We start from the raw sequence: 56,743 nt of genomic DNA, 5'->3' as shown, positions 1-56,743 counted from the left end.
GGCACCGGAACCCTCCGCATGAGCCTGCGCTACGGCAGCACCGGACGGCCGGAACAGGAGTACTCGGCGGTTACCCGCGAGGCGAAGACGGATCGCTGATTCAGGCCGGGAAGCGGCGCGCCCAGGTCTCGTGTTCGATACGGGCAGTGTTGATTACGGTGCTGAGCAGGCGGTACCAGCCGGTGGCGGTGATCAGTTCGAGGATTTGGTCGTCCGGGTAACGGGCGCTGAGTTCCGTCCAGAGCCCATCGGAAACTGTTGCGGTGTCGTGGATTTCGTCAACGAGCCGCACCAGGACTGTGTCGTCCGCCGACCAAGCCGGGTCGTCGGGCTTGCCGATGACCGTCGCGTCGATCTGCTCGGCCGTCAATCCGACCTCGGGAGCCTGGATTACGGCGTGGATGCCCCATTCGTATTCGGCGTTCGCGCGGGCACAGGTGCGAAGGATGACGATCTCGCGGTCGCGGGGCGGGACGCGGCCGTGGCCGAGAATGCCGGCGCCGAGGGGGCGCATGCGGCCGAAGAGGTCGTCGTGCAGTGCAAGGGTGCGGAACAGAGCCAGCGGTTCGATGGCCGAGCCGGGCGGCATCCATTTGAGTAGCTGCGCCTCGATTTCGGGAGCATAGGGCGGGCTCAGCGGGGCGATGCGTGCGGTGTCACTCATGGTAGATCCTCATGCTTGCAGCGATGACGGAGTATTCTTGCTTCGAAAATCAGAGCAAGGATGGTGACGATGGTAGCTTCGGAATCCGAAGCGAACAAGACTCCGGCGGTCGGCGAACCGGTCCGGGGATCACAGACCGGGCGGCCGATCATGGTGCTGCTGGATCTGCTCGGCCGGCGGTGGGCGCTGCGCGTGCTGTGGGAGTTGCGCGACGGACGCGCCGTGACGTTTCGCGAGTTGCAGGCGCTGTGCGGCGGCGTATCGGCGAGCGTGCTCAACGATCGCCTACGCGAACTGCGCGACGCAGGGGTCGTCGCCGCGGAACCCACCGGCTACCAGCTCAGCGCCGACGGCCTCGACCTCGTCGCCGCCCTCGCGCCCCTCCAGGTCTGGGTGCAACGGTGGGCCGAGCACTGACGCACGCCTTCTGATTTTTCGCACCAGGATTTGCATGCGATTCTCGGTGCGGGAAATCAGAAGGCGTGCGGCTACTTCGGCGGCGTGCCGATCGTGCGCACTTTCTGTCCCTCCCAATGGAATTGGACACGGGTGACGGTGCCGTCCGGGCAGGCATTGCAGCTGCCGGGCGTCTTGTAGGCCAACCCGACGGTGTCGTCGGTGGTGCGGTCGACGTCCAGCGAGGTGAAACCGTGCGCCTCGGGCGTCGCGGTGCCGAGGTAGTTGCCCTTGTGGAACAGCAAGGCCTGGTTCGGCGAACTCCCCGTCGCCCCCTGCACCGTGATGATCACGGTGGACAGGGTGGCGCACGGATCGAAGTTCCCCTCGAAACCGCGCGGATCGCTCGACCACGCCGCGTGCGTGACCGGCTCGACCGGCAACGCGGTGATCGCGGACTGGATCACCGACGCCGTCAGATCGACACCGCACCGGGCGGGCAGCCCGGACGTCGTCGGCGCCGCATTGTGCACGTGGGTCTCCGACGACCCCGTGTCGTTGTCGGCGGCACATCCGGCCGCCGCCACGGTCAATCCGGCGCACATCACGAAGACAGGTCGAGCTATCCGCACCACGAAAGATCCTCTTCAGGTCCGCCGACAGATTCGATCGAGCTCGGATCAGCCTAGGCGGTCGAGGCGGGCGAGGGCGCATTGGCCACCGCGAGGTATTCGATGACCTGATGCAGGTCCGGATACAGCCGGTGGGCGAGCCGGCGGGACTCCTCGGTCGGCTGCACCAGGTCCGGGACGAGGATGCAGCGCAGGCCCGCTGCGTGCGCGGCGCGCAGACCGTTGGTCGAATCCTCCAGCGCGAGTGTGGTTTCCGTCTCACCGCCGAGCGCGGCCATCGCCTCGAGATACGGCTCGGGGTCGGGCTTGCCCTTGGTCACGTCCTGACGCGTCACCACCACGTCGAACCGGTCCGCGATGCCGGCCAGTTGCAGATGATGGTCGGCGCGCTCGCGCGACGAGGAGGTGGCGATCGCCTTCGGCACACCCTGCGCTTCCAGCGCGTCCAGCAGCTCGACCGCGCCCGGCTTGGTCTGCAACCGGCCGCTGTCGACCAGCACGCGCAGGTGCTCGTCGTGCAGCGCGAAGTACTCCTCGAGCGGGAAACCCCGCCCGTACGCGGCCGCGGCCAGGGTACGGCAGCGGTCGGCGGGGACGCCGATCATGCTGCGGCAGAACTCGATCGGCATCTCGTAGCCGAGCTCGGCGCCCGCAGTGACCAACGACTCCATGGCCAGGCTCTCCGAGTCGATGAGCAACCCGTCCATATCGAAAACTACCGCGCGAACCGGACTTTCGGCGTTCATCCGTTGCTCCCTTCCGCCTGCGGCGCCAACCTGCGCCGGACCGCGACCTCGACCCCGTCGCGGCTGATCTCCGCCAGGGCGTCACCGACCTGTCGCTGCACTCTATCCAGCTCCGGTAGCGTGCCGAAAATATCGGTGCGCTGCAAGAACGCCTGCGCACAGCGGTGCGGATCGCTGTCCACCAGCACGGCGAGCGAGTCCTCGCGCGGATCGATCAGCTCCATCACCGCGCCGGGGGCGTGGCTCGCGGTGAACCAGCGGATCCAGGCGGCGATCAGCAGGGTCGCGCCGGGCGTGGGGCGACCCGCCTCGATGTTGTCGCGCAGCGCGTCGACGACCCGGGGCATCATCTTGTCCGAACCGTTGCGGCCGATTCGGGTCATGTCCTGGGCGATGGCCGGATTGCGGAACCGACGCATCAAATCGTCCACGGTCCTGCGCAATTCGGGTTCGGCGAGGGCCAGCGTCGGCCCCTGCTCGTCCAGCATGAACTGCCGGGCCAGCGCCGCGAGCGCCGGACTGGCCGTCGCGTCGGCGATGGTGCGGTGCCCCGCCACGCCGCCGAGGTAGGCCAGCAGCATGTGCGTGCCGTTGAGCAGGCGCAGCTTCGCGAGCTCGTAATCCTTGACGTTGGCGACGAATTGGGCGCCGCCGAGTTCCCACTGCGGGCGTTCGCCCTCGAAGTCCTCGATGGTCCAGGTCATGAACGGCTCGGCCGAGACCGGCGCGAGATCCTCGATGCCGCCGAGCCAGTTGCGCGCCACCGCGGCGTCGGTCGGCGCGGTCGGCTGCACGATGCGGTCCACCACGCTGTTCGGGAACTGCACGTGCCGGGCGATCCACTCGGCAAGGTGATCGTCGCGCAGCAGCGCGAAATCGATGACCGCGCGACGGAGGGTGCTGCCGTTGGCGCACAGGTTGTCGCAGCTGATCACCACCGGCGGGGTGCCGCCTCGACGGCGGACCAGCTCGAGCCCCTGCGCGAGCATGCCGATCGGGGTGATCGGCCGAGTCGGCGAGCGCAGGTCATGACGGACGCCGGGGCAGTCCACCTCTAACCGGCCGGTGACCGGCGAAACGCAGTAGCCGCTGGCCGTGACGGTCAGCGTGACGATCTTGACCCGCGGATCGGCGATCCGCTGCGGCACCCCGATCAGGTCCGACGGGGCGTGGATCGCCTCGGTGATCGAGCCGACCACCTCCACCCGTGCCTGCCCGTCCTCGTGCAGCAGCGTGGTGTACAGGTGATCCTGCGCCCGCAGTGCGTCGACGACGGTCGGGCGGTTGATCGCGACGGCGGCGATGCCCCAGCGCGGATCGCCGGTCTCGTTCATCGCGTGCTGAGTAGCCAGGGCCTGGTGCGCCCGGTGGAACGAGCCGCAGCCGAGGTGCAGGATGCCGGTGCTCAGGCTCCGCGGGGCAAACCCCGGCTTGGCGACCGTGGCGGGCAGTCTGGTGAGCATGTCGGTGGACAGGCGCGGCACCACCTTGCCCGGTATCCGGGACGTCATTTCGGTTCGAGTTTTCTTCGCCGTAATCAGCGGCACACGCATGTGCGGCCTCCGTTGGGTCTGCGAGAAGGGGCGATATAGAACGCCGTATCAGCATTGACTAAGCGCCGTTTCACACGGTAGGTCAGGCACGCCAGTATTTCGACAGCAAACCCCGAATTTGCCAACTGAAGGCAGTTCGCCGCAGGTCACCGGACGTATTGCAAATATTCCGTAAAGCACCACCTCAGGCCGCATGAATCGGCGGCAACAACTGGAAACGAGCACTGCCAAAATGCGCGCTGGTGACATCTGTCACGCGCCGTCATTTCCGATTTGCCCGATAGGGAACGCTTTAAGATTGTTCTAAGATTTGCTGAAGAATTGCCGAATTATCGCAGGAGAATACGGCGTAAACACGGTCGCCGGCGAACAGTGGAACGACGAGAGGCACTGTCGCATACACGTTTCCAGATGGAAGCATTGCAAGGGTGGCGACGAGGCGCAGCTACCGTCCGGCACGGATCGTAAGCAAGACTAAGGTTGCTTCACGGTTGCGGACGGTCGATGGTCAGATCGGAGCTGCCTCCGCTAGCGTCGAGACATGAGCCTGGACGTCGCAGTTGTCGGATACGGATTGGCCGGGTCGGTCTTCCATGCTCCGCTGATCGCCGCCGAACCACGGATGCGGGTCGCGGTGGTGGTGACCGGCAACCCCGAACGTGCCGCCCAGGCCGAACGCGAACATCCCGGCGTGCGGGTCGTCGCGACCACCGATGAGCTCTTCGCGGATCCGTCCGGCCTCGACCTGGTGGTCGTCGCGACGCCCAACCGCACGCACGCGCCGCTGGCCGCACAGGCCTTGGACGCGGGACTGCCGGTGGTCGTCGACAAGCCGTTCGCGGTGACCGTCGCCGACGGCGAAGACCTGGTCGAACGCGCCGAGCAAGCCGGACTCGTGCTGACCGTCTTCCAGAATCGACGCTGGGACGGCGACTTCCTGACCGCGCGCGCCCTCATCGAGGCGGGCCGGCTCGGCGAGGTCCGCCGCTTCGAGTCCCGGTTCGAGCGCTGGCGTCCGGTGCCGAAGGGCGGCTGGCGCGAGGTGGGCGGCGCCGCCGACGGTGCGGGACTCCTCTTCGACCTCGGCAGTCATCTCATCGATCAGGCGCTGACGCTGTTCGGGCCGGTGAAATCCGTGTATTGCGAACTGGATCGGCGACGTCCCGGCATCAAGACAGACGACGACGCCTTCGTCGCGCTCACCCACACCTCGGGAGTCCGCTCGCACCTCTGGATGAGTGCCGTTGCGCCGCAACTGGGCCCACGCTTCCGCGTGCTCGGCTCCGAGGCCGGCTACGTCGTCCACGGACTCGATCCGCAGGAGAGCGCGCTGCGTGACGGTCGCCGGCCTGACGACGGCAAGCCTTGGGGCGCAGTCGAATCCGCGCACTGGGGGGTGCTCGGCGCGGAACCCGCCGTCGAACCGGTCGCCACCCTCGCGGGCGACTACCCCGCCTTCTACGCCGAACTGGCCGCCGCGCTGCTCGACGGCGGCAAAGTGCCGGTCGACCCGCGCGACGCCGTTGCCACCCTGCGCATCCTGGACGCCGCGCGCCGATCGGCCGCCGACGGCGAGATAGTCGCCGGGTAATCGCCGGCACCCTCGAATATTGGGCTGGCGACCCGCGCCGGAGATCGATAACGTCGACGCTCGGTGTCGGCCGCGCGCGGGTCGGCCGTTCGGCTGAGAGGAGACCCGCATGGGTTCAACGATTTTCGCGGTCTGCTTACCGCTGGCCCTGGCCTTGGTGATGTTCGGACTCGGATTGACCTTGGCCGTGGACGATTTCGCCAGGGTGCTGCGCTATCCCAAAGCGGCGGTGGTCGCCCTGCTCTGCCAGATGGTGCTACTGCCCGCGGTCTGCCTCGGCCTGATCTACCTGTTCCAGCTCGAAGGCGCGCTGGCCGTGGGCATGCTGTTGCTCGCCGCGTCGCCGGGCGGCCCGTCGGCCAACCTGTTCAGCCACATCGCGGGCGGCAACGTCGCGCTGAATATCACGCTCACCGCGATCAATTCGGTGCTCGCCGTGTTCACCATGCCGCTGATCGTCGCGTTCGCCTACAGCCGGTTCATGGACGGCGACGGGTCGTTCGGGCTGCGGCCGGACAAGTTCGCGCAGGTGTTCGCGATCGTGCTGGTCCCGGTCGCGATCGGGATGTGGGTGCACCGCCGGTTCACCGGGTGGGCCGAGCGGATGCGCGGGAACGTCAAGATCCTCTCCATCGTGGTGCTGGCGCTGGTGGTGCTCGCGGCGGTGGCGAAGAACTTCGGCACGCTCAGCGAGAACATCGGCAAGCTCGCCTCGCTCAGCCTGGTGTTCGCCGTGATCAGCCTGGCCGTCGGCTATTTCGTGCCGCGGCTGTGCAAGGTCGACGCGGATCAGGCGATCGCCTCGGCCATGGAGATCGGTATTCACAACGGCGCGATCGCCATCGCCATCGCCGGTTCCGTGCTGCACAACGACGCGATGGCGGTGCCGGGCGCGGTGTACGGGGTGCTGATGAACATTCCCGCGGCGATCGCGGCCTATCTGCTGGCGAAGTATGTCCGCCATGATCGTCCGGCGCCGGTGCCGAGCACGGTGGCCGGTTGACAACCGGTAACTGAACCGGACAGCACGTCGCCGGGTAGGTAACCTTTCGATGTTCGACACTCGAAGGGAACCAGCATCGCGATGCGACCGCTCGGCGCAGATGATCCGACGCGGATCGGCGACTACCGGCTACTCGGCGTGCTCGGTGCGGGCGGCATGGGGCGGGTCTACCTCGGTCGCAATGCCGGTGGCCGGACCGTAGCCGTCAAGGTGATCCGGCCGGATCTGGTCGGCGACAACGAATTCCGCGAGCGGTTCCGCCGCGAGGTGACCGCGGCGCGCCGGGTCGGCGGACAGTTCACCGCGCCGGTGCTGGACGCCGACGTGGAGGCGGACCCGCCCTGGCTGGCCACCGGATACGTCGCCGGATTCTCGCTGACCGAGGCGGTCGGGGAGTACGGACCGTTCGCCGAGAACTCGCTGCTGGTGCTCGCGCACGGGCTGGCCGAGGCGCTGGTCGCCGTGCACGCCGCCGACCTGGTGCACCGCGATCTCAAACCGTCCAACGTGCTGCTCGCCCTCGACGGCCCCAAGGTGATCGACTTCGGCATCGCCCGCGCGATCGATGACAGCCAGTTCACCACCACCGGAAAGGTCATCGGCTCACCGGGATTCATGTGCCCCGAGCAGGTCACCGGCGACCCGGTCGGCCCGGCCACCGACGTGTTCGCGCTCGGCGGCGTGCTGGTGTTCGCCGCCACCGGGCAGGGTCCGTTCGGCATCGGCGACATGGTGCAGATGCTGTGGCGAGTCGTCTACGAGGAGCCGCGCCTCGACGCGGTCCCGGATCGACTGCGCCCACTCATCGCCGCCTGCCTCACCAAGGATCCCGCCGCCCGCCCGACCCCCGAACGCATCATCGCCGACCTGACCGCCCTCGGCCTGCCCGGCCGCGGCGGCTGGCTCCCGGGTGCCGCGTTGGAGGAGGTCAGCCGGCGTGCGGTGCAGTTGCTGGATCTGGACTCCGGGCCGTTCGATGTGCCCGACGCGTTGAGCAAGCAGCCGAACCCGACCCGGACAGCGGAAACCGTGGTGCAACCGTTCACGGATCCGAACGCGCGGCCGGTCACGGATCCGAATGCGCGGCCGGTCACGGATCCGAACGCGCGGACCGCCACCAGCATGCCCGGTGCCGGACAACCGAATGTCACGCCGCGATCGTGGTGGAAGGGTGCGCCCGATCCCGCAGGTCAGCAGTATTCCTATGGGCCGCAAGACGGTTCGAACACCCCGCCGCACGCCCAGGCGGCGCCGCAAGACCGGTCCTATACCCCGCCGCACGCACACCAATACGTGGCGCCGCAAGACGGGTCGTACGGCACTCCGTACCCGCAAGGCGGGCCGTACGGGACCCCACACCCGCAGGACGGGCCATACGGCGCGTCACAGCCGGGCGCACACCCCAACCGCGCACGCCGCCGCATCGCATTGATCGCCGGCGGGCTGGTGCTGTGCCTCGTGGTAGCGATTGCCGCATTCGTGATAACCAAACAGTTCACCGATTCCAACAGCTCCACCGACCACTCCACCGCGTCGCCGGGCGACCCGGCCGCCGAATTGCCGGAAGCGTTCGTCGGCGAATGGAAAGGCGCAGTCGAAGACAAACTGGCCACCTTCGACGTCGTGCTGACCTTGAATGCGGGAACGGTCGGCGACGAACTCGGCAGCTCCACCAATACCGGGCGAGTCTCCGGCGCGACCTGCGGCCGAGCGGAAACATTGACGGCCGCCGACGACGAACAACTCACCCTCACCGCACGACTCACCGAGGACGGCGGCGGCTGCAACGACGACGGCAAGACCACACACCTCCAGCTACTCCCCGACGGCACATTGTCCTACCGCACCGCCAGCATCATCGGCGACATGTCCGGAATACTCACCAAGACCTCATGACCCGGCTTGCGCTACCCGTTAGCTGAGGAAGTGGCAGACTGCGAAACATGGGCGATGCTTCGGGCAGCAGTTCAACACCAACCATCACCTGCGCGGGTCGCGTAAGAGCGCAGGCCGAGGCGCATCAGCGGGCGGGACGGCTAGCCGCCGGCCTCGCGGCGGCGGGGGTGCGGCCGGGTGATCGGGTGGCGATGATGATCCGCAACGACATCGAGTTTCTCGAGGTGTCCCTGGCGGTCGCGGCGTGCGGGGCGAATTCGGTGCCGATCAACACGCGCTGGCAGGTGCCGGAGGTCGCGCACGTGCTCGGCGACAGCGGTGCGCGCCTGGTGATCGCGCACACCGAGTTCATCGATATCGTCGAAAAGGCTGTACCGCAATCGGATACGACCATCCTCGAGATCGCCATGCCGAGCGAACTGCTCGCCGCGACGGGAGCGGACCCCGCGCTGGCCGAGCCGACCGGCAGGCACGCCACCCTGGAACAGTGGATCGAAACGCACGTCGAACCGCTCGGCCGCATCGAGGGCTCGCGCGACGACTCGACCGGTCTGATCTACACCTCCGGCACCACCGGCAAACCCAAAGGCGTACTGCGGGAACGCATGACGCCACATCAGTGGCTGTCCATCGCCGGCAGCGCGGCCAAGCGGCTCGGCCTCACACCGCGCGGGCAGGCGGTGATCCCCGGCCCGCTCTATCACGCGAGCCCGAACGGCATTGCCACACTTGCCTTGCGGGTCGGCACGAACATCACGATCATGCCGCGCTGGGACGCCGAGGAATTCCTGCGCCTGATCGACGAGCGCCGCATCACTCAGGCCAAGGTGGTGCCGACCATGCTGTCGCGGCTGCTCTCGCTGCCCGCGGACGTGCGCGCCCGCTACGACGTCTCCAGTCTCACTCACATCATCCACTCCTCGGCCCCCTGTCCGCCCGCGGTGAAGCGGGCCGCGATCGACTGGTTCGGCGACGCGCTGATCGAGTTCTACGGCTGCGCCGAAGCCGGCACCATCACCTGGATCTCCGCCAGCGAGTGGCTGGCGCATCCGGGCAGCGTCGGCCGCCCGGCGGACGGTGCCGCCGTCGTGGTCCTCGACGACGCGGGCGAGCCGCTGCCCACCGGCCAGACCGGCCAGGTGTTCGTGCGCGGCGCCGACTACTGGCCGAAGTTCCGCTACCTGCACGACACCGGCGAAGCGCCCAGTCCGCTACCGGATTTCCTCGCCGTCGGCGACCGCGGCTACCTCGACGAGGACGGCTACCTCTACCTCACCGGACGCTCCAGCGAGCTGATCATCTCCGGCGGGGTGAACATCTATCCCGCCGAGATCGAGAACGCGATCATGGCCCTGGACGGCGTCGAGGACGTCGCGGTGTTCGGCATCCCGCACTCCGGCGATCTCGGCGAAGCCGTTGCCGCGCAGGTCGTTCCGCGCCCGGGCGCCGAGCTGAGCGCGGACGGCATCCGGGCCGGCCTGGCCGGGCAGCTCGCCGCGTACAAGGTGCCGAGGGTGCTGCGGATCGTCACCGAACTCCCCCGCGACGATGCCGGGAAGATCTACAAACGTCAGCTCCGAGCGGAGATGTCCGACGCCGGATAAGGTGCGGCGGTGGACAGAGCCGAATGGGTCGAGCGGGGCACCTCCATCGTCGACCGCTTGACGACAACGCAAACCCAGCCGCCGTGGTGGTTGGTGGCCGGTGCGGGCGTCGTGGCGCTCGTGCTGGTCGGATACACCCCCGTCTGGCGGTTCACCCGCAATATCGTCACCATCGCGCACGAGGGTGGGCACGCGCTGGTCGCGCTGCTCACCGGGCGCAAGCTCAACAGCATCCGATTGCATTCGGACACTTCGGGTCTCACCGTGTCGAGCGGAAAGCCCTACGGGCTGGGCATGATTCTGACGACGATGGCGGGTTATCCGGGGCCGCCGCTGCTCGGGCTGGGCTTCGCCGCGCTGCTCGGCGCGAGCCGGATCACGCTGATGCTGTGGGTGGCCATCGCGCTGCTGGCCGCGGTGCTGGTCATGACCCGCAACGTGTACGGCATGCTGACCGTATTCGCGGTCGGCGCAACGGTGTTCGCGGTGTCCTGGTTCGGCACCGACACGCTGCAGGCGGGTTTCGCCTATCTCGGCGCGTGGTTCCTGCTGCTGGCCGGGGCGCGGCCGGTGATCGAGTTGCAGCGCGGGCGGTCCCGGCAGTTGCGCAGCCGCTATCAGGAGGACGTCGCCTCCGACGCGGACCAGCTCGCGCGCCTCACGCACCTGCCGGGAATCGTCTGGGTCGGGTTGTTCGGGCTGATCGCGGTGGGGTCGCTGGTGATCGGCGCGGGCTTCCTGATCTCCGACATCTCCGGCGTCTGCCTGCCGGGCGGAACCTGCGCTCCCGGGCAGTAACACTCCGGAGCCGGCTCGGTGGCTGCCCGCGGACCATCCGGTCGGCTAATGTTGGGCCACCTCCGGTTTCGCCGGAGCCTCTCGCCCTCGCCGGCGCCGACCGTCTGCGCACGATCGACCGTCGCCGACGCACAACGCGGTGCGTGAACATCCCGGAGCAGCACATGATCACGACCATCCGCCTCGCCGTCGCCTCGGCCCTGATCCTCGGTTCCACCGGCCTTTTCGGTATCGGGCAGGCCACCGCGGTCGCCGACTCGGCCTGCGGTACACCGCTGTCGCCCGCCGAAATCACCTCGATCGCGAAGCTTTCGGACACGACCACGCTCGCCGGCTCATCGATGGAACAGCTCGAGCAAGCAGTCGAAAACCATCGGCAGCTCACCCAGATCCTGGTCGAGCACCGCGACCTGCGCGGCGTCTTCGCGCTCGGCCTCGATGCCGTCGAGCAGGCCGCGGTGATGCCGTTGCAGCGCGACCCGGCTTCGTTCACCGATCCGGAGTGGGCGCATCGGATCAGCCTCGAGCTGCTGTCCCGCTTCCTGCGCAACGTGCACGCCGAGTTCACCGGCGCGCCGACCGATCCGCAGTGGACCAACTACTTCGACCTCGCCCGCCGCTGCGAACTGTCGCCCGCACGGGTCGCGATGGCCGGATACGACGCGCACCTGAGCGTCGACCTCGCTTACGCGGTGGCCGCGGTGGGCGGGACCACCGCGAACGCGGCCGACTACTTCAAGATCGTCGACTCGATCGCCCAGCAGGGCTCGTTGATCGTCTCCTCGACCAGGGAGATCTATCACGGCGATCTCGGGCCGCTGTGGCGGTTCTATTTCGTCGGCGAGGGTCTCGATCTGCTCTTCGGTGAGGGTGTGGCCACGCCGCAGCTGCTGCGGCTGGCCGATCTCGGCGCCAATGTGGTGATCTTCGGCAACGGACTCGCGCTGACCGATCCGGCGCTGGCGCCGGCCGCCCGGGTCGAGATCGACGCCCTGTGGCGCAGCGCCGACGTCGCATTCGAGGTGCTCACCCGACTCGGTGGGCTCTAGGGGGTTTAGCTTTCCGGATTCGCGGCACGCCTACTCCTGGGACGAATGATGGAAGGGAGTTTCCGGCATGTCGGAAGAGCTGAACGGGAAGCGCGTACTGATCATCACCTCGAACACCGGCGTCGAGCGCGATGAGCTGCTGGTTCCGCAGAAACAGCTGACAGACAAAGGGGCGGCGATCGTGCATGCCGCGCCGAAGAACGAGCAGGTGCAGACCTTCGAGCACGACACCGAAAAGGACGTGACCGTGCAGCCGGACGCGTCGTTCGATGATGTGGATGTCGACGACTTCGATGTGCTGGTCGTGCCCGGTGGCACGGTCAACGCGGACAAGCTGCGGACCGAAGACCGCGCGGTCGAGCTGGCCAAGGCGTTCGCTGCCGCGGGTAAGCCGATTGCCGCGATCTGCCACGGGCCGTGGCTGCTGGCCGAGGCCGAGCTGACGCCCGACAAGACGCTGACGTCGTACTTCTCGCTGAAAACGGATCTGCTCAATGCGGGCGGGCGGTGGGTCGATGAGCCGGTGGTGCGTTCCGCGGAGAACGGCTGGGCGCTCATCACCTCGCGCAATCCGGACGATCTGGACGATTTCTGCCGGGCGATCGCGGACGAGCTGGTCGACAAGTCATAGCTCGGCCGCTTACCTCAGAGGCCGTGCAGTACGACCGAGGTTTCGCGGGCCAGCTGGGCAGGGTCGCGAGTCGCGTCGACTACGGCGCCGCGCTCGTCATCCGCCAAGGGTTCGAGCGCGGCCAGCTGCGAGTCGAGCAGGCTCGACGGCATGAAATGCCCGGTGCGGTCGGCCATTCGGTGGGCGAGTTCCTCGTGTGACGCGGCCAGATGCAGGAAGAACGCGTCGGGTGCGGCGGCGCGGAGCCGGTCCCGGTAGACGCGCTTGAGCGCCGAACAGGTGATCACCCCGCCCTGCGCGGATCGTTCCGCCATCCAGGCCGCCACCTTGTCCAGCCACGGCCAGCGGTCCTCGTCGTCCAGCGGGATACCAGCGGCCATCTTCTCGACGTTCGCCTCGGGATGCAGATCGTCGCCTTCGCCGTACTCGACACCCAGCTCGGCCGCGAGCGCCCGGCCCACCGTCGACTTGCCGGACCCCGACACCCCCATCACAACCACGACGGGCAGCGCTCGTTCCGGCACATCGGCTCCTTTGCTCGGTGCACTGCCCATGGCGGGCGACGTACATCTCCGATCCGACATTAGCGCGAGCACGAAAACGTCCGAATGCGGCCGGCTGCATCGCAAACAACCGACTTCCGGTCACACTCGGCATACGTCGTTCGTCGAGTGGGACATGAGGACAGGCCCACCGGCGTTTTGCCGCCACCATGTCCCACTCAGTGTCCGTCCGTTCGCCCAGCGGGACATTGCGGTGTATCCGATCGCACTTTGCCGCAGCCAAGGACCGCATACCGGGCGTTGTCGCCGCCGGCACTGGGGCGAGCTGGTCACGGTGATGGTGTATCTACGGGCTCGCTCGACCTCGTAGCGGGCACTCCTGCTGTTGACCACCGAGCAAAGCCTCGGCCTGCGCACAATCGCCGCGCCGGCACGGGTTTCAAGCCCGATGCCCATCCACAGCCGCTGTGATCAGCTCGGCAATCGCGCGATGGGTGTCCTCGTCCACCGGCAATAGGGGTGGTCGCGGGTCGCCGACTTGGATGCCGAGCGAGTTCAACCCCGCTTTGACGGTTCGTGGCAGGCCGCCGCGGGACATCGCGACGAGCAGCGGTTCCAGTCGTTCGAAAAGCTTTGTCGCCGAATCGGTTTCACTGGACGACAGCAACCTCCACACTTCCACGATCTGCTCCGGCACCAAACACGCTGCGGCCGTGCACCATCCGACAGCGCCTGCGTCGAACGCTTGAAGCGCGAGCCGGCTGCTGCCGTTGAAGAACGGCACACCGTGCTCCGCCAGCCGGCGCATCCGCGCGATGTCTCCGCTGGATTCCTTGACCATCGTGATGTTGTCCACGGCACCGACCAGTTCCACCAGGAACTCCGGCGGCATATCGATCCCGCTGGTGCCGGGATTGTTGTAGGCCATGATCGGCAACGCGACCGAGCCTGCCACCGCCGTGAAATGCCGGCGCAGTTCTTCCTCGGTCAACCGCCAGTAGGCGACCGGCAACATCATCAACGCCGTGGCACCGAGCCGTTCGGCAAGCCGTGCCCGCGCAATGGTTCCCGCCGTGGTCAACTCCGACACCCCGATCACCGTCGGCACCCGCCCGTCGACCTGCTCGATACAGATCGACGCCACCGCGGCCCATTCCTGATCGTCGAGGTACGCGGCCTCCCCCGTACTGCCAAGCGGCGCAACCGCATCCACGCCCGCGTCGACCAGCCGATCGACCAGCCCGCGCAGCACCGTCTCGTCGACCTTGCCACCGTCCGCACCGAACGGCGTCACCGGATATGCCACGATCCCCGCGATAGACCCACGCATCGCCACCTCCATTCCTCCCCCAGATCATGCCCCGCACCCCGGCCGTTCCGGACGGAAGCGTGCTGGGGCACGATGGTGATCATGGAATTGCGCATCTTCACCGAACCGCAGCAGGGCGCAAGCTACGACACGTTGCTGACCGTCGCCAAAGCCACCGAGGACCTCGGCTTCGACGCATTCTTCCGTTCCGACCACTACGCGGCCATGGGCGGCGTGGACGGACTCCCCGGCCCGACCGACGCCTGGATCACCCTCGCCGGCCTGGCCCGCGAAACCAAGCGGATCCGCCTCGGCACGCTAATGACCGCCGCCACCTTCCGGCTGCCCGGACCGCTGGCCATCCAGGTCGCGCAAGTCGACCAAATGTCCGGTGGCCGAGTCGAACTCGGCCTCGGCAGCGGCTGGTTCGCCGAGGAGCACGCCGCCTACGGCATCCCGTTCCCCGCGGACAAATTCGCGCGGCTGGAGGAGCAGCTCGCGATCATCACCGGGTTGTGGGCGACCAAGCCGGGCGACAAGTTCGACTTCGCCGGCCAGCACTACCAGCTGACCGACTCCCCCGCCCTGCCCAAGCCGGTGCAGGACCCGGTGCCGGTGCTGATCGGCGGCCACGGCGCCACCCGCACGCCACGGCTGGCCGCGCAGTACGCGACCGAGTTCAACAAGCCGTTCTCCTCGATCGAGGACAGCGCCGCCCAGTTCGGCCGGGTCCGCGCGGCCGCCGAAGCACGGGGGCGGCGCGCCGACGACCTGATCTACTCGAGCTCTCTCGTGGCCTGCGTCGGCGCGAACGACGCCGAGGTGGCGCGCCGGGCCGCGGCGATCGGCCGCGAGGTGGACGAGCTGAAGACGAACGGCCTGGCCGGTTCGCCCGCCGAGGTGGTGGACAAGATCGGCCGGTTCGCCGAGATCGGCACGCAGCGGATCTACCTGCAAATACTGGACCTCGCCGACCTCGACCACCTCGAGCTGATCGCCGGACAGGTGCAGGGGAAGCTCTGATATGAAGACCGGAAAGCCGAGCCGGACGGCGCTCGCCACCGCGCACGCGCGCGCCTATCACCAGATCGCTCCCGAGCCGCGGGTCTTCACCGACCCGTTGGCCGGGCCGATCATGGGCCTGACTCCCGAAGAGCTGACCGAGCAGACCGCTGCCGCGGCGGCGGGTCAGGACATCACCTTTCATCGCATTCGCCGGCTGCTCCTGGCCAGCCGGTCGCGCTTCGCGGAGGAGACGGTCGCCGCCGCGGTGGCGGACGGGACGCGGCAGGTGGTGATCCTCGGCGCGGGGCTGGACACCTTCGCCTACCGCAATCCCGATCCGGCACTGCGGGTCTTCGAGGTCGATCATCCCGCGACGCAGGCCTGGAAACGCCAGCTGCTGGCCGATGCCGGAATCACCGTTCCCGATTCCCTGACGTTCGCCCCGATCGACTTCGAGAGTGAAACCCTCGCAACAGGTTTGGCCGCGGCGGGCTTCGACCGGGACCAGCCCGCGGTCTTCGTCTGGCTCGGCGTGGTGATGTATCTGACCAGAGAGGCCATCCGGTCGACCCTGGGATATATGGCCGAGCAGGCGGCCCCGGTTCGGCTGGTCTTCGACTACATCCCACCGGCCGCCGATGCCGCACCGGAACATCGGGCTCAACTACAAGCGCGAGCCGACCGCATGGCCGCGGTCGGCGAGCCGTTGCTGAGCTCGCTCACCGCCGCCGAACTGGCGGCGGACCTGCGCGCGGCAGGCTTCGACGAGATCGAAGACTTCAGCGCGCCGGACCTCATCGCGAGCTATGTCGGCGAGGCCGAGCTCGGTCCCGAACCCGAGCGTCTGCACGCCCGCATCGCCCGCGCCCGCCGCACCTGACTCACCCCAGCGGCCTGCTGGTCGGCAGGTTGACGAAACTCGGTTGCGCCGGATCCAGTTGCAGCGTTTGCGGTTTGAGTTCGGTGTTGTTGAACAGCGGCCGGAACGGCAGTCCCTTCGGGGAGTTTCCGGCGAACACGTCGACGCGTAGTCGATGTCCCGGCTGGAGCACCGCCTGGATCGGGATGACCGCGATGTCCAGCACGATGGGCTCCCCCGGGGTTACGGGCAGCAGGCTGTCCAGGGTGATCGGGTTGTACGGGGCGGTGTAGTCGCCGTTGGGTGAGCGGGTGCTCTTCGCCTGGTCGATCGCGCGCATCGACGCGGTGAGCTGGCCGGTGCTCAGCACCGTCGAAGTTCCTTCCGGGGCAACGTCGTTCACGGTGACGGCCCAGTACCCGTCGGTCGCGTCGTGCACAACGTTGAGGTGCATGTTGATCGGGCCGGAGATGACCGTCTGTTCGGTGACGGGTGCGCCGGTGAAGGTGAGCGCGTTGCGTTCGGCGATGCGAGAGTCCTTGGCGCACATGTCCACTACCGCGGTGATGCCGGCGGCGCCTTGCGCGGTGTCGCGCGAGCACGCGGTGGTGAGGCCGGGTGACACCGTCAGCGTGCGGCGCTCGTCCGGCTTTGCCGCGGACAGTGATCCGTCGTACACGCTCGCCGCGGTGCCGCTGGGCGTCGCGGACAGATAGACCCGCCGATGGGTGGCGCCGGCCTGCGGGAACTGCTCGAGCGTGCGCCAGCCGCCACCTTGTTCCCACACCGTCACCGGTCCGAATTCGCTGAGGCCGTGATCGATGTCCTTGAGCCACTTGTCGAACCACACCCGCTGCAACACCTCCAGCCGTGCCGGACCGCCGGGCATGCCGGTGCCCGCGCCGGGATTGGCGTGATACGTGTCGCCGACGAGGAGCTGTTTCTGGCTGACGGGCAACGGAATCGCGTTGAACAAGGTGGTCGCACTGTTGGCGAAGATGTCGTGCCAGCCGCCATAGACGAACGTGGGCACCGTGATTCGCTCCGGATGCCCGAGAATCGCCTGCCGGAAGTCGCTGTCGTGATCGAGCGCCGCGGCCAGGGTCTGCGGGACCTGATCGAGCGACGGGGTGAGCAGCGCCTGGCTCAGCAGGTCGTAGTTGGTGGCCGGATCGGCCAGCCGGTCGTTCAGCCAGCGCCAGTCGAACGTGCCGTCCAGCATCGAGCGCACGTCGGGGATGAGCTTCGTCTGATTCACATTGCTGAGCCACAGCGGCAGGAAGGTGGTGCCGACGCCGCCGCCCGGCGCGACGACATCACGCATCAGGTCGCTGCCCGGTTCGACCGGAAAGATGGCTTTCAGTGCGGCCGGGGCATTTTCGGCCGCGCGCAGCTGGGCGATGCCCGCGTAGGAGCCGCCGCTCATCCCGACCTTGCCGGTGGACCAGCGTTGCGCGGCGGCCCAGCCGATCACCTCGCGGGTGTCCAGTTGTTCCCGGGCGCCGAGGGTATCCCACGTGCCCTGGGAGAAACCGGTGCCGCGGACATCGGCGACCACCAGCGTGTATCCGCTGCGGATCAGGAAGCGGTCGATGCCGAGCACGGTCTGCACGGTGCCGCCGTCGAGCGCGTGCAGCAGATCACCGAAGCCGCTGATCGGCGTCCCGGATAGGTTCATCCGGCGCAGCAGATCCATCACCATCGGCTGTAGCCCGGGCGCCGAGATCGCCGAATCCACCAGACTGGACAGCAGTTTCGTGTACGGCGTGAGGTTCACGATGGTCGGCAGCGGACGCTGTTCGACCACTCCGTCCGCGTCCACCGGCCGGTACACGTTCGCCTTCAGGATGACGCCGTCGCTCATCCGGATCGGCACGTCCCAGTCGATGTGCACGTCGGCGTACGGCTGCGGCCCGTCGTGTAGCGCGGTCCACTGCGCACTGTGTGTTCCGCTGTCCGGCTGGGCCGCCACCGACCCCACCGCAAACCCACCGCCAACTATGACAATCGATAGGACGGTCGCCAATCGAGCCATGCGGACAAACTGTTGTGCCACTTGCTGCCCCGAAAGCATCCTGCTCCTCGACCGATGTGCCGCACGTTGATTGAGTTCGCCGTATCGGATTGACAAGATAGCAATCTGCGCGCAAATCACCGGGAGGTACGAATCGGCCGGTTTGTCGTGTTGCCTGCGACCCGGCGGACCGATCCGGTTGTGCGATAGCGGATTTGCGCAAATCGGGCACGATAGATACCCACCAGTTTGGTTTAAGATCTAGGCGGGCAACAACGTTCCGGTCAGTCGTTCAGCCTCGCTCCACAGTCGCCGAGCGGTCTCCTTGTCCCGCGCCCGGCGCGGCACCGACGCGACGTGCGTGGAGCCGACGAGACCGAATCGCGGTCCGTAGTACTCGCCGTTGCGCGCCGCCGGATCGACCGCGGCGAAGAGCAGCGGCTCCGTCCCCTGCCCCACCTGCTGCTTCGGCAGGAAGTCCAGACTCGTCATCAACGACCGCTTGGGCCGTTCGCGGCCGAGGCTCGCCCCCGCGCTTTGCAGGTTGGTGACGGTGTAACCGGGATGGGCTCCGGTGCTGAGCAGATTCCAGCCGCGCTCGTCGGCGATCTCGGCCAGCCGCACGGTCAGCATCAGGTCGGCCAGCTTCGACTGCGCGTAGGACCGATCCGGGTTGTAGCGACGCTCCCACTGCAGGTCGTCGAACCGGATCCGCCCGTACAGCGCGGTGCCGCTGCTCATCGTGGCGACCCGGGGCTGCTCGGCGCGGCGCAGCTGCGGAAGCAGCAGCATGGTCAGCGCGAACGGGCCGAGGAAGTTACTGCCGAATTGGAGCTCGAATCCGTCGGCTGTGGCATTCCGGGTGGGCGGAGCCATCACACCCGCGTTGTTGATCAGCACATCGAGGATTCGATCCTCAGCGCTCAGCTGCGCGGCGAACTCACGGACCGAGACGAGATCGGCGAGGTCGATGCGCCGCACCTCGAGCGACGCGCCGGGATGCCGAGCCAGGATTTCGGACTTGGCCTGCTCGCCCTTGGCCGGCGTGCGCACAGCCATGATCACGTGCGCGCCCGCACCCGCCAGACGGGCGGCCGCTTCCTTCCCGGTGCCGCTGTTCGCGCCGGTGATGACGATCGTTTTGCCGGTTTGATCAGGTACTTCATACATCGTGAGCTCCTTCGGGCGACTTAAGAGACCGTCGGTCTTTTGATGGTTTTCACGTTAACGGACCGCCGGTCTGTAGTCAATAGACCGCCGGTCTGAAATACTGGTGGCATGGTCGGATTCCAGCGAGCACGCAGCGAAGAGCAGCGCGAGGTGCGCAGACGCGCCATCCTCGACACGGCGGCCGCGATGTTGCAGCAGATGCCGGTCGCCGAGGTCGGCCTGAACGAGCTGGCTCGCCGCGTGTGCCTGGCCAAGTCGAATGTGCTGCGCTACTTCGACTCTCGCGAGGCCGTGCTGCTCGAACTGCTCGACGAGTCCTATCGGGAATGGGTCGCCGCGCTGCGCCTCGAACTCACGGACACCGCGGGCGATCTGCCGGCCCGCCGCGACCGGCTGATCCACGCGATCGTCACCTCACTCGCACAGAACCCCGTGCTCTGCGATCTGTTCAGCGCGCAGGCGGCCGTGCTGGAGCGCAACATCTCCCCCGACGTCGCCGCCCGATTCAAACGCAATTCGCTGAGCACGACCGACGAGTTCGCCGACTTGGTCGCCGGCATGATTCCCGAGTTCGGCCGGGAACGCTCGTGGACCTTCTGCGCCCTGACGCTGCTCAATGCGGGTGCGCTGTGGACGCACAGCCACCCGTCCGCAGCCATGCTCGCCGCCTACGAACAGCATCCCGACCTGGCCGCCGCCCGCATCGACTTCACCGGTACCTGCACGACACTGCTTAACGTCATCGCCGCCGGCTTGCTCGCGGGTGAAGGCTGATCTCACTGTTGCCGGAAACCCACGCGAATCGCCGAGCCGGGGCCTACCTTGGTGGGCATGACGCCGCTGCAGCGCTACATCGCGGAAGAAATCGCACTCGATCATGCGGACGGCCTGCTGAATCGGCGCGAGGCGTTGCGCCGCCTCGGGCTGCTCGGGTTCGGCATTCCGGCGGCGGCCGCGTTGCTCGCGGCCTGCGCGACCGACTCCAAGGATCAACCGGCGACCACCCAACCGCCTTCCGCCGCACCACCATCCACACCGCCCGGGTCGGGCGCGGCCCTGCCGACTTCGCCGATCACCTTCGCGGGGCCGGACAATCGCGAACTGCAGGGTGCGTGGGCGGCCGCGGCGCAGCCCCGGGGTGCGGTGCTGGTCATCCACGAGAACAAGGGGCTGACCGAGCACATCCGTTCGGTGACAGGACGATTCGCCGGAGCCGGTTACTCCGCCCTTGCTGTCGACTTGCTTTCCGCCAAGGGCGGCACCACGGCCTTCACCGATCCGGCGCAGGCCACCGCTGAACTGAGCAAGACCCCGCAGGACCAGTTCATCGGCGACCTGCGCGCGGGCTTGGACGAGCTCGGGCGGCGGGCGCCCGGAAAGAAGCTCGGCGCGACCGGGTTCTGTTTCGGCGGCGGACTGGTCTGGCTGCTACTCGCCTCCGGGCCGTCAGCTCTTGCCGCGGCGACGCCGTTCTACGGCCCCTTCCCGGACAAGGGCGACCTCACCGCCTCGAAGGCCGCCGTGCTGGGGATCTACGCGGCGGCGGACGCCCGAGTGGATGCCACGCGCCCGGCCGCGGAGGCCGCACTCACGCAGGCGGGTGCGCCGCACGAGATCTGGGTTGCCCCGAATGCCGATCACGCCTTCTTCAACGACACCGGGCCGCGGTACGCGCCGACCGCGGCGAACGAAGCCTGGCGGCGGGTAATCGATTGGTACGGAACGCATCTGGGCTAGGCGTCACCAAGCGTCGAAGAAGTCCCGGATCGGTTCCAGGCCCGTGGCGATGACACCGATGTAGCCGTCGGGACGAACCAGCACGAGCGTGCCCGGGTCGATGTCGTAGTTACGAAAGGGCTCGCCAACGGTTCCCTCGATCACATTGCCGGGTTCGATCACGCGCCCACGAACCCGGTCGCCTTGCGTACGAACGACTTCGGCGACCGCGGCTGCGGTATCGCCACCGAACCCCAGCACCGTGAAATGCGTACCGCGGAATAGATCGAACAGGCTCGAATCACCGACCTGACCGTCCGGCGCACGGTCGCCCGCACGCACCGCGCCCGGCTTCTCCCGCGCCTCCACGGCCAACGGCCCGCCCGATAGTTGACCTTCAACTGGAAGATATCCAGACTCCCCTCCCCCGGCTCGGCATCGCGGAACTCCTGCCGATGCGAGCGCGTGGTCACGTCGAGCACCCGCGCCGCGACCGGAAACCGTTCGGCCTCATAGGTATCCAGCAACCGATCCGGAGCGCCCGACAACACCGCCGCCAACTTCCAGCCCAGGTTGTAGGCATCCTGCACGCTGGTGTTCAACCCCTGCCCACCTGATGACGAATGCACGTGCGCCGCATCGCCGGCCAGGAACACCCGCCCGACCCGGAACCGGTCCACCATCCGGACATTCACCCGATACACCGAGATCCAGTTCAGATCGAACAACCGGATATCCGAGCGACCGGACCGCTCGTCGAGAATCTTCTGCACGGCCTCCAGGGTCAGCTCGGGCACGTCGTCAGCGGTCATGTTGGCGATGAACTGGTAGTAGTCGGTGCCCGGCATGGACCACAGCGAAAAACGTTCCTGCACATTGCCGGTCGTCAGCATGTGACAGTAGGTGCCGGTCAGGCCCTCCGCTCTGACGTCGCCGATCAGCGTTCGCTCGGTCTCGAAGGTTTCGCCCTCGAAGCCGACGCCGAGCGTCTTACGGACAACGCTGCCGCCACCGTCCGTGCCGACCAGGTACCGGGCACGCACCTGTACGAGTCCATCGTCGCGACGCAGCGTCGCGGTGACACCGGTATCGTCCTGCACGAAATCGATGAATTCCGTGTTCAATTCGAGCCGGCCGCCGAGTTCGAGCAGCCGGTCGCGGAGCAATTCGTCGGTGCGCCACTGCGGCAGGATCCACGCGTTCGGATACGGCACGCCGTCGACGCGTTCGAGCGGCGGCAGCCCGAGCATCGCCTCCACGGTCCGGGTCAGTTTCACCTGAGTGTCCACGTACATGCGGAACGACGGGAACGGAGCCCCGGCCGCCACCACCGCATCGATCAGGCCGAGATCATCGAAGACCTCCAGAGTTCTTGGCTGCAAACCCTTTCCGCGTGAGCCGGGAAACAGCCCCGCGGCCTTGTCCACCACCAGGCACTCGATCCCGCGCCGGGCCAAATCGCAGCCCAGTGTCAGTCCGGTCGGTCCGGCGCCCACGATCAGCACCGGCAGATCTGTTGTCATCGCTCTTCTTTCGTGAAAGTTCGGGTGAGGATCGGCAGCAGCAGCTCGTCGACCAGTTCGGTGAGGAACGCTCGATCCAGGGGTTCGCCGAGGAACATCCGGCGCATGATCTGACCTTCCGAAACCTGGTGTGCCAGTTCGGTTGCGGTGCCCTCGGGCAACTCACCCCGGGTGACGGCCCGCTCGACAACGGTGCGGAACGGGCCGAGATCCTCGTCCGCGACGTGCTCGCGCAGCGCCGCCGCGAGCTCCGCGTCCACCCGCATGGCGTGCATCAACCCGGTCATCATGGTCACGTAGTGCTCGTCGACCTGCGCGGTGAGATCGACGAGCGCCGCGATCAGATCCCCGCGCACCGTCCCGGTGTCCGGGATCTCCGCGACGTACTCGGCGTCGTGCGCGTCCATCGCCGCCTTCACCAGCGCGGGCTTTCCCGGCCAGCGCCGATAGATGGTCGCCTTGCTCGCCTGCGCCTTGGCCGCGACGGCGTCCATTGTGATTGCCGCGTAACCGATTTCGCCCAGCAACGCATAGGTGGCGGCGAGTATCGCCTGCTCGCGTTCCGCGCCCCTGATCACACACCCTCCAAGTGAACGATACGGTTTCGTTCACTTCGACGGTATCGGAAGAGCGGCAACCGGCACAAGGCCGTTCAGAGAATGTGATCGCCGAGCGCGACGTCGCGGCAGGCCTCGAGCAGCGGCTCCAACCGCTCCATGGCATTGGTGCGCACGGCGAGCACCGTGGGCAGCGCCAGCACACCGGGCGTGCACACGGGCAGGAAGGCCACCCGGCTGCTGTGCAGGAGGCGGGCGTGCGGCGCGTAGAGGACGGTCCAGCCGGCGGCGCCGGCGCCGAGCGCGGCGAGAGTGTCCTGGATCGAGACCTGCTCGGGACCGAGCACCGGTTCGAATCCCGATTTGCTGCACGCGGTCAGCACGAGATCATCGAGCAACGCGTTGTTCTGCCGGTTCGTCAGATAGAGCGGCAGCTCGGCAAGCTGCGCGAGGTCGACACATCGCTCGGTGGCCGAGGGGTGATCGGCGGGCAGCGCGACGACCAGCTCGTCGTACCAGACCGGAATCTGCTCGACGCCCTCCGGCGCGGCCACCTCGCCGCGCAGGAACGCCGCGTCCCACTCGTGTTCCGACACCTTGCGCAGCCGCTGGCCGAGCGCCGCCGACGTCAGTTCCACCTTGATCCCGGGCGCACGGTACTTCAGCGCGACGAGCAGCCGCTCGAGGCGCTCGCCCATCCCCCGGCTGGTGCCGATGCGCAGCACGGTCGGCGTGGTCAGGAAGTCCGCGACGCTGGTCCGCGCGCGTTTCTCGGCGGCAAGGACCTTCTTCGCGGCAGGCAGGAACGCCGCCCCGGCCTCGGTGAGCCGGACGCTACGAGGCGACCGTTCCAGCAGCACGACGCCGAGCTCGCGTTCGAGCCGGCCGAGCTGCTGGCTGACTGACGACTGCACAATCATCAGCCGTTCCGCCGCCCGGCCGAAATGTAGCTCCTCGGCCACCGCGACGAAATACCTCAGTTGACGAAGTTCCATGACCTCAACGTGGTTCGGGGACAAGACTGGGTCAGGCTACCGCCCGGGGTGCGCGGCCAACCGATGTGGCTTCGTCCCGCGCGCCGCGCACACACAAATATCGCCGGAGGTGCCCGCGTGAGATATCCGAATGTCAGCCCAGCGCGACGTCGCATGGTCGGTGTCGCGACCACCGTAATACTGGCCGTCGGCGTGCTCTCGGCCTGCGCCAGCGACAAGGAGCCCGCGCCCGCCACCGAGACCGTGCGCAGCACCGCGCCGAGCAGACCGCAGGGCGCACCCGACCTCGGCGCGGCGGAGGAGATCGCGCACGGGATCGACGTGCCGTGGGGCCTGACCTTCCTGCCCGACGGCAATGCGCTGGTGGCCGAACGCGACAGCGGGCGCATCCTGCGGATCGGGCCGGGTCATGCGCCGGAGCAGATCTATCAGGTGCCCGGAGTGGTCGCGAGCGGTGAAGGCGGGCTGCTCGGTCTGGCGTTGTCGCCGCAGTATGACCAAAACCATTACGTCTACGCCTATTTCACCGCGCAGAACGACAACCGGATCGTACGATTCCGCCTCGACGGGCAGCCGGAGGTGCTGTTCGACGGAATTGCCAAGGCGTCCAATCACAATGGCGGCCGGATCGCGTTCGGGCCGGACGGCATGCTGTACGCCGGCACCGGCGATGCGGGACAGAGTGGCCGGGCGCAGGATCCGGCGAGCCCCAACGGGAAGATTCTCCGGCTGACGCCGGAAGGCCGACCGGCAGCGGACAATCCGATCGCGGACTCACCGATGTACAGCCTGGGGCATCGGAATGTGCAAGGACTGGCGTGGGACCGCGAGGGGCGGCTGTTCGCGGCGGAGTTCGGGCAGAACCGGTTCGACGAGATCAACCTGATCGAGTCGGGGCACAACTACGGCTGGCCGACCGTCGAAGGGGTGGGCGGCGCGGACCGCGGGTTCACCGAACCGTTGACGACCTGGTCCACCTCGGAGGCCTCGCCGTCGGGGATCGCGATCGCCGGAGACACGTTGTACGCCGCGGCATTACGCGGCGAACGACTGTGGACCGTGCCGCTGCGCGAGGGCACGGCTGGCCAGCCGCGAGATGTGTTCCGGGACAGCTACGGCCGGCTGCGCACGGTCATGGTCGCGCCCGACGGCGCGCTGTGGCTCACCACATCCAACACCGACGGACGCGGCAACCCGCGCACGAACGACGATCGCGTGCTTCGCTTCCCGGCGCGATGAGTCAGTCGAACATCGGCGTTTTGATCTGGCGGCCCAGCCGCCATACCGCGTAGGTCAGCGGCACGCCCGGACGGTAGGCCAGGTGGGTGACCGACGGTGCGTCGAGCACCTGGAGATCCGCGCGGGCGCCGACCCGGATGACGCCGACGTCGTCGCGGCGCAACGCGCGCGCACCGCCCGCGGTCGCCGCGTGCACCGCCTCGGCCACCGAAAGTCCCATCTGCAGTACGGCGGTCGCGACGCAGAAGGCCATCGAGGTGGTGTAGGAGCTGCCGGGGTTGGCGTTGGTGGCCAGGGCGACCGTGGCGCCCGCGTCCAGCAGCGCGCGGGCCGGTGCGAGGCGCTGCCGGGTGGACAGGTCGCAGGCGGGCAGCACGGTGGCGACCGTGTCGGAGGACGCGAGCGCTTCGATGTCGGCGTCGGTCAGATAGGTGCAGTGATCGACGCTCGCCGCACCGTGTTCGACCGCCAGTTGGACGCCGGCGCCTTCGCCGAGCTGATTACCGTGCACGCGCAGTCCGAGGCCGTGTGCCTTGGCCGCGCGCAGCACCCGATCGGACTGGTCCCGGTCGAAAGCGCCTGTCTCGCAGAACACATCGGCCCAGCGGACATAGGGCGCGACGGCGTCGAGCATGTCGCCGCACACCAGATCGACGTACTTCTCGGCGTCCATGTCTGCCGGAACCAGATGGGCGCCAAGGAAAGTCACCTCGTCCGCGGCCGCGGCGGCCAGCTTGGCCGAGCGGAGTTCGTCCTCGACGCTGAGACCGTAACCGGTCTTGGTTTCCAGGCAGGTGGTGCCCTGCCTGCGCGCCTCGGCGATGTGGCGGGCCAGGTTGACCGACAGTTCGTCATCCGACGCGGCGCGGGTGGCGGCGACCGTGGTGGCGATGCCGCCCGCCCGATACGGCCGTCCCGCCATCCTGGCCTCGAACTCGGCGGTGCGGTCGCCGGCGAAGACGAGGTGGGTGTGGCTGTCCACCCACCCGGGCAGCGCGGCCCGGCCAGCGAGGTCGATACGGTCGTCGGCGGCGGGCGCGTCCTGCGCCGGACCGACCCAGGCGAAGTGCTGTCCGTCGAGGACCACCGCGGCGTCGTGCAGCGGGCCGCCCTCGGTGTTGGTGGTGAGTTCGCGGATGCCGGTGATCAGGGTCGACACAGTGCCTCGATTTCCTCTCGCAACACGGTTTCCGGATGGTGCACCTGTAGGTGGCGGTGTTCGGACACGACGGGACGGCCCGCGATCAGCACCGAGCGGATATCGCTCGCGGTCGCGGCGAACAGCGCGGCGGCCGGGGCGGTACCCGCGGTGCGGATCGAGTCGAGGTCGACGGTGACCAGGTCGGCCGCGGCGTTCGGGGCGATCCGGCCGGCCTCGGGCCAGCCGATGGACGCGTGGTCGGTGGCGGCGCGGTAGAGCTCGGCCGGGCTGAAGCGGCCGCGGGCGCGGCTGGCCAGTCGCTCGTCGAGTTCGAGGGCGCGCCACTCCTCGAAGGCGTCGATCACGGCGTGGCTGTCGGTGCCGAGGCACAGGCCGACGCCGGCGTCCGAGAGCGCGCGGGCCGGGCCGATGCCGTCGCCGAGGTCGCGTTCGGTGGTGGGGCAGAAGCACGCCCGGGTGCCGCTGTCGGCGAGCAGGGCGATGTCGGCGTCCGTGAGATGGGTCGCGTGCACCGCGACCGTCTGCGGGCCGAGCAGGCCCGCCCCGGCCAGTAGCGCGGTCGGAGTAACGCCGTGCGCGGCAAGGCAATCGGCGTTCTCCGACGGTTGCTCGGAGAGATGGACATGCAGCGGGCGCCCCGTGGCCGCCTCCGCGACCACGGACAGCGCCGCGGCGGGGACCGCGCGCACCGAGTGTGCGGCGACGCCGGTCCGGACCAGCTCCTGCTTCGGGGTGAACGCGGCGGCGCGTTCGGCCCACGCGTCCACGCTGCCGTCGCCGAACCGGAGCTGGTGCTCCCCCAGCTCCACACCGAATCCGCCTGCCAGATAGCAGGTATCGAGCAGCGTGAGTCGAATACCGGCATCGTCGGCGGCGGCCGCGAGGGCCGCGCTCATCGCGTTCGGGTCCGAGTATCGCGCGCCGCCCGGGGCGTGGTGCAGGTAGTGGAACTCGCCGACACTGGTGTACCCCGCCAGCACCATCTCGGCGTACACCGCGCGGGCGAGCCGATAGTAGGAGTCGGGATCCAGCTGGGCGGCAACGGCATACATGCGTTCACGCCAGGTCCAGAACGTGCCTTGATCGTGCTGGGTGCGCCCGCGCAGCACACGGTGGAAGCCATGCGAGTGCGCGTTGGCGAAGCCGGGGATCGTCAGTCCGGGCAGTACCGTGCCGGTTCGCTCGGTGCCGCCGGTGACCGACTGGATCGTCGCGCCGTTCACCTCGATCGTCACCGCTGCGGCGACGCCGTCCGGCAGCCAGGCGTATTCCGCCCAGTAGGTGCTCATCCGGCCAGTTCCTCGAGGATCCGCGCGAGGCTCTGTGCGCCGCTGTCGATGTCGGCGGGCTCGGCGAATTCCTCAGGGGCGTGGCTGATTCCGGTCGGGTTGCGCACGTAGAGCATGCCGGAGGGGACGTGTCCGGCGAGGATGCCCGCGTCGTGTCCGGCGCCCGTGGGCAGCGCGGGTACGCCGCCGAGCACCTTGTCCATCCGGCCGCGCAGCGTCTCGTCGAAAACGACGTCGTCCGAATAGGACTCCTCGGTGACGGTCAGCTCGCAGCCTTCGGCGGCAGCGGCCTCCCGCGCGGCTTCGGTGATGTCCTCGACCAGTGCCGCGGTCCGGCCGTCACCGGCGACCCGGGCGTCCAGCCACAGATCCACGCTGGAGGCAATGACATTCGTGCCACCCGGGTTGGGCACCAGCCTGCCGACCGTGGCACGTGCGTCCGACATCGCGGCGGCGGCCCGGCGCGCTGCCGCCACCACCGTCGCGGCGGGCAGCATCGGATCGTGGCGATCGGTGAGCCGGGTCGCGCCCGCGTGATTTCCCTGGCCGGAGAACGAGAATCGGTACCGCCCGTGCGCGATGATGCTGCTGCCGGTCGCGACCGGGCTGTCCAGCTCGATCAGCCCACGCCCCTGCTCCACGTGCAGCTCCACGAAACAGCCGATCTGGGCGAGAGATTCGGGATCCGCGCCGAAACGCTTCGGATCGTGCCCCGCCTTCACCGCGGCCTCGGCGAGCGTCACGCCCTCGGCATCCCGCAGATTCCGGGCCCGATCGGGATCGATGGCGCCGGTGAGCAGTCGCGAACCCAGACACGGCACGCCGAACCGCCCGCCCTCCTCCTCCGCGAACACCAGCACCGCGAGCGGCTTGACCGGCGTGAATCCCTTGCCCTGCAAGATCTCTACCGCCGCGAGGGCGCTGGCCACGCCGAGCGGGCCGTCGTACGCGCCGCCGCCGGGGACCGAGTCGAGATGGCTGCCGGTGACGACCGCGCCGGCTCCTGGACTTCCCCACCAAGCCCAGATGTTGCCGTTGCGATCGGTGTTCACGTCCAGCCCGCTGTCCAGGGCCTGGTCGATGAACCAGTCCCGCAGCTCGAAGTCGGCGTAGTCGTACACGTGCCGCGAGTAGCCGCCGCGCCGGGAATCCCGGCCGACCCCGGCGATCTCGTTCATCAGCTGGTTCACGCCCACGGCGTCGCTCCTGGTGTGCTCTGGGGTCTGGTTCACGGCGCCTCGTGCATCGGAATGCGCACGCCGCGTTCGGCGGCCACCTCGGTGGCGCGGTCGTAGCCCGCGTCCACGTGCCGGATCACGCCGGTGCCCGGGTCGTTGGTGAGCACCCGCTCGATCTTCTGCGCGGCCAGCTCGGTGCCGTCGGCCACGCACACCTGGCCGGCATGGATGGACCGGCCCATGCCGACGCCACCGCCGTGATGGATGGACACCCAGGTCGCGCCGGACGCGGTATTGAGCAGCGCGTTCAGCAGCGGCCAGTCCGCGATGGCGTCGGAACCGTCGGCCATCGACTCGGTCTCCCGGTACGGCGACGCGACGCTGCCGGAATCGAGGTGATCGCGGCCGATCACCACCGGCGCGGACAGCTCGCCGCTGGCCACCATCTCGTTGAAACGCAGACCGGCCAGGTGCCGCTCGCCATAGCCGAGCCAGCAGATGCGGGCCGGAAGTCCTTGGAAGGCAACGCGTTCGCTCGCCATCCGGATCCAGCGGCGCAGCGACTCGTTCTCCGGGAACAGGTCGATGATGGCGCGGTCGGTGGCCGCGATGTCCTTCGGGTCACCGGAGAGCGCCGCCCAGCGGAACGGGCCCTTGCCCTCGCAGAACAGCGGGCGGATGTAGGCGGGCACGAAGCCGGGGAAGTCGAAGGCCCGCTCGCAGCCGCCGAGCTTGGCCTCCCCGCGCAGCGAGTTGCCGTAGTCGAACACCTCGGCACCCTTGTCCAGGAAGCCGAGCATGGCTCCGACGTGCTCGGCCATCGATTCGCGGGACCGGTCGGTGAACTCGTCCGGCTTCTTCGCCGCGTAGTCGGCCCAGTCCTCGACGGCGATGCCGCGCGGGAGATAGGCCAGCGGGTCGTGCGCGGAGGTCTGGTCGGTGACGATCTCCGGGTCCAGGCCGATCGCGAGCAGCTTCGGCAGCACCTCGGCTGCGTTGCCGATCAGGCCGACGGACAACGCCTTTCGCTGCCTGCGCGCGTTCGAGACGCGGATCACCGCGTCGTCCAGGTCGGTCGCGATCTCGTCGAGGTAGCGTTCCTGCACCCGCCGCTGCGCCCGGGCCGGATCGCACTCGATCACCAGTGCGACGCCGCCGTTCATGGTGACCGCCAGCGGTTGCGCGCCGCCCATGCCGCCGAGTCCCGCGGTGAGCGTGAGCGTGCCGGCCAGGGTGCCGCCGAAACGCTTGTCCGCCACCGCCGCGAACGTTTCGTAGGTGCCCTGCAAGATGCCCTGGGTGCCGATGTAGATCCAGGAGCCCGCGGTCATCTGCCCGTACATGGTCAGCCCGAGCGATTCCAGCCGGCGGAACTCCGGCCAATTCGCCCAGTCGCCAACGAGATTGGAGTTGGCGATCAGCACGCGCGGCGCCCACTCGTGCGTGCGGAACACGCCGACCGGCTTACCGGACTGCACCAGCAGCGTCTCGTCGCGCTCCAGGGTGGTCAGCGAGTGGGTGATCGCGTCGAAGCTGGCCCAGTTCCTGGCCGCCTTGCCGGTGCCGCCGTAGACCACCAGGTCCTGCGGCCGCTCGGCCACCTCCGGATCGAGGTTGTTGTGCAGCATCCGCATCGCCGCCTCGGTCTGCCAATTCTTCGCAGTCAGCTGCGTACCCCGCGCCGCCCGAACTATCCGAGTCATGAAATCGCCGCCCTTCCAGCACAATCGAGATCTAGTGAGCCGCGCGTGGCGGCAAGTGTGGCGCTCATTCGCCGAGGTGTGGTGCGACCGCACGGGTGAGTTCGCCGGAGCGGACCAGTTCCTCCGCGGCGGCGATCTCCGGCGCGAGATGGCGATCCGAGCCGGGGCCGTCGACCTTCGTGCGCAGCAGTTCCAGGGCCGCCGCGGTGGCGGGCGCCGGACGCATCGGCGCACGGAAGTCCAGTGCCCGTGCGGCCGTGAGGTATTCGACGGCCAGCACGGTCGTCAGGCCGTCCACCGCGGTGCGCAGCTTGCGGGCCGCGGACCAGCCCATCGAGACGTGGTCCTCCTGCATCGCGCTGCTCGGGATCGAGTCCACCGACGCGGGCACCGCCAGCCGCTTCAGCTCGCTGACCACGGCGGCCTGGGTGTACTGGGCGATCATGTGCCCGGAGTCGACGCCGGGATCGCCGGCCAGGAAGGCCGGAAGTCCGTGCGAGCGGGCGACATCGAGCATCCGGTCGGTGCGGCGCTCGGCCATGCTCGCCACATCCGCCACCGGAATGGCGAGGAAGTCGAGCACGTACGCGACCGGCGCGCCGTGGAAGTTGCCGTTGGACTCCAGCCGCCCGTCGGCCAGCACCACGGGATTGTCCACGGCCGAGGCCAATTCGCGCCCGGCGACCAGCTCGGCGTGCGTGACGGTGTCCCGGGCCGCGCCGTGCACCTGCGGCGCGCAGCGCAGCGAGTAGGCGTCCTGCACCCGATTGCAGTCCGGCCCACGGTGACTCGCCACGATCTCCGAACCGGCCAGCGCGGCGCTGATCCGCGCCGCCGACCGCGCCTGACCCGGATGCGGGCGCAGGGCTTGCAGATCCGCCGCGAACACCCGGTCGGTGCCGAGCAGCGCCTCCACGCTCATCGCCGCGGTGACGTCGGCGACGTCGAGCAGCATATGCAGGTCCGCCAGCGCGAGCACCAGCATGCCGAGCATGCCGTCGGTGCCGTTGGTCAGCGCCAGGCCTTCCTTCTCGGCCAGCACGACCGGCTTGATCCCGTTGGTGCGCAAGGCCGTTGCCGCGTCGGTCACATTGCCGGCGGCATCGGCGACGTCGCCCTCGCCCATCAGAGCCAGGGCCACCGCGGCCAGCGGCGCGAGGTCGCCGGAACAGCCGAGCGAGCCGTACTCGTGCACGATCGGGGTGATGTCGGCGTTGATCAGCGCGGCGAGCGTGGCCGCGGTCTCCGGCCGGATCCCGGTGTGGCCGGTCGCCAGGGTGCGCAGCCGCAGCACCATCAGCGCGCGGACCACCTCCCGCTCGACCGGGCGGCCCGCCCCCGCCGCGTGCGAGCGGATCAGCGAACGCTGCAGCGCGACCCGGCTCTCCTGCGGGATGCTGTGCGTGGCGAGTGCGCCGAAGCCGGTGGAGACGCCGTAGGTGGGCACCGTCCCGGCGGCCAGCGCGTCGACGTGCGCCCTGGCCAGCGCCAGCCGCTCCTCGGTGGCCGCGCTCAGGTGAACCTTGGCGCCGAGCCGGGCGACGGCCACGACCTGTTCCCCGGTCAACGGTCCGTCTAGCGCCACAGTCGGTGGCAGTGCAGTTTCGGGCATGGGGTCCATTCCACCGTCAGCGCGGGCAGTGGAGAATGAGGGACGGTCCGATTGTGTCTGATATCCAAGACTTGCCGAGGAGATGGCATGGGAACGAGCAGCGACGTCCCGGCGTTGCGCCGCGGCCTGGCGGTGTTGCAACTACTCGCGGGGCGGGCCGGCCCGATCTCGGCATCGACCATCGCGCGCGAACTCGGCCTCCCCCGGTCTACCACCTATCACCTGCTCGGCGAGCTGGAGTCGGCCCGGTTCGTCACCCGGCTGCCCAGCGAACGCCGCTATGGGCTCGGCATCGCCGCGTTCGAGCTCGGCTCGGCCTACCTGCGCCACGATCCGCTAGAGCGGCTGGCCGGACCGTTGCTGCGCGAACTGGTCGAGCAGGTCGGGCACAACGCGCACCTCGGCGTGCTGCACGGCAACGAGCTGCTCTACCTGATCAAGGAACGCCCGATCCGCCCGGAAACGCTGATCACCGGGGTGGGCGTGCGGCTGCCCGCGCATCTGACCGCCTGCGGGCGGGCGATTCTCGCCTACCTGCCCGCCGCGCAGATCCGCGCGCTGTTCCCGTCGGCGTCGTCGTTCGTGCGGCGCACCGAGCGCGGGCCGAACTCGCTCGCGGCGCTGCGCACGGTGCTGGCCGTCGAACGCAATCGCGGCTGGGCCAGCGAGGACGGGCACATCACGCCGGGGTTCGCCTCGGTCGCCTATCCCGTCTTCGATCACAACCAGCGCCCGATCGCGGCCATCAGCGTCACCTTCCGGCACCACTGCGAGGCCACGCCGTGCCCGGCCGACTGGACTCCCCTGGCCGACCGGCTCCGGACTACCGCCGACAGCCTCACTCAGCGCATCGGCGGTCGCGTCGGCTAGAGCTTGCGGCCGATGCCGCCCCACGCCGCCGACGGCACGTCGCTCGCGGGCTCGGAGCCGTCGGCGCGCCACTGGTTGACCGGCACGATGCCGGGTTCGACGAGATCGAGATTCTTGAACACCTCGCGCACCTGATCGACACTGCGCACGTAGTACGGAACCGCGCCGGTTTTCGAGTAGTAGTCCGATAGGCGCACCAGCCGTTGATCTTCGGTGGTGCCTTCGTACATCGCGAAATAACTTCCGGACGGAATGGCTTCCTGCAAAGCGCCGGTTATCCGGATAACGTCGTCCCAGGTGCGCGCGTGGCCGAGAACGCCCATGAACATGACCGCGATCGGTTTGTTGAAGTTCAAAATGTTGCGCGCTTCGGTGACCACCTGATCGGTATCGTGGAAATCCGCTTCGATCAGTGCGGTGACGCCTTCGTCGGTGGTATTGATCAGCAACGCGCGGGCATGCGCGAGCACGAGCGGATCGTTGTCCACGTAGACGATCTTGGATTCCGGCGCGACACCCTGCGCGACCTCGTGCGTGTTCTGCATGGTGGGCAGGCCGGTGCCCACGTCGAGGAACTGCCGGATGCCGGCCTCCTCGGCCAGGTAGCGCACGACGCGCATCAGGAACCGGCGCGATTGCCGCGCCATGGTGCCGATATCGGGAAACACCGATTCGCCCGACTCGCCGGCTATTCGATCGACTTCGTAATAATCCTGACCACCGAGCCAGTAATTCCAGATACGGGCGGAATGTGGTACATCGGTGCGGATCAGCCGATCGCTTTCGCGGACCATGATGCGGCTCCTCGAGAGGTGGTACGTGCGGCTGACTGTACAAGCGTCCAAGGGCTCACGTCGGCGAATTCAGACATAAACACCGAAGAGTCAGATCGGACACGAGTCGCGTGTTCCGCCGAACGCTCGGAAGGCGGTTCTCGCCAGCCCGGTGGGCTCCGACACTCTACATCCAGCGACGCCCCGGACTGTGACCGGCAACACCCGCAGATCAGTTGTGCACAATATAATTGAGGACTACGTTATTGGACATGACCGACGACCATCTCACCCTCGATGAGCAGATCTGCTTTCCGCTCTACGCGGCATCCCGGGCGATGACCGCGGTCTACCGGCCGAAACTGGAACGGCTCGGGCTGACCTACCCGCAGTACCTGGTGATGCTCGCCCTGTGGGAACGCGACGGGCGTAGCGTCGGCGACGTGTGCCACGCCCTCGCGTTGGACTCCGGCACGCTGTCTCCCCTGCTCAAGCGGTTGGAGGCGGCGGGCTTCGTCCGGCGGCAGCGCGCCGCCGACGACGAACGCCGCGTCGACATCGAACTCACCGAACGCGGACGCGCCCTGCGCGCCGAAGCCCGCGGCATCCCGGCCGAAATGGCCGAGGCCTGCGGTCTTTCCGTGGACGAATTCCTGGCGCTGCGCGCCACCCTGCGCCGACTGACCAGCGCACTCTCGGCACCACCGATCGAAGGAGAACAGCCATGAAGACCCTCTACACCGCAGAAGCCCTGGCCACCGGCGACGGCCGCAACGGCCACGCCCGCACCACCGACGGCAAGGTCGACGTCGATCTGGCCACCCCGCCGGAGATGGGCGGCAGCGGCGCGGGCACCAACCCCGAGCAGCTGTTCGCGGCGGGCTACGCGGCCTGCTTCCATTCGGCGCTGCGCCTGGTCGGCAAGCAGGCCAAGGCCAATGTCGACGATTCCGCGGTCGGCGCGAAGGTCGGCATCGGCCCGAACGACGCCGGCGGCTTCCAGCTCGCGGTCACCCTCGAGGTGTCGCTGCCCCATCTGTCCCGCGCGGACGCGCAGGCCCTCGCCGACAAGGCACACCAGGTGTGCCCGTACTCCAACGCCACCCGCGGCAACATCGACGTCGACGTCGTTGTCGCCGAAGACTGATCGGAGGAGCAAGCCATGCGTGCGGTAGTCATCGAGAGTTTCGGCGAACCGAAGGACGTACTGACCACGGCCGAGCGGCCGCTGCCCGAACCCGGCGAGGGCGAGGTGCGGGTCGAGCTGATCCTCGCGCCGGTGCACAATCACGACCTCGCCATCGTGCGCGGCGTGTACGGCTACAAGCCGCCGCTGCCCGCGATCCCGGGCACCGAGGGGGCCGGCCGGATCGACGCGCTCGGCGCCGGCGTCACCGGACTTACTGTCGGCCAGCGGATTACCGTGTCCGGCGCGCAGAACGTGTGGGCCGATTACTTCGTCGTCAAGGCGGGTCAGGTCGTGCCGGTGCCGGACTCGGTGTCCGACGAGACCGCCGCTCAGCTGCTGGCCATGCCGCTCAGCGCGCTGATGCTGCTCGAGGATCTCGACGTAGCGTCCGGCGATTGGATCGCGATCAACGCGGCCAACGGCGCGGTCGGGCGGCTGGTGAATGTGCTTGCGCGCCAACGCGAAGTCAACGTGCTGAACCTGGTGCGCGGGCCGAAGTCGGTGGCGGCGTTGCGGGCGGCCGGTTTCGAGCCGGTCTTCGACACCGAGGCCGAGGGCTGGCGGGACGCCGCCGTCGCCGCGACGTCGGGTGCGCCGATCGTGCGTGCCGTCGATCAGGTGGGCGGACAGGCGGCGAGCGACGCGATGGCGTTGCTGGCGCCCAAGGGCGAGCTGATCTCGTTCGGCGCGCTCTCCGGCCAGCCGATGACGTTGAGCCCGAGTGATCTCATCTTCAAACAGACTGTGGTCAAGGGCTTCTGGGGCTCCAAGCGGATCGAGGAGACCTCCGCCGAGGATCGCCGGCGGCTGATCGGCGAACTGGTGAGCGCGGCGGCGCAGGGCGTGCTGAAGCTCGACGCCGAAGCCACCTACCCGCTGGACGCGGCGGCCGACGCGGCCGTCGCCACCGAGAGCCCGGGACGCAGCGCCAAAGTCATGCTGGCGCCGAAGGTCTGACGCGCTACGGGCGCAGTTCGAGCACGGCCATGGCGGCATTGTGACCGGGGATGCCGCTGACCCCGCCGCCTCGTACTGCGCCCGCGCCGCAGAGCAGGACGTTGCGGTGACCGGTCGCGACACCCCAGCGGGTGGCCGGGTCGGTGTCCGAGTCGTCCTCCCGATAGGGAAAGGCCAAGTCGCGGTGGAAGATATGGCCGCCCGGCAGACCCACCTCGCGTTCGAGATCGAGCGGGGTCTTCGCTTCAAGACACGGCTCGCCGTTCTCGTCCACGGCCAGGCAGTCGCCGATCGGCTCGGCGAGCACCGAATCCAGCTGGGCTAGGGTCGCTTTCAGCAATTCCGCCTTCGCATCTGCCGGGTCCTTCGCGAAAAGCTTTGCCGGTGTGTGCAATCCGAACAGCGTGAGCGTGTGCGCGCCCTGGGCCGCCAGCTCCGGGGACAGGATCGATGGATCGGTCAGCGTGTGGCAGTAGATCTCCGACGGCGGCGCTGACGGGATCCGCCCGATCGCCGCCTCGCCGTAGGCGCGATCCAGCTGCGCATACGACTCACCGATGTGAAAGGTCCCCGCGAAGGCTTCCCGCGGGTCGACCGAGTCATCGCGTAGCCGAGGCAGCCGCGTCAGCAACATGTTGACCTTCAATTGCGCGCCTTCGGGTTTCGCCTCCGCCGGTTCACCGAGCAGCCGCGCGAGTTCGTGCGGCGCGGCATTCACCAGCACATGCCCCGCACCGACCACCCCACCCGCATGGCTCACTTCCGCTGTGCGCCCGTCGGTTTCAATCCCGGTGACGGCGCAGTCGGTGACGATCTCCGCGCCAGCTGCCCGCGCGGCCCCGGCCAGCGCGTCCGTCAGCGCCCCCATGCCACCGACCGGCACATCCCAGTCCCCCGTGCCGCCACCGACCACGTGGTACAAGAAGCACCGGTTCTGCCGCAACGACGCATCATGCGCGTGCGTGAACGTCCCGATCAGCGCATCCGTCAGCACCACACCCCGGACCGTGTCGTCGGCGAACTCCGCCTCCACGATCTCCCCCAGCGGCCGCTCGAACAATGCTGCCCAAGCCACCTCGTCATCGACAATCCCCCGCAGTTCGGCTCGCGACGGCAACGGCTCCGTCAACGTCGGAAACACCCGCTCGGCCAGCCGCCCGGTCATCGCGTAAAACCGCTGCCACGCAACGAAATCCCGATCCGACCCGGTCAACCCGGCAAAGCTGTCCCGAGTCCGCTCCGCCGACCCCGTATCCACCAACAACCCACCCCCTCCCACCGGCGTATATGAAGAAATCCGCCGCCGCCGAGTAACAAACGACAACCCCAGCTCCTCGACAATCCGCCGAGGCAGCAAACTCACCAAATACGAATACCGCGACAACCGGGCATCCACCCCCGCAAACACCCGCGACGACACCGCCGCCCCACCCGTACTGCCTTGCCGCTCCAACACCGCAACCGATCGCCCGGCCCGCGCCAAATACGCCGCAGCCACCAATCCGTTGTGCCCGCCTCCCACAATCACCACGTCATACGACGCCCGCGTCGGCTCCATCCGTCCTCGATAGCACGAATCCCGTCCGATCGGCACCCCAACACGGCAAAGATCCGACCGGTCGCCGCTGGCTACCCCGTCGTGAACCGACTGGTCCCCTGTGCCGATTTCCCGTTGCCGCGTTCCCGACGCGGTATTCTCTATGCATCGAATAGATCGAAAGCTCAATGGATGCAAGCGATTCCGTTGAACAGAGGCTTTCGTCACAAGAAATGGCAAGCTCATGATTGTTGTCTTCATTGCCAAAGACATCGATGTTCTCGACGCCGGATACGACGACTCCGCCTACAAGCCGGCCACGTTCGGCCGCGCGTATGCCTACAGCAAGAAACTCTGGCCCTGTGCCACGCTGGGCAAGACCGAGAACCTCTTCATCACCGCCCACGGCGACGAGGACTCCATCGGCGACGAGGATTCCACCCCCGGCAAAGGTCCGGTCATCGATCTGAATGCGGACCAGCTAGCCGGCATCATCAAGGCCATCCTGCCCGGCGGCTACACCGGCAATATCTACATCTCGACCTGCAATTCCTTCAAGATCGCCCAGGCAGTCGCGGAGAAACTGGGCATGCTCGTCGGCGGCGATGTATACGGAACCAAGAACTCCATCGACTACGCCATCCAAACTCCGAGCGGCAGCAACTGGTCGCTCGCTGGGTGACGGCCCGGCCGAGTCAGAGGTCCAGTACCAGGACCTCTGACCTGGCCCGCGATACGCACAGCATCATGGTGTCGCCCCGCGCCTGTTCCTCGGCGGTGAGCAGCGAATCTCGGTGATCGATGTCGCCGGACAGGACCGGAGTTTCGCAGGTGCCGCAGGTGCCTTCCCGGCAGGACGTGACCAGGGGGATGCCTGCTCGTTCCAAGACGTCGGCGATGGATTGCTTGACGCCGATCCGGAAAGTTCGTCCGCTGCTTGCCAGTCGCACGTCGAATTCCCCGTTGGGCGCGAATTCCATTGGGCGAGGGACGAATCGCTCGAGGTGAACCGGTAGGCCCTGCTGTGTGCCCTCGGCTTCCACGGCGGCGAGCAGCGGTTCGGGGCCGCAGCAATAGACGGTCGCATCCTGGTGAGTGGCGAGGATGTCGGCTAGGGGCAGGAGGCCGTGCTCGTCCTGAGGTAACAGCTTTGCGGTGGAGTATTCCTTGGCCAGCTCGTCTGCGAAGGCCATGTGCGCGCGGGTGCGGCCACCGTAGTACAGGGACCAGCGAGCACCGGCGGCCTCGGCAGCGGCGATCATCGGCAGGATCGGGGTGATGCCGATGCCGCCGGCGACGAACACGTAACTCTCGCGCGCGACCAGCTCGAAATTGTTGCGCGGCTTCGACACTCGCAACTCGGTGCCGGGCTGCGCGGTGCGGTGCAGATGACGTGATCCGCCGCGACCGTCGGGCTCGTGCAGCACCGCGATGCGCCAGCGGTCCGAATCGGCGGGATCACCGCAGAGCGAATACTGGCGGATTCCCGCGTCACCCACGGCAACATCGATGTGCGCGCCCGGCGTCCAGCCCGGCAGCTCCCCGCCGAGGGCGGACAGCTCGAGCGAGAACACGCCTTCGGCCTCGTCGCGGCGCGCCGACACCCGTACCGGAAACTCAGTCATTTCGGCCTTCTTTCGCGGGGTTGGTCGTCGCGATCACCGTCTCGGAGATCCCCTGGCCACGCAGCAGGCGAACGGGCAGTCGATTCGGGCGATCGACGTTGACTATCGCCCCGACTCAGACGGCCCCGCGGCCCCGAAACTGGCGCCATGACGACTGTGGGGCAATTGGTGGACAAAACCACCCAGTTCATTCGTGACCAGGTCGTTCCGGTGGAACGCGAGGTCATCGTCGACGGGCGGGTGATGGACGACGCGCTGCGCCTCGACCTGCAGAAGCGGGCGAAGGAGGCGGGCGTGTTCGGCCCGCTGTCCGACCCGAAGTACGGCGGCCTCGGCCTGGACACCCGGGCACAGGCCCAGGTGCTGGAGGCGGCGGGCGCCAGCCTGCTCGGCCCGATCGCGGTCAACGCCTGGGCGCCCGACGACGGCAACATCCATCTGCTCGCCCACGTGGCCAACGCCGAGCAACAGGAGCGCTACCTGGCGCCGCTGGCCGCCGGCGAGGTCCGCTCAGCCATCGCCATGACCGAACCGGCCCCCGGCGCGGGCTCGGACCCCGCCATGTTGCAGACCGTCGCCGAGGAGACCGACGACGGCTGGATCATCAACGGCGCCAAGCACTTCACCACCGGCGCGCAGGGCGCCGCGTTCACCATCTGCGTGGCCCGCACCGGCGACGGACCGACGATGTTCCTGGTCGACGCGGACAACCCGGGCCTGCGGGTCGGACGCCGGATGCCGACCCTGGACCACACCAGCGCCCCCGGCGGGCACTGCGAGGTGAACTTCGTCGACTGCGTGGTTCCCGATTCCGCCGTGCTCGGCGAGGTCGGCCAGGGCCTGGTGCTCGCCCAGGTGCGGCTCGCCCCGTCCCGGCTGGTGTTCTGCATGAACTGGCTCGGCCTCGCGGTCCGCGCGCACCACCTCGCCATCGAGCACATCAGCACCCGGACCTCGTTCGGCGTCCCGATCGCCGATCACGGTCTGGCGCAGGGCATGGTCGCGGACAACGAGATCGACATCGCCGCCGCCCGCGGCGTGATCCGCACCGCCGCGGAGACCATCGACGCGCAGGGCCCGACCTCCTCGCAGGCGCGCCACGACGCGTCGATCGCGAAAACCTTCGTCTCCGAGGCGGTCTGGCGGGTGCTCGACCGCGCCGTGCAGCTGCACGGCGGGCTCGGCGTCTGCGAGGACTACCTGGTGGCCCGATTCCTGGTGGAGGCGCGGGCGTTCCGCATCTACGAGGGCCCGTCGGAGGTGCTGCGCTGGTCCATCGCCAGGCGCGCACTGCGCAATCGCTGACATCCGTTATCGCTGAAGGGAGTACCGCAATGACTACGCGAGAGATCGCCGGCTTCGCCGCCGCCTACCCCGAACTCGACGGCGCCGCCGTCGACTACGAATACCTGCGCGCCGTGTCCCAGGACCTGGTGCCGTTCGGCCGCCACGTCGGCACCCGGATCACCGAGATCGGCCCGGAGCGCGCCGTCGTCGAGATCCCGGTCGGCGACACCGTCGGCAACCACATGGGCACGGTGCACGCCGGCGCGCTGTTCACCGCCGCCGACATCGGCGGCGCGGCCGCGTTCGTCGGCGCGGCCGCCCCGCGCCTGTCCACCGTCGAACGCCTGGTGCTGCGCTCGGGCACCGCGTCCTACCGCAAGCCGGCCATCGGCCGGATCCGCGCCATCGCCACCGTCGACGAGCGCGAGCTCGCCGCGGTGCTCACGGCCACCGTGTCGAACCGTTTCGAGTTGTCCGGCAAGGCTTCTCTGGTCGACGACGGCGACGTGGTCGTCGCCAAGTTCACCTTCGACTACGTCTGCGACGTAACCATCCCGGAGTCGGACCGGTGACGACCACGGCCCCGAAGAAGCCCTCGGAATTCACCACGCTCGAGTCGGCGACCGTCTCGACCCCGGACGACGTCACCTTCACCGTTCGCTTCCTGCCCGGCAAGAAGGCCGACGCACCGGTGGTGCTGATCCTGCCCGCCATGGCGATGAAGGCGAAGAACTACCTGCTGCTCGCCAAAGAGCTGAACGCCCAGGGCCTTTCGGTTGCCACCTGCGACCTGCGCGCCCACGGCGAGGCACAGCCGGAACTCGGCCTGCACCGCGACTTCGGCTATCGCGAGATGCTGGAGATCGACCTGCCCGCGATCGTCGCCGCTGTGCGGCAACGCTTTCCGGACGCGCCGCTCCACCTGTTCGGCCACAGCCTCGGCGGCCAGGTCGCGCTGCTCTACGCCGCCGCCGAACCGGACTCCGTGGCCGGCGTGACCGTCATCGGCACCGGCACCGTGTTCTGGTGGGCGTTCGGCCCGCGCCGCTGGTTCGAGGCACTCAGCCAGATCCAGTGGATCGGCCTGGTCTCGCGCTGGAAGGGCCACTGGCCCGGCGGCGTGCTGATCCCCGCGCCGATGCCCGGCGGCGTCATGCGGGACTGGGCGATGCACTCGCTGACCAGCTACTACCGACCCAAAGGTTCAGCACGGCAATACAACACGCTGCTGCGCAACCTGACCAAGCCGGTGCTGGCCATCTCGCTGTCCGACGACGTCCTCGGCCCGAAGTCCAATGTCGACTTCCTGGTCTCCCGGATGCCGAAGGCGCAGGTCACCCAGTGGCACATCGACGAGGACTCGCCGGTCGAGCATCGCGATCACTTCACCTGGGTCAAGGATTCCCCGGCGATCGCGGCCCGGGTCGCGACCTGGATTGTCGCCGGCGAACTGCCCGGCTGAGGAGAACTGGTGGCAAGACTGCGAATTGACAAGGTGTCGAAGCAATTCGGCGCGACCTACGCGGTGCGCGAGGTGAGCCTCGACATCGCCGACGGCGAGTTCCTGGTGCTCCTCGGTCCCAGCGGCTGCGGCAAGTCCACGCTGCTGCGGATGATCGCGGGCCTGGAGGATCCGACCGGCGGCGTGATCCGGTTGGACGACAACGACATCACCCACCGCGCGCCGCAACAGCGTGACCTCGCGATGGTGTTCCAGAGCTACGCGCTCTACCCGCACCTGACCGTGGCCAAGAACATCGGTTTCCCGTTGCGCACCAGGCACACTCCGCGCGCGAAGATCGCCGAGCGGGTGGCCGAGGTCGCCTCGATCCTCGGGCTCGACGAGCTGCTGCGACGCAAGCCCGGCGCCCTGTCCGGCGGACAGCGGCAGCGAGTCGCGCTGGCTCGCGCCATGGTTCGCGATCCCGGCGCGTTCCTGATGGACGAGCCGCTGTCCAACCTGGACGCCAAGCTGCGCAGCGCGACCCGCGCCGAGCTGATCGCGCTGCACCGCAGGCTGGGGGCGACGTTCCTGTACGTCACCCACGACCAGGTCGAGGCGATGACCATGGCCGACCGGATCGCGCTGCTCAACGAGGGCCGGGTGGAGCAGGTCGGCACCCCGACCGAGCTGTACGACCGGCCGCACTCCACCTTCGTGGCCGGCTTCCTCGGCGCCCCGCCGATGAACCTGTTCCCCGGCATCGTCACCGAGCGCGACGGCAGGCTGTTCCTGGTGGCCGACGGCATCGACGTCGAATTGGCCATCACCGCCGAGGATTTCGGCAGCACGGTCGACGTCATCGCCGGCATCCGCCCCGAGCAGCTGCGTCTCGACGTGACCGCCGCCGACATCCGCGGCGAGGTGCGCATGGTGGAAAACCTCGGCAGCGAGGAACTGATCCACTTCACCACCGGTGAGCAGACCCTCTGCGCCCGCGCCCCGCGTCCCGCCGGGGTGCAGGCCGACGACAGCATCGGGCTGCGCGTCGATCCCGCCCACATCCACCTCTTCGACCCCGAATCCGGCTTGCGCATGACCTGGCAAGAGCCACAACCGGATTCGCTACGCGAGGGCGCCGACGAAGTCGTCGCCGTCGCCTGACTCGTGACAACGCTGTCCGACATCACCGAATCAATGAGGAGAACACCGTGAACCGCACCGCGCCCATCTTGGGCATGGTGTTCGCAACCACCGTCGCGCTCAGCGCTTGCGGCGGACTCGGGAGCACCAGCACAGACTCGAACTCCAGCACCGCGCAGATCCCGGACCTGAAGCCGGATCAGCACGTGGCCATCGTGTTCGAGTCCTACAACTACGGACTCGCCGGAGCGTGGACCGATACCTTCAACACGCTCATCGGCGACTTCCGCAAGAAGTTCCCGAACATCACGGTGACCGCGCAGAAGCCGCAGGGCAACAGCCCGAACCCGGCCACGGACACTATCTCCAGCATCCAGAACCAGACGGTCGCGGGCACCCCGCCGGACGTCGCGCAGCTCGGCTTCAGCGACCTGGACTACACCGTCCATCAGCTGGGCGCCAAGCCGCTGGACACGCTGGTCTCCAAGCAGGAGGTGCAGCGCAACTTCGACGGCGCCAAGTACCCGTACGCGCCGAAGGCCCGCACGCTCGCCGATTGGGACGGCCACACCTACGGCGTGCCGTTCGTCTTCTCCACTCCGGTCCTGTATTTCAACGCCTCGCTGTTCACCGAGGCCGGGCTGGATCCGGCCAAGCCGCCGAGCACCTGGCAGCAGGTCGCCGAGGCGTCCGCCGCGATCACCGGCAAGACCGGTAAGGGCGGCGTCTACGTCGACTGCCTGACCAAGACGGCCAAGGACTGGTGCTTCCAGTCGCTGGTCCGGTCCAACGGCGGCCGGGTGATCTCCGCGGACCGCAAGTCGCTGACCTTCGCCGACGCGCCGGTGGTCGAGGTGGCGCGGCAGCAACAGCAGCTGGTCGAGTCGGGCAGCATGCCCAAGCTCAACCAGAAGCAGGGCTACGAGGCCTTCGCCCGCGGCGACATCGGCATGATCCTGGAGACCAGCGCGATCCAGGGCACCTTCACCACCGGCGCCAAGGACAAGTGGGACCTGCGGGCCGCGCCCATGCCCAGCTTCGCCGGCAAGCCGACGGTGCCGACGAATTCCGGTGCGTCGCTGCACATCCTGTCCAACGATCCGGCCAAGCAGCGCGCGTCCTGGGAGCTGATCAAGTTCCTCACCAGTGAAGAGGCCTACACCAAGATCTCCCAAGGCATCGGCTACCTGCCGCTGCGCACGGGTTTGATGGATGACCCTGCCGGACTGAAGGATTGGTCGGCGAAGAACCCGCTGTTGCAGCCGAACGTCGCCCAGCTGGCGAACATGGAGCCGTGGATCTCCATGCCGGGCACCAACTATCTGCAGATCCGCGACGGCATGATGGACGCGGTCGAGGCGATCGTGTTCCAGGGCAAGGATCCGCAGTCCACCTTGACCGCCGCCAAGGAGCAGGGCGCCAAACTGCTGCCCGTCTCATGAGCGGGGTCACGATCGTCCAGCTGACCGACACTCACATCCGGCCCGTCGGCGAACGGGTGCACGGCAAGGTCGACACCTACGAGAACCTCACCCATGTGCTGCAACAACTTCGGGCCTCGGGGCAGCCGATCGACGCGCTGGTGCTGTCCGGAGACCTGACCGACAACGGGTCACCCGAGGCGTATCGGCGGCTGCGCGACGCGGTCGAGCCGGTGGCCGCCGACCTCGGCGCGCAGACGGTGTATGTCATGGGCAATCATGACGAGCGCGCGGTGTTCGGCACCGAGCTGCTCGGAACCGATTCCGCGGCAGTCGATCCCGACTTCACCCACGACAGCGTCACCGATGTCGCCGGGTTGCGGGTCATCGCATTGGACAGCACCACCCCGGGCCGGCACGACGGCCGGCTGGAACCCGAACAGCTCGACTGGCTGGCCGGCGTGCTGCGCACGCCCGCGCAGCACGGCACGCTGCTCGTGCTGCACCACCCGCCGATCCCGTCGCCGATCGCCACCACCGAGTACCTCAAGCTCGAACAGCCCGAGCTGCTCGAGGAGGTGCTCTCGGGATCCGATGTGCGGCTGATCATCTGCGGGCACAACCACCTCACCGGTGCGTCCGCGCTCGGCGGCATCCCGGTCTGGATCGGGCCGGCGCTGTCCTACCGGATCGATCCGATCGCACCGGTCGGGCGGCACCGCGGGCTGGTCGGATTCGGGTACAGCCGCATCGATCTGCTCGGTGCGAGCCTGGTGGCCACCGCGATCGAGGCGACCCCCGCCGAAACCGTCTACGACAGAACGGAACAGGACGTGCTCGATCAGCTCGCCGCGTTGGCCGCGGCCGAGACCAGGTAGGTCGATGTTCGTCATCGAATCTCCGCGCGCCATCGAGGAAGTCGCCGAATCGGTCGCTTCCCCGGTGCCGCCGCCGCACCGCCTCGCCCGGTTCCGCCGGGCGGGGCGGTTCGTGGTGCCGTACCTGTATCTGGCGCCCGCGCTGTTCCTGCTCGTCGTGTGGACCTACCGGCCGCTGGTGCAGGCGTTCGAATTGTCCACCTACTCGTGGAATCTGCTGCCGACCTCGCCGATGAAGCCGGTCGGGACGGGCAATTACGAGCGGCTGATGGACCTGCCCGCGTTCTGGAACTCGATCGGGCGCACCGGCGCGCTGATCGTCGGCATGCTGCCGTTCACGGTGATCCTGCCGGTGCTGATCGCGCTGGCGAGCAAGCGGGTGCGGGGGCGGGCCCGGACGATCTATCAGGCGTTCATCTTCGTGCCGTTCCTGGTGGCTCCGGTTGCGGCGGCGGCAGTTTGGCGCTGGCTGCTGCATCCCGGTAGCGGATTCGTCGACCAGCTGATCGGCTCGAACCGCAACTGGGTCTACGACGCGGGCACCGCGCACATCGTGATCATCGCGATCACCGGCTGGCAGCTGCTCGGGTTCTCCGTGCTGGTGGTGTGGGCCGGATTGGCCGGTATCAGCGGGGATTACCACGAGGCGGCGCAGGTCGACGGCGCGAGCCCGAGCCAGATCCGGCGCTGGATCACCTTGCCGCTGCTGTCCCCCACGGTGATGTTCCTCGTCCTGACCACCGTGTTGCTCAGTCCCGTATTGACTTTCCCGCTCATCGACTCGATGACGCAGGGCGGTCCCGCGCAGGCCACCACGAATATCTATTACCTGCTGTGGGATTACGCCTTCCACAGCTTCGACGCCGGGCTCAGCGCGGCGGCCGGCGTGCTGTTGTTCGCCGGATTCGGCGTGATCGCCGGGATCCTGGTGTGGATCTCGGAAAAGGTGGCCTTCCATGATGATTGATCGTTTACGGACCGCGGGCAGCCACGTGCTGCTCGCGGTCACCGCGCTGGTGTGCATCTTCCCGATCTACTGGCTGTTCGCCACCTCGCTGCGCCGGCCCGAGGACGTCACCTCGCTGTCGCCGATCCCGTGGCCGATCTCGTTCGCCAACTACACCGACGCGGCCGCGAAGGTCGACGTGGTCGGACTGATCGGCAACACCTTCTTCATCGCGGCGCTGTCCGCGGTGGGGCAGCTGCTCGTCGCGCTGCTCGCGTCCTACGCGTTCGCGATGTACACCTTCCCGTTCCAGAAGGTGCTGTATCTGGCGTTCGTCGGCACCTGGCTGGTGCCGTTCCAGGTGACCATGCTGCCGAACTATGTGCTGCTCACCCAGCTCGGGCTGATCAACTCACTGGTCGGCGTGGTGCTGCCGACGCTGTGCTCGGCGCTCGCGGTGCTGCTGCTGCGGCAGCACATGGCGAGTTTTCCCAAGGAGCTGGTCGCCGCCGCCAAGATCGACGGCCGCTCGTCCTGGTCGATCCTGTGGACCGTGGTCGTGCCGAACCTGCGGCCCGCGCTGGCCGCGCTCGGCATTCTGCTGTTCATCAATGCCTGGAACGAATATTTCTGGCCCGCGGTGGTGCTGCGGCAGTCCAACAGCGTGCTCCAGCTCGGGCTGCGCAGCTTCATGGGCACCGAGGGTGATCAGTGGGGGCCGATGATGGCGCTGGCGAGCCTGGCCTGCCTGCCTGTCCTGGTGATGTATCTGCTGTTGCAGCGCCACATCGTGAACGCGTTCGTGCGGTCGGGACTTAAGTAGTTTCAGGCCGTCGGTTACGAATCGGTACGCGAACTGAGATTCCGCTCACTCGGCCGTGCGGAGACGGCGATCACACGACATCCTGATCTTGCTGGGAACATCACGACCTGCGGTCGAACCGAGCGCTGTAACAGCGCGGAGCGAATCGTCGACGCAGGGGCACAGGGTGATGCGGGGATAGCTAACGGTGCGCAGCAGAGTCGAAGGAGCGAATGGATCGTGCGTCCGAAAAGGGCACTGACGTGGGTTTCCCTTGCCGCCGCCGCGGCGTTGATCGCCGCGAGTTGCGGGTCTTCGCCGGACACCGCCGCCGAGACGCCGCCGAAGCCGGGCACGCTCCTTTCCCAGCGGCCGCTGACCAACGGCGGTCCGAAGATCTCCGCGTCGGCCGGTTCGGCGACGTATATCCGGTATGTCTCCACCGCACCGGACAAAGCGCCCATCGAGGTGTCCGGTGCGGTGTACTTGCCGAAAGGCGCCGCGCCGGAAGGGGGTTGGCCGCTGGTAGCCTACGGCCACGGCACCTCCGGGGTCGCCAACGAGTGCGCGCCGACCAGCTCGCCCGAGCTGTTCGGCAACGACGTCACGGTCGCCAACCTCCTCGACGCGCACAAGGCCGTGGTGATGACCAACTACCAGGGCCTGGACGGCCCCGGCTCCGCGCCGTATCTGCAAGCCGAGTCCTCGGGCTACGACGTGCTCGACTCCGTGCGCGCGGTGCGGCAACTCGACCTGCCGGTGACCGAAGACGTTGTGCTCGTGGGGTTGTCGCAGGGCGGGCGCGCCACCGAGTCCGCGGTGGAAACGGCGAAAACCTACGCGCCCGAGTTGAAGATCCTCGGCAATGTGCTGCTCTCGCCCGCGCTGCGCAGCGAACTCGCCAAGGCCGCGGAGACGAACACGCTGACCGTCGGCCAGTACCTGCTGCTGCCCTATCTGGTCGCCGCCGTCCGCTACGACCATCCGGACTACTCCTACGACAAGGTGCTGCACGGCCCGCTGCTCGCGGCGGCGCCCCGGCTCGAAGGCCTGTGCACCGGCCAGTCGACGCTGAAGGACTTCGCCGTCGGCCAGGCCGCGACGCCGGCCGCCGCGCAGTTCGTCGACGACACGGCGAAGAGCCTGCTGGCCGACTACGAATCCGCCGGTAACCTGCCGAAGGTGGCCACCGACATCCCGACCTTCCTCGCCCGCGGCGACAGCGACGACCTGGTCAACACCGCGTGGGGCAATCAGGCGGTAGCCGATATGTGCCGCCTGGGCATCAACCTGGTCGACCACGTGCTGCCCGGCGGTCACGAGGCCTGGCGCGCCCGCGGCGATCTGGTCACCGCGTGGATCAACGACCGGTTCGCCGGTCTGCCCGTCCCGCCGACCACCTGCCGCGCATGACCGCCCGCCTGAAATTCGGTGCGGCACTGCTGTTCCTGACGATCACGTACTACATCGCCGAGTTGGTCGTCGGCGGCCGCTGGCACGACGCGAACCCTTACAGCTGGTCCGCGAACATGATCAGCGACCTCGGCGTCCCCGAATGTTTCGGCGACATGGCGCAATACGGCGCGACCACCCCGCGCTACATCTGTTCACCGTGGCACGCGCTCATGTCCGCCGAGTTCGTCCTGCTCGGCGTCCTGGTGCTCGCCGCCGCTCTGCTGCTCACCCCGCTGCTGCCGAAAACCCGTGCCGCACGGTCGATCCCCTATCTGGCCCTGATCAACTGTCTCGGCATTGTCCTGGTCGGGCTCTTCCCCGGCAGCGCGGGCGAGGTCCCCAACGGCAACCAGCTGCGCGTCGTCCTGCACCCGGCCGGCGCCTATCTGGAACTGCTCTCCGGCCTCGCGATCATGATCATCATCGCCCGCCTCTACCGCACCCACCGCGCCTACACCGCAACAACTCTCGCGCTGATCGCCGTCACGGTCATCGGCATGATCGCCAGCCTCGCCCCGAACCACCTCGGCCTCGGCGCGGGCACCGCCGAGCGCCTCGCGATCGATCCGTTCGTCGTCTGGCGAATCATTACCGGCGCCGTTCTTTTCCTCGCGCTGCCCCGAATCCAGCTCCAGGGCAACGAAACCGCCGTCGAGTCCGCGCGATCCGGTGGAGCTACCGAGGCTTGACGCCTCGCACCCTATTGCTGCTGCTCTAGCGCAGCGTGGTGGTGAGCGGGGCCGAGTCGCGCTTGCTCGCCTGGCGGGCGGCGATGCGGTCGCGGCGCTCCTCGAACTTGAGCATGTCGCGTTCGTACTTCGCCAGGTAGTCGGCGAGCTTTTCGCGGGTCTGCTCGCCGGCCGCGGTGAAGTCGGTGCGCTCGAAGATCTTCCAGATGCGCAGCACCGGCATCACCACGTCTTCGAGGTGCTGGCGCATGTCGTAGATGCCGTGCTTGGCCATCAGCGCGCCGTAGCGGCGGAAGTTGGGGTTCTCCGCGCCGGGCATCTGGAAGTTCATCAGCGTCAGCGCGATCGCCTCGATCGCCTGGTCGGGTGCCAGGTCCAGCGCCGCACCGCACATGTTGCGGTAAAAGATCATGTGCAGGTTCTCGTCGGCGGCGATGCGCTGCAGCATCTTGTCGGCGATGGCGTCGTTGCACACCCGGCCGGTGTTGCGGTGGCTCAGTCGGGTCGCGAGTTCCTGGAAGGTCACGTAGGCCACGCCGAGCAAGAATCCGGTGTCCGGGACCTCGCTCGGATCGATGGTGCCGTACTTCGCGACGGCCAGCGGGTCGAAGCCCGTGGTCATCGCGATCATCCTGGCGTTCTCCAGCTCGACCGGGTCGACGCCGCGGGTGACCACCAGGTAGTCCCGCAGCACGATGCCGTGCCGGTTCTCCTCGGCGGTCCAGCGACCGACCCAGGTGCCCCAGGCGCCGTCCTGGGAGAAGTTCTCCGCGATCACCCGGTGGTAGGAGGGCAGATTGTCCTCGGTGAGCAGGTTGGTGATCATCGCCGCCTTGGCGACGTCGGACAGCTGCGACTGGCTGGGGTCCCAGTCGACGCCGCCCATCGCGGCGAAATTACGGCCCTCGTCCCACGGCACGTAGTCGTGCGGATGCCAGGCCTTCGCCATGGACAGGTGCCGGTTGACGTTGTCCGCCGCGATCGGTTCCAGCTCGGTGAGCAGCTCGAGCTGGGTCAGAAGTCGGCCCATTTGCGTTACCCCTCAGACATTTTGGCTCACTTTGCGCGGGGACCGAACACGACCGCCAGCGCGACAACCTCCGCGAGCCTACGGATCCGTAGGTGGCAATTCAACCGGCCGATCAGCTGCCCCCAGAACTGGTGGCAGCGCCGAGCGGCCGCGGAACGAAGCGGTGGCAGTCGGCCGGCAGCCGCGCGCCCGCCGTGCGGAGCTGGGCGATCCGGGTGAGATAGGCGGCGCCGAGCATGAGCTGATCGGCGATGTCGGCGACGTGCCGGTTGCTGAGCGCGGCCAGGTAAGTCCCGTTGACCCAGCTGTTGAAGCCACCCATCGCCGGCCCGGTCCACACCTGGTAATCGGCGGCGCGGTCGGCCTCGCCGCGGATGCTCCACCCGGACGACAGGCCGAGATACCACCGGAACACCAGCGCCATCTTGCGCTTCGGATCCTCGGCCGCGCCGATCAGCTGACCCGGATCGCGTTCGGTGAAGTAGCTGACGCAGTCCTGCCACACCGCGTCCAGCGGTCGCCGGAACAGCGTGGCCTCCAGGTCACGGCGCAGGTCGGCCGGGATGTCGTCGATTCCGGCGTACGCGCGGTAGGTGTCGTAGAGACGTTGCGCGCGGGCGGCGAACATGGTGCCCCGGCGCAGCACCTGTACCTGCACACCGAGCTCGAACATGTCCGAGGACGGCGCCATCGTGCAGTCGGCGAAATCCGCTCGGGCCAGTAGCTCTTTGGTGGTGTCGCATTGCGCGGCCTCGCGGGTGGCCTGGTTGATCGAGCCGGTCACCACGTAGGCGGCGCCCAGCGCGAACGCCGCGGCGGCGGCCGCCGGAGTGCCGATGCCGCCCGCCGCACCGATGCGTACCGCGGCAGCGGCCGGCAGAATGCTCCGATCGCGCGCGGCGATCAGTTCCGGCAACAGCACCAGCAGCGGCCTGCGGTCGGTGTGACCGCCGGAGTCCGCCTCCGCGGTGATGTCGTCGGCCATCGGCACCTGCTCGGCCAGCCGCGCCTGCTCGGCGGTGATGTCGCCCGACGCGACCAGCTGACGCAGCAGATTCGCCGGCGCGGGCCGCAGGAACGGCTCGGCCACCTCGACCCGGGAAACCTTGGCGATCAACCGGTTCCGCACCTCGACCTGCCCGTGCCGATCGACGCCGAGACCGGCGACCCGGTATCGGACCACCTCGGCGGTGAGTCCCATGAAGGCCGATGCCTCCACGCAGCGCACCTGGTGGCGCAGGCAGGAATCGACGATGGCGCGTTCCAGCGCCGGTTCGGACGGACTGTGGATCAGGTTGCAGGCGAACGGCTTTCCGGGCAGCGCGGCGCTGAGTTCGGCCAGCGCCGCGTCCACCACCGCGGGCGTGACCCCCGCGGCGCCGTACGAGGCGAGGTAGCCCGCCCGTGCCATCGCCGAAACCAGGGCCGGCGACGCGATCCCGTTGGCCATCGCCCCCGCCGCGTATGCGGCCCGCACGCCGTGGGTGGCGTGGAACTGCTTGTCGCCGAGCAGTTCCGGCGGCAGCGGGGCGACCGCGGTGAGCACCTCCGCGCGGGCGGCGATGCCCGCGTCCGAGGTCACGCCGACCCGGCCGTCGTGGCGGACGATCCAGGCCGGCCGCCGTACCTCGAGCAGCACGGCGCCGATCTCTTCGGCCGTCTGGGCGACGGCGCTCGTCTGCGCGGTGGTCATCGGTGGTCCTCTCGCTCGACGAGTTCGACCGCGAGGTCGTTGAGTTCGTAAATGCGCAGGCCGGGCTTCCACAGCGAACCGTCCACGATGACGGTGACGCCGTGCGGTCCGCGCCGGATCTCCTTGATGTGCGCGTCCAGTTCCACGGTGCCGTCAGTGGGCAGGAACTGGCCCCGGTAGCGCCAGCTGAACGGCAGGTCGGCGGGGATGCGGAAGACCGGGTCCCTAAGGGAGTCAGCGAATCCCGCGTCCAGCATCCACTCCTGTACCGCGTGGATGACCGACTCCACGCCCAGCGAGCCCGGGATGACCGGGTCGAGGTGGAAGTGCCGTTCGAAGTACCAGTCCGACGGGTCGATCGCGCGCAGCGAATGCAGGTAGCCCGCTTGGTATTTCCCGCCGCCGTCGACCACGTCGATGTGGTCGATCAGGGCGAGGGTCCGGCGCGCGCACAGTTCGGCGGCCGGGTCGGCACGACGCGCGGCCACGTCGATGGTCCGGATCCGCGCGTCCGCGTGCTCGTCCAGCCAGGTCGGGGCCGCGCGGCCCGCGTCGAGGCCGGTCTGGTTGGCCAGGGCCTCGTCGCTGAAGTAGCCGAACATGGTCTCGCCGGAGTAGAACGGCTCGCCGTCCACACTCAGCGTGTAGTCGAACGTTTGCAGCGACGACCCGGGCAGGATCGTGGTCGACAGCAACCGGGACGACTGCTCGATCGTCTTGTCGCGCAGGTCTATCTGGCGCAGCACCGTTGCCGTGCCGCCGAGATTGCGCAGGCTGAGCGTGACGCCCGGCTGGGTGAGGGTCGGTCCCGCGTAGTAGCCCATCAGCAGCGCGGCTTGCAGCGAGGTTTCCATGTAGACGAAGTGCGGCATGGACTCGTTCGCCGTGTCGCCGTAGTACCAGGAATCGGCGGGCGAGTCGTATTCGGTGGTGTAGGTCGCGCCGTCCAATCGGCCACGCGCGCCGTCGAATTCGATGACCCGGTCGACGAGCAGCAGGCCGCCGGTGGGCAGCCGAGTCGCGCGCACGCCGGTGTATTCGGCGAATTCCGGTCCCATGGCGATGCTTTGGTCGCCGCGGGCGAGGTGGGTCATGTGGAATTCGTTGAGCAGCAGCGACGGTGCGGCCGCGCCCGGTCCGACTCCGGTGCCGACCGGTTCGGCGACCGTGACGGTGACCTGCAACTGTCCCTGTGTGCCAGGGAAGTTCGCGGTCGCGGAGACGTGCGGCCTCGGCACCAGGTCGATGTCGGTGACGACGAGTTCCACCGTTGCGGCGCTGCCCACGACCGAGCCGCTGAGCTGCGCGGTATTCAGCGTGCTGCCCGACAGGCACAGCTGCATGCCGGTGAAGAGCGCGAACACCTCCGCGGCCTGCACCGCCGCGGCCTGCGGATCGCCGTCGAAGTGCGCGACCACGCGGCCCTTTCCGGTGCCGCCGCGCAATTCGATCGTCGTCACGTCGGTCAGCACCAGGGGCCCGGCCGCGGCGAGTCGAGCCACCGAGGTGACGCCGAATCGCTGATGCCGAGAGCCGAACACACCGGCCACATCGCCGTCGACCAGGCGCAGCAGGGCCGCGCGGTCGAGGCTCCGCAGCCGGGTGCGGGCCAGCGGCTTGAACGCCGATTCGGCTGCTGCGCCCTCGGTTTCGGCGACGGCGCCGTTGCCGCCGCCGAAACCGGGGCCGCCCGTCGGCTCGCCGACTGCCGGGACGAGCTGACTGTCACCGGTCGCCGCGCGCAACGTCCGCCGCCAGACCGCCCGCTGCAAGGCCACCTGCGCGGACAAGGCCGCACGGTGCGCGGTCACCACGCCGGCGCGAATCTCGCTGAGCGGGTTCTCGACTCGTGCCGCACCGACGCGCGGCGAGGCGACCGCCGGGCCACCACCGGCGGCGATGCCGCCGTTTCCGGAGCTCGGAGCCACCGGGTCAGCGCCCTGCCGTTCGCCGCTCGGCGAGCCGTGCGGGTACTGCGGCCCGCGTGTCGCCACCGCGTCCGCCCGTTCAGCGGACGGATCCGGATCAGGGGCCGCGCCACTGTTTTCGGACCTCATCGCCACCGCGGAACCCGTCGGGTCGAACGGTATTCCGTCGAACTCGAGCACTGTCATGCCATCCACCGCCTCACCGAGGTCTGGAACTTCTCTGTCAGATCCGGCGTCGTCACCACGGTGACGTCGGAGAACCGTTGCAGCACTGCGCCGTCCGTTGTGATCGCGGTGGCGTCGATGCGGGCATCGACGCGTCCCGTGCGCGGGTTGTCCACGACGAGCAGGAACGTCTCGTCCGCGGGCAACGGCCGGTAGTAGTCCGCCCGGCCGACCCCGAGGGGCAGGCAGGCGCCGCCGAGCAGGCGGTAGCCGAGGACCGGCGGGCCTTGCAGGATCAGGTCCGCGAGGACCGGATCGTGCAAGCGGCCCGCGTAGGCGCCGTTCGCCACTCGGGCTGCCGGAAGCGAGCATTCGAAGACGATCGCGTCGTCGGAGGCCGCCCGCACCAGGCGCAGACCCTGAAGGGCCGGCGCGTGGAACTGGATGGCGTCGCGATAGATGTTCGCGTCGCTGGCCGATCCGCTCGGAATCAGCTTGCTCGGCGCGTCCTCCGCGCCGCTGCCGAGCAGCAGCGTGGCGCGGAAGTGCAGGATGTTGCCGCCGCGAATGTTCGCTTCCACCAACGTCCGGCCGTCGGCCGACTCGCCGGGGATCAGTTCGAGCTCGACCTCGTCGATCGGGCGGTCGAACACGATTCCCTTGAGCACCTCGAAGTCCCGGACACCGACCACGGTTCGGCCGGCCAGGCTGCGCTCGGCGAGGTTGATCATCGCGCCGAGGCCGAAAGTGGCGGGCAGCACGACGTGTTCGCCGATGCGGTGGGCCTGGATGATCGGCTCGTCGGTGAGTCCGGTCAGTACCCGTCGAGCGGACACAGCGCTCGGTTCGACGCCGGCGTCGCCGGACAGTCCGTTCGCGGGACCGATGAGGACGACGGTGTCCTCCCGATGATCCGCGGTGAACTGCTCGGTGAAGGCGGCCGCCCCGATCTCCGGGTCCAGCAGCGCGATGCCGCGGGCCAGGAAGTGGCCGCGGAGCGCGGGCGTCACCATGCCGCCGTCCCAGGCGCCCCAGTCGATCGCGGTGACGTGGCAGTCGGGATGGTGCCGCCGCCAGCTCACCGCGAACCGGGACAGCGCCTCGTTCGCGGCGGCGTAGTCGGCCTGCCCCGCGTTGCCGAACAGGCCCGCCACCGAGGTGAACAGCACCAGGTGCCGCAGTTCGCCGAGGGCGGCGAGCACGGTGGCCAGTCCGGCGATCTTCGGTTCCAGGACTCGTCCGATGGATTCGGCGGTCTTGTCCGTGATCATCGAGTCGGCCAGCACCCCGGCCCCGTGGACGACGCCGGTGATGGTGTCGCGCCACGGTGCGAGCGCGGTCCGCACCGCGGTCTCGTCGGTGGCGTCCACCGCGAGATACTCGGCCCGCGAACCCAGCTCGGTCAGCGTCGCCCGGATCTCCCGCGCCGCAAGCACTCCGGCGCAGGCGCGCTCGATCTCGCGGGGCTTCACGCCCGTGCTCGCCAGCGCACGTACCGCCGCGGGCTTGAGGTCCGCGTCGGGAACGCCTGCCGCCCAGTCGGGTTCGGGTGTCAGCTCGGATCGACCGAGCAGGACGAACCGGGCCTCGCTGCGTTGCGCCAGCGCTTTCACACACGTCGCGGTGACGCCACGCGCGCCGCCGGTGACCAGCAGAACATCCGCTGCCGTCAGCAGACTCGGCTGCTGCTCGGTGCCGGGACGGACGATGGTCACGGAGCCGGCGGGCGCATACGCACTCGGGAGGAGTGTCCGCCGCTCCCCCGCCGCGTCGATTCCGACCTCGAGGGAGTCCCGTGCCGCGTCGAACAATTCGGCGGTCACGAGATCGGCCAGCCGTTCCGGCGTGACCTCCGGGTCAATCTCCAGCGCCCGGCAGAACAGCGACGGCTGTTCGGCGGCAAGCGTTTTCACCACGCCGCCGACGCCACCGAGCAGAGCGGACACTGGATCGGCCGTGCCCGCGAAGCCGAGCTGACCGTCGAGGCGCGTGACGGTGACGAAGCTCGCCCGGTCATCGGCCTTCTGCAACAACGGCACCGCCTGACCTGCGGCCAGGATGGTCGCGCCGAGGCGCTGCTGTGCCGAATCCCAGTGGGCCGCATCGCCGACGACAACGAGGCACACATCCACGGAGCCGAGCTCCGCCAGATCCGGGCCACTGCGACGATGGACTGCCCAGCCGAGTGCGACGAACGCGGATTCGAGTGCGGCACAGTCTGCCTCCGCCTCCCCGCTGAGGTCCAGGAGCGCGATGTCGGCGTCCGCGCGGTAGGGCGCGTCGGCCCGGTCGACGGCGGGCAGGGTGATCAGTTCGACGGCGTGCCGCGGCGTTTCGGCCGCGGCTTCAGCTTTTGGGTGGACATCACCGCCCACCGACGAGGCGAGCTCGTCGACGATCTGATCGAGGGTACGTAGCGTGCCCAACTGCTCCGGGCCGAGGCTCGGTAAGTCCGGAAACCGTTCCTGTAGTGCGCCGATCACCTGCACCCGCTTGATCGAGTCGACGCCGAGATCG

51 protein-coding genes and 1 pseudogene (1 of these 52 cut by a window edge) are annotated in these 56,743 nt (G+C 68.4%); 29 read left to right on the top strand and 23 right to left on the bottom strand.

Features of this window, described 5'->3' with window-relative positions:
* On the top strand, nt 1-99 hold the 3' portion of the coding sequence (locus F3087_RS37910; RefSeq protein ID WP_150406972.1) for a response regulator transcription factor. The gene continues 588 nt to the left of window position 1, outside the view; 99 of the gene's 687 nt are visible here — the last part of the coding sequence; its start codon lies off the left edge, out of view; it ends in the stop codon at nt 97-99.
* 1 nt (nt 100) lies between these two features.
* Here the strand turns inward: F3087_RS37910 and F3087_RS37905 are convergent, their stop codons facing one another.
* On the bottom strand, nt 101-664 hold the full coding sequence (locus F3087_RS37905) for a carboxymuconolactone decarboxylase family protein (RefSeq protein WP_150406971.1): 564 nt from the start codon (nt 662-664) through the stop codon (nt 101-103).
* 69 nt (nt 665-733) lie between these two features.
* On the opposite strand from F3087_RS37905, the gene F3087_RS37900 reads away from it, so the two are divergent.
* A complete protein-coding gene (locus F3087_RS37900) occupies nt 734-1,081 on the top strand; it encodes a winged helix-turn-helix transcriptional regulator (protein ID WP_150406970.1) in 348 nt (115 codons plus the stop codon).
* Between the two features lie 71 nt (nt 1,082-1,152).
* Here the strand turns inward: F3087_RS37900 and F3087_RS37895 are convergent, their stop codons facing one another.
* Genes F3087_RS37895 through F3087_RS37885 form a run of 3 tightly spaced genes read right to left on the bottom strand, consistent with a single transcriptional unit; the run spans nt 1,153 to nt 3,991 of the window.
* Nucleotides 1,153-1,695 (bottom strand): LppP/LprE family lipoprotein, encoded by a 543-nt coding sequence (locus tag F3087_RS37895; protein ID WP_150406969.1) that lies wholly within the window; start codon nt 1,693-1,695, stop codon nt 1,153-1,155.
* 50 nt (nt 1,696-1,745) lie between these two features.
* On the bottom strand, nt 1,746-2,438 hold the full coding sequence (locus F3087_RS37890) for an HAD family hydrolase (protein ID WP_150406968.1): 693 nt from the start codon (nt 2,436-2,438) through the stop codon (nt 1,746-1,748).
* On the bottom strand, nt 2,435-3,991 hold the full coding sequence (locus tag F3087_RS37885; protein WP_150406967.1) for a mannitol dehydrogenase family protein: 1,557 nt from the start codon (nt 3,989-3,991) through the stop codon (nt 2,435-2,437). The genes F3087_RS37890 and F3087_RS37885 overlap by 4 nt, the downstream gene beginning before the upstream one ends.
* Nucleotides 3,992-4,532: 541 nt before the next feature.
* Here F3087_RS37885 and F3087_RS37880 point away from each other — a divergent pair.
* The 7 genes from F3087_RS37880 (at nt 4,533) to F3087_RS37850 (ending at nt 12,563) form a co-directional block, all read left to right on the top strand.
* Nucleotides 4,533-5,582 (top strand): Gfo/Idh/MocA family protein, encoded by a 1,050-nt coding sequence (locus F3087_RS37880; RefSeq protein WP_150406966.1) that lies wholly within the window; start codon nt 4,533-4,535, stop codon nt 5,580-5,582.
* 109 nt (nt 5,583-5,691) lie between these two features.
* Nucleotides 5,692-6,585 carry a bile acid:sodium symporter family protein gene (locus tag F3087_RS37875; RefSeq protein ID WP_150406965.1) on the top strand — a complete coding sequence of 298 codons (894 nt, stop codon included), beginning with the start codon at nt 5,692-5,694 and terminating at the stop codon, nt 6,583-6,585.
* Nucleotides 6,586-6,666: 81 nt separating this feature from the next.
* Nucleotides 6,667-8,481, top strand: a complete 1,815-nt coding sequence (locus F3087_RS37870; protein ID WP_150406964.1) for a serine/threonine-protein kinase — start codon at nt 6,667-6,669, stop codon at nt 8,479-8,481.
* A gap of 47 nt (nt 8,482-8,528) precedes the next feature.
* A complete protein-coding gene (locus tag F3087_RS37865; RefSeq protein ID WP_150406963.1) occupies nt 8,529-10,085 on the top strand; it encodes an AMP-binding protein in 1,557 nt (518 codons plus the stop codon).
* Nucleotides 10,086-10,094: 9 nt separating this feature from the next.
* Nucleotides 10,095-10,883: a M50 family metallopeptidase gene (locus tag F3087_RS37860; protein WP_150406962.1), complete on the top strand. Its 789-nt coding sequence runs from the start codon at nt 10,095-10,097 to the stop codon at nt 10,881-10,883.
* 164 nt (nt 10,884-11,047) lie between these two features.
* The gene (locus tag F3087_RS37855) at nt 11,048-11,932 is read left to right on the top strand and encodes a DUF5995 family protein (RefSeq protein WP_223885656.1); all 885 of its coding nucleotides are present in this window, start codon (nt 11,048-11,050) and stop codon (nt 11,930-11,932) included.
* 67 nt (nt 11,933-11,999) lie between these two features.
* A complete protein-coding gene (locus tag F3087_RS37850) occupies nt 12,000-12,563 on the top strand; it encodes a DJ-1/PfpI/YhbO family deglycase/protease (protein WP_150406961.1) in 564 nt (187 codons plus the stop codon).
* A gap of 14 nt (nt 12,564-12,577) precedes the next feature.
* On the opposite strand, the gene F3087_RS37845 is transcribed toward F3087_RS37850, so the two are convergent.
* Together F3087_RS37845 and F3087_RS37840 are read right to left on the bottom strand one after the other, a co-directional pair.
* Nucleotides 12,578-13,054 (bottom strand): gluconokinase, encoded by a 477-nt coding sequence (locus tag F3087_RS37845; RefSeq protein WP_223885674.1) that lies wholly within the window; start codon nt 13,052-13,054, stop codon nt 12,578-12,580.
* A gap of 451 nt (nt 13,055-13,505) precedes the next feature.
* Nucleotides 13,506-14,396 carry a dihydrodipicolinate synthase family protein gene (locus F3087_RS37840; protein ID WP_150406959.1) on the bottom strand — a complete coding sequence of 297 codons (891 nt, stop codon included), beginning with the start codon at nt 14,394-14,396 and terminating at the stop codon, nt 13,506-13,508.
* Nucleotides 14,397-14,477: 81 nt separating this feature from the next.
* On the opposite strand from F3087_RS37840, the gene F3087_RS37835 reads away from it, so the two are divergent.
* Together F3087_RS37835 and F3087_RS37830 are read left to right on the top strand one after the other, a co-directional pair.
* Nucleotides 14,478-15,398, top strand: coding sequence for an LLM class F420-dependent oxidoreductase (locus F3087_RS37835; RefSeq protein ID WP_150406958.1), 921 nt, complete (start codon nt 14,478-14,480; stop codon nt 15,396-15,398).
* Between the two features lies 1 nt (nt 15,399).
* Nucleotides 15,400-16,260 carry a class I SAM-dependent methyltransferase gene (locus F3087_RS37830; RefSeq protein WP_150406957.1) on the top strand — a complete coding sequence of 287 codons (861 nt, stop codon included), beginning with the start codon at nt 15,400-15,402 and terminating at the stop codon, nt 16,258-16,260.
* 1 nt (nt 16,261) lies between these two features.
* Here F3087_RS37830 and F3087_RS37825 read toward each other — a convergent pair whose 3' ends face one another.
* The gene (locus F3087_RS37825) at nt 16,262-18,274 is read right to left on the bottom strand and encodes a CocE/NonD family hydrolase (RefSeq protein WP_150406956.1); all 2,013 of its coding nucleotides are present in this window, start codon (nt 18,272-18,274) and stop codon (nt 16,262-16,264) included.
* Nucleotides 18,275-18,514: 240 nt separating this feature from the next.
* Nucleotides 18,515-19,423: an SDR family oxidoreductase gene (locus F3087_RS37820; protein WP_150406955.1), complete on the bottom strand. Its 909-nt coding sequence runs from the start codon at nt 19,421-19,423 to the stop codon at nt 18,515-18,517.
* A gap of 108 nt (nt 19,424-19,531) precedes the next feature.
* Between F3087_RS37820 and F3087_RS37815 the strand changes: the two genes are divergently transcribed.
* Both F3087_RS37815 and F3087_RS37810 read left to right on the top strand, forming a co-directional pair.
* Nucleotides 19,532-20,197 carry a TetR/AcrR family transcriptional regulator gene (locus F3087_RS37815; RefSeq protein WP_150406954.1) on the top strand — a complete coding sequence of 222 codons (666 nt, stop codon included), beginning with the start codon at nt 19,532-19,534 and terminating at the stop codon, nt 20,195-20,197.
* A 57-nt stretch (nt 20,198-20,254) separates the two neighbouring features.
* Nucleotides 20,255-21,160, top strand: a complete 906-nt coding sequence (locus F3087_RS37810; protein ID WP_150406953.1) for a dienelactone hydrolase family protein — start codon at nt 20,255-20,257, stop codon at nt 21,158-21,160.
* Between the two features lie 3 nt (nt 21,161-21,163).
* Here the strand turns inward: F3087_RS37810 and F3087_RS37805 are convergent.
* From F3087_RS37805 to F3087_RS37795, 3 genes and pseudogenes are all read right to left on the bottom strand, one after another.
* Nucleotides 21,164-22,650 (bottom strand): annotated as a pseudogene (locus F3087_RS37805) (FAD-dependent monooxygenase).
* Between the two features lie 8 nt (nt 22,651-22,658).
* Nucleotides 22,659-23,240: a TetR/AcrR family transcriptional regulator gene (locus F3087_RS37800; protein ID WP_150406952.1), complete on the bottom strand. Its 582-nt coding sequence runs from the start codon at nt 23,238-23,240 to the stop codon at nt 22,659-22,661.
* Between the two features lie 74 nt (nt 23,241-23,314).
* On the bottom strand, nt 23,315-24,214 hold the full coding sequence (locus tag F3087_RS37795; RefSeq protein WP_150406951.1) for a LysR family transcriptional regulator: 900 nt from the start codon (nt 24,212-24,214) through the stop codon (nt 23,315-23,317).
* Nucleotides 24,215-24,367: 153 nt separating this feature from the next.
* Between F3087_RS37795 and F3087_RS37790 the strand changes: the two genes are divergently transcribed.
* The gene (locus F3087_RS37790) at nt 24,368-25,453 is read left to right on the top strand and encodes a PQQ-dependent sugar dehydrogenase (RefSeq protein WP_150407080.1); all 1,086 of its coding nucleotides are present in this window, start codon (nt 24,368-24,370) and stop codon (nt 25,451-25,453) included.
* 1 nt (nt 25,454) lies between these two features.
* Here F3087_RS37790 and hutI read toward each other — a convergent pair whose 3' ends face one another.
* The 5 genes from hutI to hutH form a co-directional block, all read right to left on the bottom strand.
* Nucleotides 25,455-26,612: an imidazolonepropionase gene (gene hutI, locus F3087_RS37785; RefSeq protein ID WP_150406950.1), complete on the bottom strand. Its 1,158-nt coding sequence runs from the start codon at nt 26,610-26,612 to the stop codon at nt 25,455-25,457.
* A complete protein-coding gene (locus tag F3087_RS37780) occupies nt 26,600-27,904 on the bottom strand; it encodes a formimidoylglutamate deiminase (RefSeq protein ID WP_150406949.1) in 1,305 nt (434 codons plus the stop codon). The genes hutI and F3087_RS37780 overlap by 13 nt, the downstream gene beginning before the upstream one ends.
* Nucleotides 27,901-29,082: an allantoate amidohydrolase gene (locus tag F3087_RS37775; protein WP_223885673.1), complete on the bottom strand. Its 1,182-nt coding sequence runs from the start codon at nt 29,080-29,082 to the stop codon at nt 27,901-27,903. The genes F3087_RS37780 and F3087_RS37775 overlap by 4 nt, the downstream gene beginning before the upstream one ends.
* Nucleotides 29,083-29,132: 50 nt before the next feature.
* Nucleotides 29,133-30,785: a urocanate hydratase gene (gene hutU, locus F3087_RS37770; RefSeq protein WP_150406948.1), complete on the bottom strand. Its 1,653-nt coding sequence runs from the start codon at nt 30,783-30,785 to the stop codon at nt 29,133-29,135.
* A 64-nt stretch (nt 30,786-30,849) separates the two neighbouring features.
* On the bottom strand, nt 30,850-32,397 hold the full coding sequence (hutH, locus tag F3087_RS37765; protein WP_150406947.1) for a histidine ammonia-lyase: 1,548 nt from the start codon (nt 32,395-32,397) through the stop codon (nt 30,850-30,852).
* Between the two features lie 87 nt (nt 32,398-32,484).
* Between hutH and F3087_RS37760 the strand changes: the two genes are divergently transcribed.
* Complete coding sequence (locus tag F3087_RS37760; RefSeq protein WP_150406946.1) at nt 32,485-33,267, top strand: IclR family transcriptional regulator; 783 nt, start codon at nt 32,485-32,487, stop codon at nt 33,265-33,267.
* Here F3087_RS37760 and F3087_RS37755 read toward each other — a convergent pair.
* The gene (locus F3087_RS37755; RefSeq protein ID WP_150406945.1) at nt 33,264-34,061 is read right to left on the bottom strand and encodes an SAM-dependent methyltransferase; all 798 of its coding nucleotides are present in this window, start codon (nt 34,059-34,061) and stop codon (nt 33,264-33,266) included. The two genes, F3087_RS37760 and F3087_RS37755, sit on opposite strands and share 4 nt — an antisense overlap.
* Nucleotides 34,062-34,312: 251 nt before the next feature.
* Between F3087_RS37755 and F3087_RS37750 the strand changes: the two genes are divergently transcribed.
* The 3 genes from F3087_RS37750 to F3087_RS37740 are packed head-to-tail and all read left to right on the top strand — an operon-like array spanning nt 34,313 to nt 36,186.
* Complete coding sequence (locus F3087_RS37750) at nt 34,313-34,768, top strand: MarR family winged helix-turn-helix transcriptional regulator (protein ID WP_150406944.1); 456 nt, start codon at nt 34,313-34,315, stop codon at nt 34,766-34,768.
* Entirely contained in the window at nt 34,765-35,187 is a 423-nt protein-coding gene (locus F3087_RS37745) for an organic hydroperoxide resistance protein (protein ID WP_150406943.1), read from the top strand. Before F3087_RS37750 ends, F3087_RS37745 begins: the two co-directional genes overlap by 4 nt.
* A gap of 15 nt (nt 35,188-35,202) precedes the next feature.
* On the top strand, nt 35,203-36,186 hold the full coding sequence (locus F3087_RS37740) for a zinc-binding dehydrogenase (RefSeq protein WP_150406942.1): 984 nt from the start codon (nt 35,203-35,205) through the stop codon (nt 36,184-36,186).
* A gap of 4 nt (nt 36,187-36,190) precedes the next feature.
* On the opposite strand, the gene F3087_RS37735 is transcribed toward F3087_RS37740, so the two are convergent.
* Entirely contained in the window at nt 36,191-37,744 is a 1,554-nt protein-coding gene (locus F3087_RS37735) for a phytoene desaturase family protein (protein WP_150407078.1), read from the bottom strand.
* 223 nt (nt 37,745-37,967) lie between these two features.
* Here F3087_RS37735 and F3087_RS37730 point away from each other — a divergent pair, with 223 nt between their 5' ends.
* Entirely contained in the window at nt 37,968-38,405 is a 438-nt protein-coding gene (locus F3087_RS37730; RefSeq protein WP_150406941.1) for a hypothetical protein, read from the top strand.
* A gap of 13 nt (nt 38,406-38,418) precedes the next feature.
* Here F3087_RS37730 and F3087_RS37725 read toward each other — a convergent pair whose 3' ends face one another.
* The gene (locus tag F3087_RS37725; protein ID WP_150406940.1) at nt 38,419-39,348 is read right to left on the bottom strand and encodes a PDR/VanB family oxidoreductase; all 930 of its coding nucleotides are present in this window, start codon (nt 39,346-39,348) and stop codon (nt 38,419-38,421) included.
* Nucleotides 39,349-39,495: 147 nt separating this feature from the next.
* Between F3087_RS37725 and F3087_RS37720 the strand changes: the two genes are divergently transcribed.
* The 10 genes from F3087_RS37720 (at nt 39,496) to F3087_RS37675 (ending at nt 49,410) form a co-directional block, all read left to right on the top strand.
* Nucleotides 39,496-40,653, top strand: a complete 1,158-nt coding sequence (locus F3087_RS37720) for an acyl-CoA dehydrogenase family protein (RefSeq protein ID WP_150406939.1) — start codon at nt 39,496-39,498, stop codon at nt 40,651-40,653.
* Between the two features lie 29 nt (nt 40,654-40,682).
* Nucleotides 40,683-41,207, top strand: coding sequence for a PaaI family thioesterase (locus tag F3087_RS37715; RefSeq protein ID WP_150406938.1), 525 nt, complete (start codon nt 40,683-40,685; stop codon nt 41,205-41,207).
* Entirely contained in the window at nt 41,204-42,097 is an 894-nt protein-coding gene (locus F3087_RS37710) for an alpha/beta hydrolase family protein (RefSeq protein ID WP_150406937.1), read from the top strand. Before F3087_RS37715 ends, F3087_RS37710 begins: the two co-directional genes overlap by 4 nt.
* A 9-nt stretch (nt 42,098-42,106) precedes the next feature.
* Nucleotides 42,107-43,240 carry an ABC transporter ATP-binding protein gene (locus F3087_RS37705; protein ID WP_150406936.1) on the top strand — a complete coding sequence of 378 codons (1,134 nt, stop codon included), beginning with the start codon at nt 42,107-42,109 and terminating at the stop codon, nt 43,238-43,240.
* 47 nt (nt 43,241-43,287) lie between these two features.
* Nucleotides 43,288-44,661 (top strand): ABC transporter substrate-binding protein, encoded by a 1,374-nt coding sequence (locus F3087_RS37700; RefSeq protein WP_150406935.1) that lies wholly within the window; start codon nt 43,288-43,290, stop codon nt 44,659-44,661.
* Nucleotides 44,658-45,518: a metallophosphoesterase gene (locus F3087_RS37695; protein ID WP_150406934.1), complete on the top strand. Its 861-nt coding sequence runs from the start codon at nt 44,658-44,660 to the stop codon at nt 45,516-45,518. The genes F3087_RS37700 and F3087_RS37695 overlap by 4 nt, the downstream gene beginning before the upstream one ends.
* Nucleotides 45,519-45,522: 4 nt before the next feature.
* Nucleotides 45,523-46,485 (top strand): carbohydrate ABC transporter permease, encoded by a 963-nt coding sequence (locus F3087_RS37690; RefSeq protein ID WP_150406933.1) that lies wholly within the window; start codon nt 45,523-45,525, stop codon nt 46,483-46,485.
* On the top strand, nt 46,475-47,287 hold the full coding sequence (locus F3087_RS37685) for a carbohydrate ABC transporter permease (RefSeq protein WP_150406932.1): 813 nt from the start codon (nt 46,475-46,477) through the stop codon (nt 47,285-47,287). Before F3087_RS37690 ends, F3087_RS37685 begins: the two co-directional genes overlap by 11 nt.
* 219 nt (nt 47,288-47,506) lie before the next feature.
* Complete coding sequence (locus F3087_RS37680; protein ID WP_223885653.1) at nt 47,507-48,679, top strand: lipase family protein; 1,173 nt, start codon at nt 47,507-47,509, stop codon at nt 48,677-48,679.
* The gene (locus F3087_RS37675) at nt 48,676-49,410 is read left to right on the top strand and encodes a DUF998 domain-containing protein (protein ID WP_150406930.1); all 735 of its coding nucleotides are present in this window, start codon (nt 48,676-48,678) and stop codon (nt 49,408-49,410) included. The genes F3087_RS37680 and F3087_RS37675 overlap by 4 nt, the downstream gene beginning before the upstream one ends.
* Before the next feature lie 25 nt (nt 49,411-49,435).
* Here the strand turns inward: F3087_RS37675 and F3087_RS37670 are convergent, their stop codons facing one another.
* The 4 genes from F3087_RS37670 to F3087_RS37655 form a co-directional block, all read right to left on the bottom strand.
* Nucleotides 49,436-50,440, bottom strand: coding sequence for an acyl-ACP desaturase (locus F3087_RS37670; protein WP_150406929.1), 1,005 nt, complete (start codon nt 50,438-50,440; stop codon nt 49,436-49,438).
* Between the two features lie 112 nt (nt 50,441-50,552).
* Nucleotides 50,553-52,133 carry a PfaD family polyunsaturated fatty acid/polyketide biosynthesis protein gene (locus F3087_RS37665; RefSeq protein WP_150406928.1) on the bottom strand — a complete coding sequence of 527 codons (1,581 nt, stop codon included), beginning with the start codon at nt 52,131-52,133 and terminating at the stop codon, nt 50,553-50,555.
* Nucleotides 52,130-54,247, bottom strand: a complete 2,118-nt coding sequence (locus F3087_RS37660) for a hotdog family protein (RefSeq protein WP_150406927.1) — start codon at nt 54,245-54,247, stop codon at nt 52,130-52,132. The genes F3087_RS37665 and F3087_RS37660 overlap by 4 nt, the downstream gene beginning before the upstream one ends.
* Nucleotides 54,244-56,743 (bottom strand): SDR family NAD(P)-dependent oxidoreductase (locus F3087_RS37655; protein ID WP_150406926.1); only part of this gene is annotated, 2,500 nt, incomplete at its 5' end. The genes F3087_RS37655 and F3087_RS37660, both read right to left, overlap by 4 nt.

The organism is Nocardia colli (assembly GCF_008704205.1).
GTDB classification, from domain to species: Bacteria; Actinomycetota; Actinomycetes; order Mycobacteriales; family Mycobacteriaceae; genus Nocardia; species Nocardia colli.
The sequence above is the reverse complement of the archived record's forward strand: the minus strand, read 5'-3'. Positions and strand labels throughout refer to the sequence as shown.

Bases quoted from the DNA above. Each gene is read 5' to 3' on its own strand.
- F3087_RS37905 (WP_150406971.1), bottom strand. From the start codon at position 664: ATGAGTGACACCGCACGCATCGCCCCGCTGAGCCCGCCCTATGCTCCC.
- F3087_RS37900 (WP_150406970.1), top strand. From the start codon at position 734: ATGGTAGCTTCGGAATCCGAAGCGAACAAGACTCCGGCGGTCGGCGAA.
- F3087_RS37890 (WP_150406968.1), bottom strand. From the start codon at position 2,438: ATGAACGCCGAAAGTCCGGTTCGCGCGGTAGTTTTCGATATGGACGGG.
- F3087_RS37885 (WP_150406967.1), bottom strand. From the start codon at position 3,991: ATGCGTGTGCCGCTGATTACGGCGAAGAAAACTCGAACCGAAATGACG.
- F3087_RS37880 (WP_150406966.1), top strand. From the start codon at position 4,533: ATGAGCCTGGACGTCGCAGTTGTCGGATACGGATTGGCCGGGTCGGTC.
- F3087_RS37875 (WP_150406965.1), top strand. From the start codon at position 5,692: ATGGGTTCAACGATTTTCGCGGTCTGCTTACCGCTGGCCCTGGCCTTG.
- F3087_RS37870 (WP_150406964.1), top strand. From the start codon at position 6,667: ATGCGACCGCTCGGCGCAGATGATCCGACGCGGATCGGCGACTACCGG.
- F3087_RS37865 (WP_150406963.1), top strand. From the start codon at position 8,529: ATGGGCGATGCTTCGGGCAGCAGTTCAACACCAACCATCACCTGCGCG.
- F3087_RS37855 (WP_223885656.1), top strand. From the start codon at position 11,048: ATGATCACGACCATCCGCCTCGCCGTCGCCTCGGCCCTGATCCTCGGT.
- F3087_RS37850 (WP_150406961.1), top strand. From the start codon at position 12,000: ATGTCGGAAGAGCTGAACGGGAAGCGCGTACTGATCATCACCTCGAAC.
- F3087_RS37845 (WP_223885674.1), bottom strand. From the start codon at position 13,054: ATGGGGGTGTCGGGGTCCGGCAAGTCGACGGTGGGCCGGGCGCTCGCG.
- F3087_RS37840 (WP_150406959.1), bottom strand. From the start codon at position 14,396: ATGCGTGGGTCTATCGCGGGGATCGTGGCATATCCGGTGACGCCGTTC.
- F3087_RS37835 (WP_150406958.1), top strand. From the start codon at position 14,478: ATGGAATTGCGCATCTTCACCGAACCGCAGCAGGGCGCAAGCTACGAC.
- F3087_RS37830 (WP_150406957.1), top strand. From the start codon at position 15,400: ATGAAGACCGGAAAGCCGAGCCGGACGGCGCTCGCCACCGCGCACGCG.
- F3087_RS37825 (WP_150406956.1), bottom strand. From the start codon at position 18,274: ATGGCTCGATTGGCGACCGTCCTATCGATTGTCATAGTTGGCGGTGGG.
- F3087_RS37820 (WP_150406955.1), bottom strand. From the start codon at position 19,423: ATGTATGAAGTACCTGATCAAACCGGCAAAACGATCGTCATCACCGGC.
- F3087_RS37815 (WP_150406954.1), top strand. From the start codon at position 19,532: ATGGTCGGATTCCAGCGAGCACGCAGCGAAGAGCAGCGCGAGGTGCGC.
- F3087_RS37810 (WP_150406953.1), top strand. From the start codon at position 20,255: ATGACGCCGCTGCAGCGCTACATCGCGGAAGAAATCGCACTCGATCAT.
- F3087_RS37795 (WP_150406951.1), bottom strand. From the start codon at position 24,214: ATGGAACTTCGTCAACTGAGGTATTTCGTCGCGGTGGCCGAGGAGCTA.
- F3087_RS37790 (WP_150407080.1), top strand. From the start codon at position 24,368: ATGGTCGGTGTCGCGACCACCGTAATACTGGCCGTCGGCGTGCTCTCG.
- F3087_RS37780 (WP_150406949.1), bottom strand. From the start codon at position 27,904: ATGAGCACCTACTGGGCGGAATACGCCTGGCTGCCGGACGGCGTCGCC.
- F3087_RS37775 (WP_223885673.1), bottom strand. From the start codon at position 29,082: ATGAACGAGATCGCCGGGGTCGGCCGGGATTCCCGGCGCGGCGGCTAC.
- hutU (WP_150406948.1), bottom strand. From the start codon at position 30,785: ATGACTCGGATAGTTCGGGCGGCGCGGGGTACGCAGCTGACTGCGAAG.
- hutH (WP_150406947.1), bottom strand. From the start codon at position 32,397: ATGCCCGAAACTGCACTGCCACCGACTGTGGCGCTAGACGGACCGTTG.
- F3087_RS37760 (WP_150406946.1), top strand. From the start codon at position 32,485: ATGGGAACGAGCAGCGACGTCCCGGCGTTGCGCCGCGGCCTGGCGGTG.
- F3087_RS37755 (WP_150406945.1), bottom strand. From the start codon at position 34,061: ATGGTCCGCGAAAGCGATCGGCTGATCCGCACCGATGTACCACATTCC.
- F3087_RS37750 (WP_150406944.1), top strand. From the start codon at position 34,313: ATGACCGACGACCATCTCACCCTCGATGAGCAGATCTGCTTTCCGCTC.
- F3087_RS37745 (WP_150406943.1), top strand. From the start codon at position 34,765: ATGAAGACCCTCTACACCGCAGAAGCCCTGGCCACCGGCGACGGCCGC.
- F3087_RS37740 (WP_150406942.1), top strand. From the start codon at position 35,203: ATGCGTGCGGTAGTCATCGAGAGTTTCGGCGAACCGAAGGACGTACTG.
- F3087_RS37735 (WP_150407078.1), bottom strand. From the start codon at position 37,744: ATGGAGCCGACGCGGGCGTCGTATGACGTGGTGATTGTGGGAGGCGGG.
- F3087_RS37730 (WP_150406941.1), top strand. From the start codon at position 37,968: ATGATTGTTGTCTTCATTGCCAAAGACATCGATGTTCTCGACGCCGGA.
- F3087_RS37725 (WP_150406940.1), bottom strand. From the start codon at position 39,348: ATGACTGAGTTTCCGGTACGGGTGTCGGCGCGCCGCGACGAGGCCGAA.
- F3087_RS37720 (WP_150406939.1), top strand. From the start codon at position 39,496: ATGACGACTGTGGGGCAATTGGTGGACAAAACCACCCAGTTCATTCGT.
- F3087_RS37715 (WP_150406938.1), top strand. From the start codon at position 40,683: ATGACTACGCGAGAGATCGCCGGCTTCGCCGCCGCCTACCCCGAACTC.
- F3087_RS37695 (WP_150406934.1), top strand. From the start codon at position 44,658: ATGAGCGGGGTCACGATCGTCCAGCTGACCGACACTCACATCCGGCCC.
- F3087_RS37690 (WP_150406933.1), top strand. From the start codon at position 45,523: ATGTTCGTCATCGAATCTCCGCGCGCCATCGAGGAAGTCGCCGAATCG.
- F3087_RS37685 (WP_150406932.1), top strand. From the start codon at position 46,475: ATGATGATTGATCGTTTACGGACCGCGGGCAGCCACGTGCTGCTCGCG.
- F3087_RS37675 (WP_150406930.1), top strand. From the start codon at position 48,676: ATGACCGCCCGCCTGAAATTCGGTGCGGCACTGCTGTTCCTGACGATC.
- F3087_RS37670 (WP_150406929.1), bottom strand. From the start codon at position 50,440: ATGGGCCGACTTCTGACCCAGCTCGAGCTGCTCACCGAGCTGGAACCG.
- F3087_RS37665 (WP_150406928.1), bottom strand. From the start codon at position 52,133: ATGACCACCGCGCAGACGAGCGCCGTCGCCCAGACGGCCGAAGAGATC.
- F3087_RS37660 (WP_150406927.1), bottom strand. From the start codon at position 54,247: ATGACAGTGCTCGAGTTCGACGGAATACCGTTCGACCCGACGGGTTCC.